Here is a 57,671-nt window from a genome sequence, read left to right as displayed (position 1 = left end):
GTTCCCATCAACGAGAATAACTGGGAATACCAGTCAGGCGGTGTGTATGCGGTCATGTATCGGGATTATTTTGTTGTTAAGCGTATCCGCGACAATGAGTTATTGACCCGCAAATACCTTACCCTCCACTCCGATAATCCTAATGGTGGCAATGTAACCGTGCCGCTCAGCGATATTCGCGGGCTTTGGAAAATTGTAGCGATTGTTGAAGCTCCAGTAGAATAAACTAGTCAGATATTGTCAGGGTTAGTCAAAAGTGGTCAAGTATTGCCAAACAATACTTGACCACTTTTGACTAACCCTGACTTAATTTTTTACCCTTCCGTTTGCATGACCTCTTTCTGGTGGGCCCACATTTCCTGAAAAACAGCACTATGCTGGTGTAGGTCAGAAAAGCTTCCTTCATCAATGATTTTTCCGTCCTGCATAATATAAATGTAATCGAACAAGGGCAGCAGATGAAGCCGGTGCAGCGTTGACACAATGGCTTTATCGGCAAACTCCCGCAGAAGTCCCCGATAGATCGCCAACTCTGTTTTGGGGTCTACGCTACTTGTTGGCTCATCCAGCAGCACAATTTCGCTCGATCGGGCAGCTAATACACCACGAGCTAGCGCCAATCGTTGCCGTTGTCCGCCCGACAGATTCACACCTTTCTCCTGAATATTCGTTTCAAGACCGTTTGGCAGTTGCTTCACCACTTCCGTAAAGTGGGCAACCCGGCACACTTCATTGACTTCGTCATCGCCAAAAGGTAAACCGAGCGTAATATTATAGGCAATGGTGTTTTCGAAAATTTCTGGCTCCTGCGGAAACAGCGTTACCGTGTTGGCAACAGCGTTCAAATCAGGAATTGGCTGCCCATCGACCTGTACCGACAAACCCGGCTCAGGTAAATATAATCCCCGAAGCAAGGTTAGTAACGTACTTTTACCAGAGCCACTTTCGCCAATAAACGCAACCCGCTTTCCTTTGCCTAACTGAATTTTCAGATCAACTAAATTAGGCACTTTATGAGCTGCTCCACTGGTTCGGCCATGCGAAAAATTGAGCCCATCAATGTCGATGGTTTGCCAACGTTCTGGCAGTGTTTCATATTCAGGCCGTTCATGACGAGCATAGGCTTCATTAATACTCCGAGCGGTTTGTACGTCTGTGTTAAATTGAACAATTTGGGTATACTGCCAGGCCACATCATGAAACACACTCGTAAACTGATTGACATAACCTAGCAGAGTCACCAAACCGCCAATCAGAAACACCTGTCCGGGTACATAATGCTGATAAACATAGCCCATAGCCAAAACAATGTAAATGAGTCCAACTAACAGTGAAGCAACAAACCATTTCCATTCGTTAATCTTCACCAGCCGCATAAAGGGCACAAAAACAAGCGATACTTTATCTGCTAATGCCTGCTGAATTCGCGCTTCCAGACGCAGGGTAATAACGGTAATAATATTCGACAGGCTATCGAACAAGGTAGATGAAACGACGTGTTCCCGTTCGTTGGTTTCGTCAAGTGCTTTAATAAACGGTCTGTCGAAACGAAGAATAACATAAATTGTCAATGCCCCCAAAGCCACCCCGACCAGTCCAAAAGCTGGCGAGAAATACAGCATGGCTCCGAACGAGAAAACAAACTTTGATAGGGCTTGAATGTAAATAAAGCCATCCTGGAAAAATGTTTTGAGCGCATCGTAGGCTTTACGAATCCGGTTAATGGTTGCCCCGCTATGGTGGTCTTTATGCCAGCCGACGGGTAGATGTAAAGTCTGATGAAACAGTTCGTCCAGAAAATTACGACTCAAGTTGAAGGCCAGCCGACGCTCCATAACCCGTGCCGGACCATGAAAAGCCCATTCCAGCACCTCCAGACCAAAGTACCCCCCAACATACAGCCAGACGGCTTGTAATATATTTGTATTCTGTTGCTGAAGCTTCCCAATAAACCAGCCAAATAGCAACGGGCGTACAGCCGCAACCACATTGGCCATAATAAACATGAAATAAACGAGTAAGTATTGCCGCTTTTCCTGCCGGGCATAGATCCAGGCGATTCGAAGTAAGGCTATGTATGGGTTTTGCATGATTCCAAGTTAAAGGCTCATTTTCTGAAACGCAGCCAACCTGTAAAATGGACAAAAAAGGAGAATAGTTTCTATGATATTATTAGCCAAACCGTTGGTTTTCTGGTTGACTTTCAGTAATTTTGCGTCCTGATTTGCAAAGGGGTCATCTATTATTTGTAGCGACCCTTACCTTTCGAGTTTAGAAAAACATAACTTTCAGTATAACAAGCTAATGGCTCGCGATTTAAATTTCACGAGAAACATCGGTATCGCTGCCCACATTGATGCGGGTAAGACGACCACAACCGAACGCATTCTCTATTACGCCGGGGTAAGCCACAAAATTGGTGAGGTACACGATGGTGCCGCTACCATGGACTGGATGGAACAGGAGCAGGAACGTGGTATCACCATCACGTCGGCTGCTACAACTGTTGACTGGACCTACCGTGAAAATAAATACCATATCAACATCATTGATACACCTGGCCACGTTGACTTCACGGTTGAAGTAAACCGCTCGTTGCGTGTACTTGATGGACTGGTATTCCTGTTTAGTGCTGTTGATGGCGTTGAGCCTCAATCAGAAACCAACTGGCGTCTGGCAAACAACTATAACGTAGCTCGATTAGGCTTCGTTAACAAGATGGACCGTTCTGGCGCCGACTTCCTGAACGTGTGTAAGCAGGTGAAGGAAATGTTGGGTAGCTATGCCGTTCCTCTTCAGTTGCCAATCGGTGAAGAAGATTCCTTCAAAGGTGTTGTTGACCTTGTGAACTTCCGGGGAATCCAGTGGAATGAAGACGACAAAGGCATGACGTTCCAGGAGGTTCCTATTCCTGCCGATATGCTGGATGAAGCAACCGAATGGCGTGAAAAACTTCTTGAAGCAGTTGCCGAATTTGACGATTCGCTGATGGAGAAGTATTTCGAAGATCCAGAGTCGATCTCGGAAGACGAAATTCTGGCGGCTTTGCGTAAAGCAACCATCGCGATGAAAATCGTTCCAATGCTTTGCGGTTCGTCCTTCAAAAACAAAGGTGTTCAAACCATGCTCGATTATGTGATGGCTCTGTTGCCATCGCCTTTGGACAAGGAAAGCATCAAAGGAACCAACCCGAACACAGGTGAAGAGATTTCTCGTAAGCCTTCTTCAACAGAGCCGTTCTCAGCGCTGGCGTTCAAAATTGCAACAGATCCTTACGTAGGTCGTTTGTGTTTCGTTCGTTCGTATTCGGGTGTTCTTGAGTCTGGTTCTTATATCCTGAACAACCGTTCGGGTAACAAGGAGCGGATCTCGCGGATTTTCCAGATGCACGCTAACAAACAAAACCAGATTGAGCGTCTGGAAGCTGGTGATATCGGTGCTGTAGTTGGTTTCAAAGACATCAAGACTGGCGATACGCTGTCTGATGAAAAGAACCCAATCGTTCTGGAATCGATGGTGTTCCCAGACCCAGTTATCGGGTATGCTATCGAGCCTAAGAAAACGGCCGATCAGGATAACTTCTCGAAAGCTATCGGTAAACTGATTGAAGAAGATCCAACCTTAAAAGTTGAATCGAACGAAGAAACCGGCCAAACCATTATCCGTGGTATGGGTGAGCTTCACCTTGAAATCATCATCGACCGTATGCGTCGTGAATTTAAGGTAGAAGTAAACCAGGGTGCACCACAGGTGGCTTATAAAGAGAAGCTGACGAAAAGCGTTGAACACCGCGAAGTTTACAAAAAGCAATCGGGTGGTCGCGGTAAGTTTGCTGATATCGTTTTCGAACTAGGGCCACGTGACCTGGAAGAAGATGGTAGCACGAAAGTTGGCTTACAGTTCGTAAATGGTATTGTGGGTGGTGTTATTCCTCGCGAATTCATCCCTGCTGTACAAAAAGGTTTCGACGAATCGCTGAAAAACGGTCCACTGGCTGGCTTCCCACTCGAAAGCATGAAAGTTCGGTTGTTCCACGGTTCGTACCACGACGTTGACTCCGATTCGCTGTCTTTCGAAATGGCTGCTCGCTTAGGCTTCCGTGAAGCTGCACGTCAGGCTGGTCCGAAATTGCTCGAACCAATCATGGCGGTTGAAGTTCTGACACCAGAAGAATACACCGGTCCAATCACAGGTGACTTAAACCGTCGCCGTGGTGTGATGAAGGGCATGGATACAAAAGCTGGATCGCAAGTGATCAAAGCTGATGTTCCCCTTTCGGAACTGTTCGGTTACGTTACTGACCTCCGTACGATGTCGTCGGGCCGGGCTACTGCCAACCTGACATTCGCGCACTACGAAGTAGTACCGCAAAACATTTCGGACGCAGTTGTAGCGAAAGAAAAAGGTACCGTGAGAGCGTAAGCCTTTTTAAATATTGGGCAGTGAGTCACATTGACTCACTGCCCATTTTTTGTGCTGTCGGAGTAAATGGTTCTTTCGGCAGCATCTCACTTAATGAACCAAAAACACAATGAGCCAAAAAATTCGCATTAAGCTGAAGTCGTTCGACCACATGCTGGTTGACAAGTCGGCAGAGAAAATCGTGAAAGCGGTTAAATCAACGGGTGCTATCGTTAGCGGTCCTATCCCTCTGCCAACTAACAAAGAAATCTACACCGTTCTGCGGTCGCCCCACGTTAATAAGAAGGCACGGGAACAGTTCCAACTTTGTACATACAAGCGGTTGGTAGACATTTATAGCAGCAGTGCTAAAACGGTTGATGCGTTGATGAAACTCGAATTACCGAGCGGTGTTGATGTAGAAATCAAAGTCTAACGACTTCTTTTCTTAAGGCTTACCGTGCCGCAAGTGCGAACCTACAGGTTTCGGGCTTGCGGCATTTTTTCATGTTCCAGGTTTCATGTTCAATGTTTAACGTTGCTGACCCATAACATGGAACATGAAACCGCGTCGGCGGCCCGGCTGAAACTTTAAACTCTTCCCTAGTTTATCTGAATTATAAGACCAATCTGCCTGTTATTTTTGTATATTGTATGACACAGCGAACAGCCGCCCTGTGAGATTTTATCCGTTATGTTAAACGTCATTCAGCTACTGCCCGACTCGATAGCCAACCAAATTGCCGCTGGCGAGGTTGTGCAGCGGCCCGCTTCGGTAGTAAAAGAGTTGCTCGAAAACTCGGTTGATGCCAAAGCCAAATCGGTTCAGGTAATCATTCGGGAAGCAGGTCGTAATCTGATCCAGATCGTAGACGATGGCGTTGGAATGACTGAGACCGATGCGCGCATGAGTTTTGAGCGACATGCAACCTCTAAAATTCGCTCTTCCGACGATTTATTTCGCATTCGTACAATGGGTTTCCGGGGCGAAGCACTTGCCTCTATTGCAGCTGTAGCCCAAATCGAGATGCGGACGCGCCGGGCGAGTGATGAGCTAGGGACATTAATCCGAATTGAAGGCTCAGACATTAAAGCACAGGAAGCGATCTCCTGCCTGCCCGGCACCAACCTGCTCATTAAAAACTTATTTTTCAATGTACCTGCCCGACGCAACTTCCTGAAATCAAATTCGGTGGAGATGCGCCATATTATTGACGAGTTTCAACGGGTGGCCCTGGCCAATCCAGATGTAGCCTTTTCGCTGTTTCATAATGATCAGGAAATCTACAACCTGCCAGCAGGAAAGCTCAGTCGCCGAATTGTGGATATGTTCGGCAAAAGTTATCGTGAACAATTAAACTTTTGCGAAGAACAAACACCTTACGTAACTGTACACGGCTATATAGGCAAGCCAGAATCGGCCAAGAAAGCTCGGAATGAACAGTTTTTCTTTGTCAATAACCGCTTCATCAAACATAATTACCTGCATCATGCAGTTATAGGTGCTTACGAAGGAACTCTTCCCGAAGGAAGTCATCCCTTCTATGTGTTGTTTATTGACATCGATCCATCCCATATTGATATCAATATTCACCCTACAAAAACGGAGATCAAATTCGATGATGAGCGATCGGTTTATGCCATTATGATGGCTGCTGTTCGCAAGGCCGTGGGCGTTTATAATTTATCGCCTTCGCTTGATTTCGATTCTGACGTTAATTTTTTATCTGGAGTTCGGCCTGATGCATCAAAATCGGCAACCAGCGCCAGTGCTATGTTTCAGCCTTCATCCAGAGCAAATGGCCAGGGTGGAGGTTCGGCCCGTCCCATTACACCCACATGGGCATCGTCGATCAGCCAACCTGTAAACGAGCGAACCACACTCCGCACAGATGCTTTAGACAAAGCGGCTGGTAGTAGTTTCGACCTTCCGAAGAAACCGGACGCGGCCCGACCATCGGTCAATAACTGGCAGACTTTATACGAAGGAGTTGCTGGAACAGATAATCCACGACCTTCTTCTGACCCTGGTAACGCAAACGGAGATTGGTTGGGGGTAACCCGGCCAACAACTGCTGCTGAAGAATCCAATTCGGAAAAAGGCCCGATTACGATGGGAAGCCGGGCCAATCAGTTGCCGGTAAGTTTAGAATCATCGGAACACGTCATTCCTACGTTGGCCGAAGATGAAACTATTGTTCAGATTCAGAATCGTTACCTTTTGGCCCCAATCAAATCAGGTGTGATGCTCATTGATCAGCGCCGGGCTTATGAACGGATTCTGTATGACCAATTTCATACCGCATTAACCAAGCAGAATGGCGCTTCACAGCAACTGTTGTTTCCCAAAACAATAACGCTGGCACCCGTTGACTTTCAGTTAGCGCTCGATTTGCGGGAAGACCTGGCCCATCTTGGCTTTGAATTCGATGAACTGGGCGCGAACACATTTGTTATTCGGGGTGTTCCAACCCTGACAATGGGCGAAAACGAAGAAGAGCTTTTTGCCAATCTGCTCGCCCAACTTCGTGCCGATACGGGTCGGTTGAAACTGGATAAAATTGAATCGATGGCCCGCTCGCTGGCGCGACGGTCGTCTATGCACCATGTAGCTCGCCTAAGTCCTACTGAGTGTCGGGCTTTAGTCAATCAGTTATTCGCGTCAACGAATCCAAGTTATACACCTACGGGCGAACCTGTGACGGTTGTCCTTACGTTAGATAAAATTGCAGGCCTTTTACGCTGATATTTGTATTTATCAGCCTAAATTAGTTGATATTAAGATGTTTAACTTTACTCCGGTAGTTCGCGTACTATTACTAATAAACGTACTGGTTTTTCTGGTTACGAATGACGCCATTATTGACCAATTTGGGCTTCATTCGTTCCTTTCTGATCAATTTAACCCTATTCAATTACTGACGCACATGTTTTTACATGGTGGATTTAACCACATTCTCAGTAATATGATTGGATTGATTGTCTTTGGACCAATGCTGGAGCAGTTTTGGGGGCCGCGCCGATTTACGTTTTTTTACTTTTTTTGCGGGTTTGGCTCCGCATTATTATTCTCAGCGGTAAACTATTTTGAAATGCACGACGTATATGAAGCCATTCAGGCTTATCGGGCAAATCCTAGTTTTGAGAGTTTTTCAGCCTTTATCGACCAGCACGCTGGTTCGTATTACGACCGATTAGTACCGTTTATTGAGCAGTTTAAGAAATTCCCAAACGATAGCAAAACCATTCAGGATAGTATTGCTATCGCCAATAAAATCTTCACCAACCAGGTTGATGAACCGATGGTTGGTGCATCTGGTGCTGTTTTTGGGGTAATAATGGGATTTGGACTATTGTTTCCGAACACTGAGTTATTTTTATTGTTTCTACCTATACCGATTAAAGCAAAGTACCTCGTTATCATGTACGGGGGCTATGAACTTTATTCAGGCATTTACCGGGCGCAGTCAGATAATGTGGCTCACTTTGCCCACATAGGTGGAATGTTGTTTGCATTTATTCTTATAAAATACTGGGGTTCCCAACGAAAAACGTTTTACTAGTGATGAGCGGCTTATTCGAGGATTTTCGGAGCGAATTCAATAAGCCCAACAATACGTTGGTGCAATTGATTCTCATTAATACAGTTGTGTTTCTGGTACTTCTGTTGACCAAAGTTGGGTTGACATTAGGCGAGAGAGACTATGTGTATGATTTCATTAGGTCGCAGTTGATGCTGCCCGGCACTATTACGGCTTTTGCGCATAAACCCTGGACGCTAGTCACATACTTCTTCACACATGATGAGATTTTCCACATTCTCTACAACATGTTGTTCCTGTACTGGTTTGGTCGGTTAATTGATGAATATTTAGGCAATCGTCGATTGATCGGTCTCTACATTATGGGCGGTCTGGCAGGTGGCTTACTTTACCTGGGCATGTATAATCTGGTCCCCTACTTTCAGCACTATGCAGAAGGGGCTCGTATGTTAGGGGCATCTGCGGCAGCTTTTTCAGTTGCTGTTGGCGCTGCCACACTTTTGCCAAATTATACGTTTCACCTCCTCTTTTTCGGCCCAGTTCGGATTAAATACATTGTTTTCTTTTTCATTGTGCTTTCAGTTGCCCAATCGGCGGGAGCTAATGCAGGCGGGAATCTGGCTCACTTGGGGGGAGCACTAATGGGCTTTTTCTACGTTAAATTGCTTCAGAATGGAACAGACCTTGGCCGTCCAATTTATTGGATTGCCGACGGCTGGAGTAATTTACTGAAACCTAAACCAGCTGTTAAGGTATCCTATCGTCAGCGAAGCAATGCTAGTACACAAGCCAACGCTTATGCTTCATCAGCAGGTACTTCGTCGCCAATATCAACGCCTGATCAGGATGAAGTCGATATGATTTTAGATAAAATTTCACGATCAGGTTACGAAAGTTTAACGCGGGAAGAAAAACAAAAACTTTTCCGGGCCAGCCAACGAAATTAATAGCCAGGCCTATCAATAATCGGTCATTATTGGGTCTGTTTACTCGTTTACAGTTCTTTTTAAAATCTAAGCCTTTGGCGCCAACGTATATATACAGAGGCACAGGGGCTTAGATTTTTTATAGTTCGTAAAAAATATAGTAGCTTCGTTGTTTCAATACAATGGGCAAACCGATCCAGAACAATCTATTCTGGGTGTGTGTTGTTGTAAGACAGACGTTTATCTGCTACCATCATGCTGATTACCCCTGGCAGTCTTTTGGCCACAATTAATACTCCCGACGATCTTCGTAAACTCGATAAATCCCGCTTACCCCAAGTAGCCGATGAGCTTCGCCAGTTTATTATTGACGATGTTTCGGTTTATGGCGGCCATTTTGGAGCCAGTTTGGGCGTAGTTGAATTGACCGTTGCCCTTCACTACGTTTTTAATACGCCCGATGATCAGCTTATTTGGGATGTAGGCCATCAGGCTTATGGCCACAAAATTCTGACGGGTCGGCGGGAGCAGTTTCACACGAATCGCTTCTATAAGGGCTTATCTGGTTTCCCAAAACGGAAAGAAAGTCCTTACGATTCATTCGGTGTAGGTCATTCGTCTACGTCGATTTCTGCGGCATTGGGTATGGCCGTAGCCTCCCAATTACAGGGAAACTTCCAGCGTAATCATATTGCCGTTATTGGTGATGGAGCCCTTACGGCGGGTGAAGCCTTCGAAGGCATGAACCACGCGGGTGCCACGGACAGCAATCTGCTCATTGTGTTGAATGACAATTGCATGAGCATTGACCCCAATGTAGGCGCTCTGCGTGAATACCTGACTGATATTACAACATCGCAAACCTACAATAAGGTAAAAGATGAGGTCTGGAATCTGCTCGGGAAGATGGACAAGCTGGGCAAAACAGCGCAGGAGTTAGTTTCGCAGGTTCAGTCGGGCATCAAGAGTTCGTTGCTAGAACAGAGTAATTTGTTCGAATCGCTTCACCTACGGTATTTTGGTCCAATAGATGGCCACGATATCGACCACCTGGTGAGCGTTTTAGCCGACCTCAAAAATATTCCGGGTCCAAAGCTGTTGCACGTCCTGACGGTAAAAGGTAAAGGTTATGGCCCGGCCGAAAAAGATCAGACGAAATGGCATGCGCCCGGTTTGTTTGATAAGGTGACGGGAGTTATTCAGAAGAAAGTATACGATACCCCACAACCACCAAAATATCAGGAGGTTTTTGGAAATACACTTGTCGAGTTGGCCGAACAAAATTCCCGCATTGTGGGCGTAACACCAGCCATGCCGTCTGGCTCATCGATGAATATTATGATGAAAGCCATGCCAAAGCGGGCTTTCGATGTGGGTATTGCTGAGCAACATGCCGTAACTTTCTCGGCAGGGATGGCTACGCAGGGCGAGGTTGTGTTCTGCAACATTTACTCGACGTTTATGCAGCGGGCTTATGATCAGGTTATCCATGATGTTTGTATTCAGGAGTTACCCGTTATTTTTTGCCTCGACCGGGCCGGATTCGCTGGAGCTGATGGGCCAACTCATCACGGCGCCTACGATTTAGCCTTTATGCGCTGTATTCCGAACATGATTGTGGCCTCCCCTATGAACGAGCAGGAGTTGCGGAACATGATGTTCACAGCGCAATCCGATGAAATACAGAAAGGCAAACAAGCCTTTACGATTCGATACCCACGTGGCGAGGGCGTAATGCCTAACTGGCGCACCCCATTCGAAAAACAGACGGTCGGTAAAGGGCGACTAATCAGCGACGGCGAAGAGGTTGCCATTCTGACCATCGGCCACATTGGTAATTATGCCGTTCAGGCCACCGAAATGCTGGCGAAAGAAGGTATCCGGCCTGCACATTTCGATATGCGTTATGTAAAGCCACTGGATGAAGCATTATTGCATCAGATTTTTAGCCGATTCGACCGTGTTTTGACCGTTGAAGACGGTTGTGTTATGGGTGGTTTTGGCAGTGCAGTACTCGAATTTATGGCCAATCATGGCTATATGGCCCGTGTAAAGCGGTTGGGGATTCCCGACGCGGTTATTGAACACGGTGAGCAAATCGAGCTGCATCGCGAGTGCGGCTTTGATCCTCAGGGCATTGCCGATGCGGTTCGTGAATTGTTGTTTACAGGCCGAGCCATAACGGTATAAGAGTTTCTTTTTCGACAGGATTGCGGGATTAACAGAATGAAGCCCATTCTGGTTAATTCCGCAATCCTGTCTATTTTTTTTCCAGTCTATGAAAGTTTTCAAATTTGGTGGTGCTTCCGTAAAAGATGCCGCCGGTGTACGTAACCTGGCCGAAATCGTCAGAACACAGGGGCAGGATGCACTCGTAGTTGTATCAGCAATGGGCAAAACGACCAACGCACTCGAAGACCTTGTTCGTGCTTATGTGAATCGTCAGCCCGAAAATATGACGGCAGCTCTGAAAACAATAAAAGAGTTCCACTCCCAAATCAGCCACGAACTCCTTGGTGAGTTGACCCCAATTCAGGAAACGTTCGTACAACTGGAATCGCTTTTATTGCCCCCAGCCATTGCCCTCTACGACGAAGTATACGACCAGATTGTGTCTCTGGGCGAGATACTCTCTACTCAAATTGTTGCCGCTTATTTACAAAAAAACAATATTGCTGCTCAATGGCTCGACGCCCGACAGCTGATCTGCACCGACATAACCTTTCGGGAAGGGCGCGTTGACTGGGCGGAAACCGGCAAACGGATCAAACAAAGTGTGGCCGGTAGCGGAGTCAAAATAACTCAGGGCTTTATTGGCCAAACCCCAACGAATCGGACAACGACCCTCGGTCGTGATGGGTCCGATTATTCCGCTGCCATTTTTGCTTATTGCCTTAACACCGAGAGCGTCACTATCTGGAAAGATGTAGCCGGTGTACTAAACGCCGACCCAAGGTGGTTTGATGAAACGATTTTGCTGGATAAACTGACGTATCAGGATGCGATTGAGTTAGCGTATTATGGCGCTACGGTCATTCATCCGAAAACGATCAAACCGCTGCAAAACAAGAACATACCGCTTTATGTTAGGTCGTTTTTAAAACCAGAAGCCCCCGGCACCATTATCGGTAATTTTGAGCAACACCTGTCAACACCATCCTTTATTTTTAAGGTCAATCAGGTTTTAATTTCGCTGCGTCCAAACGATTTTTCGTTTATTGCCGAAGATAATTTAAGCCGCATTTTTGGTCGTTTTGCTCAGGCTGGCGTGAAAATCAACCTCATGCAAAACACGGCGATCAGTTTTTCGGTCGTTGTCGATAACAACCAAGATCGGGTACCGACTTTACTGGAGCAATTGAGGCAGGATTTTCGGGTTAGTTATAACGATAATCTGGAGCTGATTACAATTCGGTATTACGATCAGGGAACCATTGATCGGGTGCTTGTAAACAAACGGCTATTGTTAGAGCAAAAAAGTCGCTACACAGTACAACTGGTCGTTAAGGATTTAGGATAATCAACTAATTAGTTATGAGCGTCGGGAAAGGGGTTGTTTACAGTTTGTTGTTGGCTAATCTACTGGCTATTGTCTCTAACGCCCAATCTCTTTCCGAATCGATTCGCCTGAATCAACTCGGTTTTTACCCGAATGCCCCAAAAGTGGCTGTTGTGTTAGGGGATGTTAGCGGCCCGTTTCAGGTAACTACACCCGACGGGAAGAAAGTCCTTTTTTCAGGCATGCTTAGCCAATCCCGGCAAAACACTATTTCGGGTAAAACTACCCGAACGGCTGACTTTTCGGCTTTTCACACAACCGGAACATTCGTTCTTGCCATCCCCGGTTTAGGCCAATCCTACCCATTTGCAATTCGGCCGAACGTACATCGTACGCTGGCCATTGGGGCGTTGAAAGGGTTTTATTACCAACGAGCTTCCATTTCCTTACCCGAACCCTACGCCGGCCAATGGCACCGACCCGCTGGGCACTCCGATACGCATGTACTAATTCATCCATCGGCGGCATCAGCTACGCGTCCGGCCGGAACAACTATTTCATCGCCAGGTGGCTGGTACGATGCAGGCGACTATAACAAGTACATTGTTAACTCAGGTATTACGATGGGGACGTTGCTGTCTCTTTATGAAGACTTTCCTGACTTCTGCCGTACGATAAAAATCAATATTCCTGAAAGTAAAAACAACCTGCCCGACTTATTGGACGAATCGTTATGGAACCTTCGCTGGATGTTAACTATGCAGGACCCAACCGATGGGGGTGTTTATCATAAGCTGACCAATGCGCGTTTCGATGGAATGATCATGCCCGATAAGGCCGATAAAGATCGCTACGTTGTTCAGAAAAGCAGCACTGCGACACTAGACTTTGCCGCTGTGATGGCGCAGGCAAGTCGGGTGCTTCGGCCTTACGATCGAGAGCTTCCTGGTTTGGCCGATTCCTGCCTAACAGCCGCCGTTCGTGCCTGGCAATGGGCGAAGCAGAATCCCAATGCCCGCTACGATCAGAATGCCATGAACGGACAATTCGACCCGGATGTTGTAACGGGCGGTTACGAAGATCGGGATGCCAGCGACGAATGGATTTGGGCCGCAATGGAACTTTATCTGACCACGAAAGACGATACGTATTATACCGCCGTCAACTTATTCCCTGACGAGAAAACGCCACTCCCCTCATGGCCACAGGTCCGTACATTAGCCTATTATTCATTTGCTCGGTTAGCTAAAAACTTGACTCCCATTGGTCAAAAGGATTTGCCGCAACTGACCAATCGCCTGATTCAGTTTGCCAATCAACTTCGAGAAGGCGTGGATAAACAGGCTTTTCAAACGGTGATGGGTAAGTCCGCTAGTGATTATATCTGGGGAAGCAGTGCCGTTGCCGCCAATCAGGGTATTGCCTTGATCCAGGCGTATCGGTTAACAAACGACCGAACGTATCTTGATGCCGCTTTGAGCAATCTCGATTATTTGTTAGGCCGTAACGCTACTGGTTATTCGTTCGTAACCGGTTTTGGCAGCAAAACACCTCAACACCCACACCATCGGCCTTCGGTAGCAGACGGTATCGAAGCCCCTGTTCCGGGCTTATTATCGGGTGGAACAAATGCCAATGCAGCCCGTCAGGATAAATGTACTGGCTACACAACAACCGTTGCCGACGAGGTTTATCTCGACGATGCCTGCTCCTATGCCTCCAACGAAATTGCCATCAACTGGAATGCTCCGCTGGTTTATCTGGCAACAGCTGTAGAAGCCTTACAAAAGAAAGCGAATTACAGCGCGCTTCAAAAATGAGTTGATGGTTTTAACCGAACCCTTAATTAAACTGTAGATTGAGACGTATGAACGACCAAGCCATTAGCATTCGGGATAATTTACAGGACATCTACAAGGATGTATATACTACCGAAGCCCTTACGGCATTGTCTGCCCTAGCCCACTTTAATACCCGCATTAAAGACGTTATGGCTACGCGCATGCAACGAAGAGCAACGCGTCAGCAAAGTCAGACAAGAATCAATTTTCTTGATGCAGCGAGTACGATTCCCGGAACGGCTATCACCGTTCAGGATGCTCGCAACGGAAATTTTGACGGAGCTGTTATCCCTGCTGATTTACAACGGCAGTGGATTCAGGGAACAGGCCCAGCGGCCAAGCCGAATGCCCCGGTCGAAAATAGTATCCGGAATGTGGCTTATGCCCTACTTTCGGGTGCCGATGGCTGGATGTTCGATGGTGAAGATGCCCTCGGACAAATCACCACCATGTCGCTTGATAATCAGCGAAACCTGAAACTGGCCATTCACAAAGACCCGCTGTTTCTAAAAGTGGCTGAACAGGTAGCTTCGGAAATGAATCGATGGGCAAAATCCTTTTTAGGGCGAGAAACAATTGCCGACTGGAAAACCCAGCTTGATTTTACCACCAAGATATTTCGGGCGCGCGGCCTTCACCTCGATGATCGGCATATTCGCGATGCAAATGGCGTGGCAATAGCCGCTTCTATTGTCGATGCCACACTTTATGTCGTCAATAATTATAAGGCGCTACAGGAAGCGGGGTCATCTATCGTATTATATCTACCGAAAATCCAGACCGCCGAAGAAGCTGGCGTTTGGAATGAGCTATTGAGCGCTCTGGAAAATCATGTTGGCCTCGAAATTGGTGCGATAAAGGTCTATGTACTTGTTGAGCAGCTCGAAGCTACCCATCAATTAATGGAAATTCGGGCCGTTCTCGGTAAGCATTTTGTGGGTTTCAACACGGGTCGCTGGGATTATATCAATAGCGTATCGGACGCGATGGCGTGGGATAAAACCTTTATCAACCCGAATATTGAAGCCATTACCATGACCTATGGCTACATGCGTAATTATGAAGACCGCGTCCGACGGGCCGTCAATACGCCCGACAAAAACGGTAATTTCGCGCTTTGGCAGGGCGGTATGGAACCTAACATACCTGTTGGTTCCGAAGAAGGCGTTTCGGCCAGCATGAAAAAAGCCGTGGCCGGTGCCGAACGCGAACAGCGCGAAGGTGCCAGTGGTAAATGGGTTGCCCACTGGAAAATGGTCCAAATTGTGCGACCTGTTTGGGAAAAAATTGGTGCTGCCAATCAGTTAGGCCGCGAATTTCCACGACTTACGTATACCCAGCAGGATGCCGATGGGCTAATTCTCATCGAACCCGCTCCTACCGACATTCGGGGTGCGCGGAATCTGTTGAGTGTTGCTCTACAATATGGTAATGCCTTTGGTCAGGGGATGCAGGCAGCAGCCCTGAAACCCGCCGATTTCTTCGGCAACGATGATATTCTGTATCTGATGGAGGATATGGCCACGGGGGAAATCCGGTTGAGTATTCTCTGGGAGTGGATGCATAAGGGGGCTATTCTTACGGAGGATGACCTAGAGACGGGCACAAAAGCCGGAGCTGTATTTTCGGAAGCGTTGTATCAAAAATTATTAGATCAGGAATATGACAAACTACTGAAAGCCGCCAACAAGGATGTCTACGACGCATCGAAAACCACCACGCTACCCATAGCTCGTGAAATTGCCGATGTGTATATGGTAAGTGAGGTTAAGCCCCCTTGGTTTATTGATTTACTGAACATCAACCTCAACAATACCGATCTGGCTATAGCGAAGCAGCGAATCCGTTTATACATGGATACGCTAATCAACCAGGGTACTCGCATCACAGAAAACCTCGATTTCATATGTTGAAGTTACGCACATCCTTCAATGGAAAAATCTAAGCTTACGTTTGTCATTTCGACTGTAGGGAGAAATCTCAACTTTCTCATTAGTTAAAGTTGAGATTTCTCCCTACGGTCGAAATGACAAACGGGCTATTATTCTCTATGCTCTACAAAGGGAATAGTAAGCCTGTTTGCCCTATCTTTGAGGTCAGGAAGTCCAACGCTACATGTATGCATTACGGTTATTTCAACGGTACTATCGCTCCTACCGACCAGTTGGCTGTCGGGGTTACGGATCTTAGCCTACTTCGGGGCTATGGTTTATTCGATTATTTCCTGACCTACAACGGGCGTCCTTTTCAGTGGGATTGGTATTGGGAGCGATTCCAGAATTCTGCCTCCCGGATGCACCTGCCTCTACCGATTGGCAAAGATGAAACTTACGCCATCTTACTGGATTTGATTGAGCGCAGCGGTGGCGTTGATGTAGCCTTCCGGTTTGTAATGACAGGCGGTTACTCGGCTGATAGCATTTCGATTGAGCGCCCAAATCTGCTTATTCTGACCGAATCAATTCATCCAGTGCCACCAATTCAATACGAGAAGGGCATTAAGGTAATTCTGGACGAATATGTTCGGGAGATGGCCGAAGTGAAAAGCACGGACTATAAACGGGTGATTTTAATGGCCCAAGCCATTAAATCGGCTGGCGCTTCCGATCTATTGTATCAGAAAGGCGGAGAAATCAGTGAGCTGAGCCGAAGCAATTTCTTTATCGTGAAAGGCGATCGCCTGATAACGCCCAATCGGCATATTCTGCACGGCATTACCCGCCGAACAATCCTTCAATTAGCGCAAAACGACTTTCAGATCGAAGAGCGGCCGGTATTACTCTCCGAACTTTATGACGCCAGCGAAGCCTTTACAACTAGTTCGACCAAGAAAGTGCTTCCTATTGTTCAGATTGGCGAACTGACAGTTGGCGACGGTAATCCGGGACCAACCGCTAAATTTCTCTTAGAGCGATTCGATGAGCTGATAAAAACCTGGTGACTTTCAGACCTATAAGGTTTCCCAAACCTTATAGGTCTATCTGGCTTAGTAAGGAAGCATACTTTAGAATAACCTCTTTATTCATAACCTCCTCCTGCCCTATTCGTCCAAGGCAAGGCAATCCAGTGTACGACAGAATAAATGATTCGGTAGCCTCAACGGTTGGCCCGTTGAACAGAATGCCCAACAGTGGAATATTCCGACTTCGGCAGGCTTCGACCGATAGAAGGGTGTGGTTAATACTGCCCAGATAATTTCGGGAAACCAGGATAACGGGCAAGCCTAGGTTCTTCACCAGATCAATAGTTAGATCATGGTTATTCAGCGGCACCATTAATCCCCCAGCCAGCTCGATAATCAGATTTTGGTCTGTTTCGGGTAAAATGATTTCGGTTAAATCAATTGTCACTCCGTCTATCTCGGCAGCAGCATGTGGAGATAGGGGTTGTGTCAATCGATAGGCTTCTGGATGAAACTGAGAGGTCGGATTGCTGACCAATCCGCGCACAACATCCGTATCAGAATTTGTCAATTCCCCTGATTGAATGGGTTTCCAGTAATCGGCTTTCAGGGCTTCTACCAATACGGCTGATGCAACCGTTTTCCCTATTTCTGTGCCAATTCCGGCAACAATGATTTGATGCGACATGGTAAATTTATCCGTTGAGTTAGCCCAATAAGGTCTTTTGTAAAATCGTTAATAGCTGGTCAATTTCTTCGTTCGTATTAAAGGAATGAATACACAGCCGCAACCGCTCCTGACCAACTGGAACGGTTGGACTTAAAATAGCCCGCACATCTAAGCCAATGGCCTGAGCCTCGCTTGCCACATAACGAGCACTGTCGTTTCCGGGAACAAGCAAGCATCGTATCGGCGATTGACTGTTTGTCCAGGTAGCATCCGGCAACAATTCGCTGACACGCTGGCGGAAATACGTAAGCCGCTTATACAACTGAGTCCGGTTTGCAGTATTTGTTGTTACATACACATGTGCACAACGGATAGCGAGCAGGCTGTGGGGCGGTAAGGCTGTTGTATAAATGAATGGACGGGCAAAATTAATGAGGTAGTCTCGCAGAACAGTTGGTCCAACCACGGCAGCTCCATGAACGCCCAACGCTTTCCCGAATGTATGAACCCGGGCAAACACTCGATCCTGCAAACCCAATGCCGCCACTAAACCTTCTCCATTTGACCCATAAAGACCCGTTGCGTGGGCTTCATCGACAATCAAAGCCGCGTGATAACGGTCACAGAGGTCGGCTATTTCACACAAAGGGGCCGCATCGCCATCCATTGAGTAAATGGATTCAACTGCTACAAACACCTGCCCTTCTAATGGAGACTCATTCGTCTGTTTAAGTTTATCTTCCAGATCCTGTAAGTCATTATGTCGAAAGCGATGGCGGGTTGCATAGCTGAGCCGAGCGCCATCAATCATACTGGCGTGAATTAGCTCGTCGGTCAGAAGGGTGTCTCCTTTTCGGGGTAGGCAGGACAGTAAACCCAGATTGGCATCATAACCCGAATTGAAAATCAACGCGGCTTCGGTACCGTAAAATCGAGCTAGTTCTTCTTCAACCACATTAGCCAGGGTAGTTTGCCCGGCCAATAACCGCGATCCTGTAGCGCCAATACGAGCACGTTTCTGTGCTTTATCCATTTTTTGGATAGCCGCTTTCAGTTCGGCCGACCGGGCAAAACCCAGGTAATCGTTCGAGCAAAAATCAACTAAACCATCGGCTGTTCGGAGTTGACGAAGCAGGCCTCTATGTTTATAAACTGCTAATCGTTCTGATACTAGCTGGGCAACTGAGTGCATCAATGTAGCCATGCTACAAAGGTAAATCGTCCCTATTGAATGATGAGTTGTTTTAAAGGGCTAATTACGAAAATGTGTGTAAGTCGTTAGTTATCCACATGTTGATTGTGGATAACTTCGATTTGAGAAAATATTACTGCTGAATTTTCGAATAAATAGGTACATCTGTTAACCTTACGTTAATATGGTAACCGATTAGCTATCTATTGAGAGAATAATTTTACCGAATTGCTTGCCCGTCTCCATTTTAGTCATAGCCGTTTCGATAGCAGCAAGCGGGAAAACCTCGTCTAAAACGGGCACAATCTGCTGATCATTTACCAACTTAATCATGTCGGCAAACTCGCTTTCGGTACCCATCGTAGTCCCGAAAATGGAAAGTTGTTTGAAAAATACTTTGGGGGGACTAATGTTGGTAATAGCGCCTGTTGTTCCGCCAAAGAAAGCAATCCGTCCGCCCGGAGCTGCCACATCAATGAGTTTAGCGAAACCAGATCCACCTGCACTATCAATGATAACATCGAAGTAGCCACTTTTTCCAGCTCCAACTTGCGTCAATAAAGTTTTATGCCAGTCGTCCTGACGATAATTGACTCCGCCCGTGGCACCGATTTCTTTCGCTTTTTCTAACTTTTCATCAGAACCCGACGTAACCCAGACTTCGGCCCCAACGGCTACGGCAAATTGCAAGGCATACAAGGCGGCACCTCCACCAATACCCGTAATCAATACCTTTTCTGGCTCATTCCCACCACGCTGATTCAACCCCGCTTTTGTCATGAGTGCTCGCCATGCCGTTAAACCAGCCAGCGGCAATGCAGCCGCCTGCTCGAAGGTCAGATGCTGCGGTTTGTGATGGATATATCGACTGCTGACAACTACAAAATCGGCAAAAGTACCGTTGGTAGGCATGCCCAGAATCTGAAAATCAGCACCGTAGAACTTCGGATTATCGCCCCAATTCATGGCTGGATTGATAATAACTGCCTGACCCTGCCAATCTGAATCGACACCTTCGCCCGTATCAACAACGACACCGGCCCCATCAGAACCCAGAATAACTGGCAATTTGATTCCCGGATATAACCCCTGCTGCACGAATACATCCCGATGATTCAGGGAAGCGGCTTGCAGTTTGATCAGTACCTCACCTGGGCCAGCTGTAGGAACTGGCGCATCAATCAGTTGAACAGGTTGGTGAATGCCTTCGAGATAAATTGCTTTCATAGACTGATTCATAATTGTAGGGTGAATTCGTAAACCAATACCGGGCTTTTTATCTTTGCCCAACTACGTTTAACGGGGCTATGATTACTTATCGAGAAGCTACTCCTACCGATGCCGAGCAGATTGCTCAACTGCATAGCCTTAGTTGGCAGCAAAACTACAGAGGTATTTGGAGAGATGAGTTTTTAGATGGTCCCGTACTTGAAAATAGACGTAAAACCTGGCACAGTCGGCTGAGTCAACCTAAGCCAAATCAGCACATTATCGTAGCCGAATCGGCAGGTTTAGTTTGTGGCTTTTCCTGTACGTATGCCGACGAAGATCCTGTTTACGGAGCCCTACTCGACAACTTGCACGTTCAGGCCGAGCAGAAAGGCCAGGGAATTGGCACTATTCTGATCAAATCGGCAGCGCGGTGGGTCTACACGAAAAACCCCCAATCAGGTTTCTATTTGTGGGTATTGAAGCAAAATACCAGTGCTCAAAAATTCTATGCGCACCTGGGCGGAGTCAATCGGGAATTGGTTACGCACGAAACCGCAGATGGAGGCTCATCAGAAGCTTATCGATACGTTTGGCCTGACCTAACGAAATTAATTTGACCAATCGCCTTAATTTTGCCCTTCAATCTTTTACATAAATGATTGATAGTCCGACTTTATGATTCGCTTTTTTAATGAAGATGTGCCTTATAAGCTTCCGAAGAAGCAAGTAACCCGCCAGTGGCTGAAGCAACAGGTTGAGCGGGAAGGCTTTGCCGTGGGAGACTTAAACTATATTTTCTGCTCCGATGAGCATGTGCTACAAGTTAACCGCGACTACCTTCAGCACGACTATTATACCGACATCATTACGTTCGATCAGAGCGAGGAAGATGATAAAATCGAAGGCGATATTTTCGTCAGTGTCGAGCGAGTTGCCGACAATGCTGCCCAACTAGGCGTATCGTCTGAGCAGGAAATGCGACGCGTGTTGGCTCACGGCCTGCTTCATCTATGCGGCTACTACGACAAAACCGATGAAGAAGCGGCCCAGATGCGGGCGAAAGAAGAAGAGTGGTTGAGCCAATACAGTTCTTAGCCTGCTTCAGCCCATGCGCCTATTGATCATTCTGATACTTTTTCTAGCCTATACGGCACAGGCACAGAAAAAAATAGCCATTACCATTGATGATCTGCCGACTGTATCGAAGGTTTATCGATCCCCGTCAGGCCGATTACAGTTAACGAAAAAACTACTTTCGCACTGTACAACGTTTCAGGTTCCGGCAATTGGATTTGTTATCGGCAATTCGTTACTGGCCAATCATCAACCCGATTCAAGCCAGATCAACCTATTAAAACTATGGCTCGATGCTAGCTTTGAATTAGGAAATCATACACTTGCCCATAAAGACTACAATCTCATTTCGTTTAGCGAGTCAAAAGAGGATATCATTGATGGTGAGCAAATTGTGAAGAACCTTGTTCAACAGCGAGGCAAACCCTTCCGCTATTTCAGACACCCTTACCTACGCAAAGGCGATACACAGGCAAAAAAAGATTCACTGGAGCATTTTCTGCAACAGCGAGGTTATCTGGAAGCGCCTGTCACTATCGACAATTCGGACTGGTTATTTTCGGGCGCTTACGATAATGCGATACTCCTGGGCGACACTACGTTAGCCACTCAGGTTGGTAAGCAGTACGTGGCGTATATGCTCAACTGCGTGGCTTATTACGAAGCTCAGAGCGATTCCCTTTTCAATCGGCAGATTTCGCAGACATTGCTACTGCATGCCAACACGATCAACGCCGATTTTCTGGGTGAATTGCTGGCAGGGCTCAAGCAGCAGGGATATACGTTTGTGTCGCTGGAGCATGCATTAACTGACAACGCTTATCAATCGGTCGATCATTTTTATGGAAAAGGCGGCATCTCCTGGCTGCACCGTTGGGCGTTAACGAGAGGTAAACGGGGTACCTTTTTTAAAGGAGAACCGGAGGTCCCGGCAATGATTGACGAGTTGGCGAATCGAACCCTAAACTTACCCAGCCGTTAAGCCGCCATCAATTTGAAGCGCCTGCCCGGTAACAAACGCGTTTTCGTCTGAACAAAGCCACAAAATAGTCTGGGCAATTTCCTCCGGTTCGCCAAAACGGCCCATCGGAACCATTCGGCGCATCCGTTCTTCCATGCCCGGTGCTGTATTAATGAGTTCATCCACCATAGGCGAATGCGTGTACACTGGACACACTGCATTGATTCGGATATGATGCTTCACATATTCCAGAGCCGCCGTTTTTGTTAGTCCAATTACGGCGTGTTTGGAGGCACTATAAGGTGCACCCATCGGCATTCCCCGAACCCCGGCAATGCTGGACACATTTACAATTTTGCCACCAGTGGGGTTGCTTTTTTGCGTTAACATCTGGCGAATCTGGGCTTGCATGCCGTAAAACACTCCACCAACATTTATCGCCATTATCTGATTAAAGTCCTGTTCCGTCTGATCTAGCAACTTGCCAAACTTACCGCCAATTCCGGCATTGTTAATACCAATATCCAGACGACCAAATGAATGAACAGTTTGATAGATAGCCTTTTTAATCTGTTCTGGATCAACAACATTACAAAGAATAAAGACTGCGTTACCACCTTGTTGCGTTATTAATTCAACTGTCTCTCGACCAGTAGATTCATTGATTTCGGCGACAACAACAGTTGCGCCTGCCTTAGAAAAAGCCAATGCTGTTGCCCGACCAATTCCTGAGCCAGCACCCGTTATAAAAGCAACCTGATTCGCAAATGATGACATAGTTACAGCGCTTAATAATGCCTGAAAATAAGGCTATTTTGTGGCTCATTTATCATTTCTATGTCTAGTAACCTAAGAAAATATTCGGTTATCCTGTACATCGTATTCCTGCTCAACTGGGGCGCATTCGGCCTCTGGTTTATCTGGCTAAACGGTGAGCCCCTCAAGCCTGATAAACCAGCAAAAATTAGTCATATTGAGCAGTTTGGGAATCGCTCCGATCGAGGTAATCTGTTAGGTATTCAACCCTGGATGACACCCATCGATTACCAAAATGGGCTAACTTTTCGCGAAAAAATAGCTGGTTACCTACAAACAGCGAAAGATAGCGGGCTAATTACTCCAAAGAAAACAATCGTTATCCTGCCTGAATACCTGGGCTGACGTCGGGAAATTAACCGAAGGGCAAGCCTGGCTTACGCATGCTATGGCAGGACGGGCTGCATCGGAAGCCAATATTACCAAAGGCATGAATGTATTTCTGCGAGGTAACCTGTGGGATTTAGGCACTAATGGTACTACGATTATTTTGGATGAAAACGCTACGCCCAAAACCGTTCAACCCACCTCTCAAGCAACTATAGCTTGCTTATGGCTCTAATTTTCCGCGAAAATCATTTTGTACTTTTTCAATAATATTTCAAAAAATAATAGCCAAATAAGCATAGTGTATATAATAATAACACATTAGCCTTATTGCAGAGTTGGATTTATACCTTATTCTAAAATTTAAAAAATCCTTATTCCAGATGAGCGCGTAGGTACATCACCTTGGTTGCCAAATAACTAAGACAACAAATCACCTAACTATTTTGCTCAATGGAAAACATTACTAATCGGCCCGAAACGCCATCTTCGGCAGCTAGTCGCCGGTCGTTTCTGCGGGTAGCTGGAGCGGCAGCCGTAACTGGCGGACTACTCACAGCTTGCTCTAAAGGGGACGAAGCTTTCGTTAATCCAACTGGAAGCGCTCGTGCTGCTGGCACAACTGTCGCCCTTCCTACTGGTGATGCTGGTGTGCTTGCTTTCGCTTATGTACTAGAACAGCTCGAAGCTGCTTTCTATGAAATGGTGCTTGCAAAACCTTACCCTAACATGTCTTCGGCAGACATGGCCTTATGGACTGACATCCGCGGCCATGAAATTATCCACCGTGCGCTTTTCAAAGCAGCAGTAGGTGCTGGAACAGCAGCCAACGTACCAGATCTGACGTTTAATTTCTCTAGCATTGATTTTAACAATCGTGCAGATGTAATTGCCAATGCAGAAGCCTTCGAAAAAACAGGCGTAGGTGCTTACAACGGTGCTGGTAAGTATATCAAAGATGCTGGTTATCTGACACTGGCAGGTAAGATTGTATCGGTTGAAACTCGTCACCACTCTATTCTGCGCGAATTGCAGTATCCTTATTCTGACGCCTTTGCGGGTCCAACAATCGTTACCAGCGATACGGGCTTACACCTGGCCTATGAACCAACATTTGTGCTCCCTATCGCACAGAAATATATCCTTGAAACACTTGACGCAAGCGCCTTAGTTAAAAGCCTCGCATAAACCACTCAACTCCAATGAACTTACAAAACTTATTCAGCGAAATTGAGAAAGTGGATGGCGAGATCTTTGACCGCTTAGCCCATGTTTCTCGTCGGGGTTTGTTTAGCTCCCTGACCAAAAAAACGATTGCCGCAGCTGCTCCAGCTATTATGGCTTCAGCTTTGACTAAGTCCTATGGGCAGTCTAGCTCATTACCACAAGGCGTGAAAGATGTACTCAATTTTGCACTTGCATTAGAGTATCTGGAGTTCAATTTTTACAACTACGGCCGCAATCTATCAATGATTCCGGTTAATTATCGGCCAGCTTTTGAACTGATTCGTCAACACGAAGAAGTACACGTTCGGCTGTTAAAAACGGTATTGGGTGCCGATGCGATTCCAATGCCTAAGTTTGACTTCTCGGCTAAAGGCACATTTACGGATACGTTTACCAATTTCGCTACGTTCTCAGCTATTGCTCAGACGTTTGAAGATACTGGTGTTCGTGCTTATAAAGGTCAGGCAGGTAATTTACAGGCAGCACCCGCTATTTTGCAGGTAGCTCTGCAAATTCACGCAACTGAGGCAGCTCACGCAGCTAATGTACGTTATATGCGTGGTCAAAAAGGCTGGATCACAGGTGGCACGGCTGCTTTGCAGGGTCTTCCATCTGTAGTTGATGCTAGTTACAAAGGGGAAGAAAACACCGTTCAGGCGGGTGTCGATCTAGCTGCTGCCTTGGCAGGTGATAGCCGGATAACTCCAGCTATGGTGATGCAGGCCTTTGATGAGCCGTTAGACAAGCCTACTATTTTAGGAATTGTTGCGCCTTTCTTTGCGTAACACGCTCGAACTGAATCCACCAATAAACGAACAAGCCGCTGGTAAGTTACCAGCGGCTTGTTCGTTTATTATCAGCTATACTTTAGACCAGTCCAAAAGCGGATAGCGTCACAAATTCGCTTACCCGCGCCTGAATTTCCTCCTGAGTTAAGTTCATAATCCGCTCAGCACCAAATTTCTCAACACAGAACGAAGCCATTGCCGAACCGTAAATAATTGCCCGTTTCATGTTATCGAACGAGATGTCATCGGTTTTGGCCAGATAGCCAATGAATCCACCGGCAAATGTGTCGCCCGCACCGGTTGGATCGAAGACTTCTTCAAGCGGTAGCGCTGGGGCAAAGAAGATCTGGCCTTCGCTAAATAATAAAGCGCCGTGTTCGCCTTTCTTAATAATGACCGTTTGAGGACCCATCGACCGAATTTTAGCCGCAGCACGCACCAACGAGTATTCGTGTGTTAGCTGGCGCGCTTCTTCGTCATTAACCACCAGCACATCAACGAGTTTAAGTAAACTCATCAAATCAGGGTTAGCGATTTCGATCCAGAGGTTCATGGTATCGAGCACAATAAGCTTAGGCCGTTTATGCAATCGCTCAATTACAGTTTGTTGAATAGATGGAGCCGTATTTCCCAGCATCAGATACGTACAATCCTGAAACGAATCGGGAATGATCGGATCGAAGTGTTCCATCACGTTTAGCTGCACTTCAACTGTGTCGCGGCTATTCATGTCGTTATGGTACTTGCCCGACCAGAAGAAGGTCTTCTCTCCTTTCCGAATTTCCAGACCTTCGGTATTGATTCCGTGCTGATTGAGATCGTCAATCATGCTCTGCGGAAAATCGTCGCCCACAACAGCAACCAGATTATTCTCTTTCGTGAAGTACGAAGCCGAAAGGGTGATATACGTGGCAGCACCACCGATGATTTTGTCGGTCTTACCGAACGGGGTTTCCAGGGCGTCGAATGCGACGGAACCAACAGTTACTAAGCTCATTTATTTCTTGGTTTATAATGGTTAGTATTTGGTATACAGTTTTTGGTTTACGGTGGGCTGGCGCATGAATTGCTTATGAATCAGCCCACCGTAAACCAAAAACTGTATACCAAATACCATAAATCTATTTCTTCCGCCCAATGACCGGGCAGCGTTTAAATGGTTTGGTTTCGTCGAAAAGCTTGCGGTACGTAATGTGTGTTTTGACGATTTTTGAACCCAGTTGACTCACAAAGCGAACCATGATTGGGTTGAAATCGCCGACCCAGTTCATTTCTAATTCGGTGTACTGGAAGTTTGGATTATGATCGGCTTCGTGGGGCATTCGAAGGGCGATAGCTGCTTCAACGCCTTTTCCCTGATGCTCAGGTGCTACGCCGAACACAACCCCAAAGGCTTTGTGGTTCGTCTTCAGCAACATATGCCACAAAAACTTCAGCTTACCAATCAGATCAAGCTTACCATTTACGTGTTTGAACACCTGGTTTAATTCGGGCAGACAAACGAAAAAGGCGACTGGCTCACCCTGATAATAGGCGAAATAGATAATCTTTTCGTCGATAACCGGCTTTAGTTTCTGCATCAGCAACTGCGCCTGTGCCGCCGACATTTCCTTAACGCCACTATGGCCACCCCAGGCAGCATTATATATATGTCGGAACTGTTCAGCCGCTGCGGGTAATTGCTTTTTATCGATCGTCCGAAAACTGTAATCGGGGTTGTCATAAATACGCCGAGCACGGTCTTTCACCGCCTGCGACATATCGACTAGTTTCGACCAGGTTGTGGGAATCCCAAATGTGAACTGTTTGAAATAATCCTTGAAACCGTAATTCTCGAAAAAAGGAATGTAATACGGCTTTGTGTACGGCATGCAGTAATTCGGCTCCCGGTCGAACCCATCGACCAGCAAACCCCACCAGCGGTCGCGATCACCAAAGTTTATTGGGCCGTCCATAGCTTCCATACCTCGCTGTTGGAGCCAGGATTTCCCCGCATCGAACAGCGTAAAAGCAGCCTGTTGGTCATCGATACACTCAAAGAACCCGACCCCACCTGTTGGTTGGTCATTGTCTAGATTCGCAATTTCGTGGTCGATGAATGCGGCTATTCGCCCAATGGTTTCGGATTTGTTGTTTAGCAACAAAAACCGAACGCATTCACCATGCTCAAACCGCTTGTTGCGGGCTGGGTCAAATATCTCCTCAACATCGTTATCCAGCGGACGAATCCAATTAGGATCGTTGCGATATAGACGAACGGGAAACTGAATAAATTCTTTCTGATATTGGGCATTTGTGCCCACTTCAACTACCTGCATCCCTGAGCCTAAGCGGGCGATTTGTAAAAACAAAACGCGAATATAGCCAAAAGCTACGGGTCGTGTAGATGAGCTAGCGTTTTACAACGAACAATCCGTAACTTCGCCCTCATGAACAGTATCATTTTTGCTATGCTACTTGAGGAAAACCCTGCTTTATCGACATGCTGTTGTCGCTGAACGCTTTATCTCGCCTATAGATGCCGATCCGGCAACTCAATTCCTTTTGTAGTCTTCCCGAAATAGTCAATCTACCAATGCAACCGCTTCACTTATACAATACGCTTTCGCGTAAAAAAGAACTATTCGAACCGATCAATGCACCGTACGTAGGCATGTACGTTTGCGGTCCGACGGTTTACAATTATGTTCATCTGGGCAACGTCCGTACGTTCCTCACATTCGATACGCTTTATCGATACCTGACTTTCATCGGCTATAAAGTACGGTACGTCCGTAACCTGACCGACGTTGGCCACCTGGTTGGTGATGGTGACGAAGGCGAAGATAAAATCGGACGGATGGCTAAACTGGAAAAGGTTGAGCCGATGGAAATTGTACAGCGCTTCACGAATGATTTCCATACGGTAATGGCGCAGTTCAACACCTTCCCACCCAGCATTGAACCCACGGCCACGGGCCATATGGTGGAACAGATCGAAGCCGTTCAGTCATTGCTCGCGAATGGATTAGCTTATGAATCAAACGGTTCGGTGTATTTCGACATTGAAACCTACAACAAGCGCGGAGGGAACTACGGTAAGTTGTCGGGTCGGATTCTGGACGATCTGCTGAACGAAACCCGCGAACTGGATGGTCAGTCAGAAAAACGCAGCCCGCTCGATTTTGCGATCTGGAAACGTGCAGCTCCTGAGCACCTTATGCGCTGGAACTCGCCTTGGGGCGAAGGTTTTCCTGGCTGGCACCTGGAATGCACATGCATGAGCACCAAATACCTAGGCAAGCAATTCGATATTCATGGTGGCGGCATGGACTTGAAATTCCCTCACCATGAGTGCGAAATTGCGCAAGGCGATGGTTTGAGTGGCGTTGATCCCGTTCGGTACTGGATGCACTCGAACATGCTGACTGTGAATGGCCAGAAAATGTCGAAGTCGCTGGGTAATTCATTTTTGCCTGCCGAGTTGTTTGCCGGTAATCACCCCCTGCTCGATCAGGCTTACAGCCCGATGACGGTTCGGTTTTTCATGCTGCAATCGCACTACCGGAGCACACTCGATTTTTCGAACGACGCGCTTAAAGCCGCGCAGAAAGGCTATCGTCGATTAGCAAATGGGTTGCGAATTGTTAAAACGCTGACCTACTCAGCCGACGAGAATGCTACGGTGAGCGAAGAAAAACAGAAAGAAATCCGGCAAGCTGTTCAACAGTTTTACGAAGCCATGAACGACGACCTCAATACGGCCGTCGGTATTGCTCAGTTGTTTACCTTGCTAAAATACGTCAACATGCTCTATCTGAACCAGCTTCAGTCAGCAGTCCTTGGTGAAGAGGTATTTACTTTGCTGAAAGAGTCGTTCGTATCGTTCATGACTGAAGTGTTAGGTTTGAAAGAAGAAGGCACCGATAACCAGCCTATTCTGGAAGGGTTACTGACTCTTTACCGCGAATACAAAGAGCAACGTCAATATGACAAAGTCGATCAGATTCGCTCTTATTTCAAAGCACAAGGGCTGGCAATCAAAGACATGAAGCACCAGATCGACTGGGCTTATGAAGAGTAAAAAATGAACTGGCGCGAGTATTTACTCGTGCTTATTATATAGCAAGCATTCGCTTGCGTCAGAGAATACTGACTTCATGAATAGGCACGAGTAAACACTCGCGCCAGAAACGAAGCGGCCTACCTGTAATTCAGGCGGGCCGCTTCGCATTTTTTACCTCCCCATTCTCTTCATCTAATTATTTAAACGCCCGACTTTTCGGTATTTTTGCGGATCGGTACACAAAACCGATAGTAAATCGTTTTTACAGCATGACATCCCGGCTTTAGTAGGTCATGTTGCTCTATCATGAAAAAAATCCTCCTTGCTTTTTTAGTTGTAGTCCTCTCAACAAGCGCCTGTCGCACCAAGCAGTCGCAAAGCGATACAACAAAAACCGCTGAGCAAGCTGTTACTGCTACGGCACCGGCTTTTAATGCCGATTCTGCTTATACCTATGTGGAGCAACAGGTGAAATTCGGGCCACGAGTGCCAAATACACCTGCCCATGTACAAACAGGTAACTATTTGGTAGCCAAATTAAAACAATTTGGATGCACAGTTATTGAGCAGACGTTTGTGGCAAACACCTGGGATGGTAAGAAACTAAATGCCCGAAATATAATTGGTAGTATCAACCCAACCGCAACCAAGCGAATTGTTTTAGCATCGCACTGGGATTCGCGCCCTCATGCCGATCAGGATCAGGATAAAGCAGATCAAACGAAACCTGTTACGGCCGCTAATGATGGAGCCAGCGGTGTAGGTGTTCTGCTCGAACTGGCTCGTAGTATCCAACAAAATCAACAAAAACCAACCGTAGGAATCGATATTATTTTCTTCGACGCCGAAGATTGGGGTAATGGCGAAAAAGCCAGCAACGATTTTGAACAGGCGAGTGGCAATCAATTCGATTATATTGGCTTCTGCTTAGGATCTCGCTATTGGTCCAAAAACTTACATAAACCTGGTTATTCAGCTTATTTCGGCATTTTGCTGGATATGGTTGGAGCCAAGGGAGCTACGTTTGCCAAAGAAGGGCTATCAATGCAGTTTGCCCCTACGGTTGTTAATAATGTTTGGCAAACGGCTAGCCGTGCTGGATACAGCCAGTATTTTGTTGATACTCCCGGTGGTCAAATCACGGATGATCATGTAGCCCCCAATACGATCGCCAAAATTCCAATGATCGACATTATTCATACGAATGTCGTTACGGGCGGCTTCTTCCCAGCCTGGCATACTGCCGAAGATAACATGAGTAACATTGATCGGGCGACATTGAAGGCCGTTGGTCAGACGTTATTGCAGGTGCTTTACAATGAACAATAAGTGAAAGAATGAAAGAGCGAAAGAGTGAAAGTTTCGTTATGCCTCTGATACGTCTGTTTACTATCTTCCTTCTGATAATCAGCTTGTCGGAATGTAGTTCAGTGCCGGATCAGTTTGGGAAGCTTGATTTGAAAAAATGGCGTGGTGACCGAGGTGGCTGCAATGGCGTTCGGGCTATGCTCGTGCCCGATTTTAGAGCTGAAATACAAAATCTGAAAGGCAAAACAACCAATACCATTGGCGAGCTCCTCGGCCGACCAGACATCAACCAGATCGCCGATCGTAACCAGAAGTTCTATATCTATTTTCTGGAAAAAGGCACCCACTGCGATCAACCCGGTATGAAATCCAATAGCCGTTCGGTGGCTATTCGTATGAGCGCTATTGGTTTAGCAACTGAAGTTACGTTTCAGAATGGATTACCGTAATGTACCTACGGGCTTTAGCCCGTGTTATGTAGATCAACTATCACGGGCTAAAGCCCGTAGGTACATCACACGTAAAACTTCTTACGCTCAATCATTTCTTCCACAACTTCAGGCACCATATATCGTATAGAGCGGTTCGCACGAATGCTTTCTCGAATGAACGTTGCTGAAATATCCAACAAGGGTGCTTCTACAATCCGAACGTTGGCGTGCGTTTTAAACGGGCTTTCGATAACTCGGGGGCGTTGATAAACGTATAAACCGTAGTATTCCAGAATCTTATCGTAGTTCTTCCAGTTGGCAAACTGCTCCAGATTATCCTCACCCATAATCAAGCGGAAAGTGTGCTGGGGGTATTTTTCACTCAATCGTGTAAGCGTGTCGATTGTATAACTGGGCTTGGGCATCGAAAACTCAATGTTCGTAGCTTTCAGGCGGCTATTATCGGCGATAGCCCGTTCCACCATATCGAGTCGGTCGAACTCGTGCAACAAACTTTTGGTCTTTTTGAAGGGGTTCTGGGGCGATACGACAAACCACACTTGTTCAAGATCAGTCGTAGTTGCCATCGTGTTTGCGATGATCAGGTGCCCGATATGAATGGGGTTAAACGAACCGAAGAATAAGCCGATTTTCACTAGAAGTTATAAAGTTATAGGGTTATAAAGATATAAAGTTGGCTGGCGCATTCTGAACTTTAGAACTATATGACTCTATAACTTTACAACTCAGATTTAGATTATCGTTGCTTTCGCGGGTACTTTGTTTTCGTTTACGAAGTCGTTGACCAGTTTCTGGGCTTTTTGGAGCGACGTTTCTAAATCATCGTTCATTAAAATGACATCGAAACGATCCTGAAAGCTCATTTCAAAGTGTACTTTAAATAAGCGTCGGGATAAGCTTTCTTCCGTTTCGGACCCACGGCCAATCAAGCGCTGGCGGAGAGTTTCTTCATCCGGTACTTTTACAAAAACGGCCAGTGCTTTATCGCCATAGAAGTTTTTCAGTTTCAATCCGCCCTGCACATCCACATCAAACAAAACGTGCTTACCGGTTGCCCACACGCGTTCAATTTCAGATTTCAGCGTGCCGTAGAAAGCGCCCGTATAAACTTCTTCCCATTCAACAAACTCATCGGCATCGATTTTATGCTTAAAATCTTCAGGAGTCAAAAAGTAATAATCTTTGCCATTTTCCTCGGCACGTCCCCTCCGATCGCGGGTGCAGGCCGAAATAGAAAAGCCGAGATTTGCATTCTCGGCCAGCAAATGTTTAACAATCGTGGTTTTGCCCGAACCAGAGGGGGCTGAAAAAATAATAAGTTTACCGTCCACAGTGGATGATGGGTTGGTTAATTAAAAAAGTAATTGGGGTAATTAAGGCTGCTTTCGTAAGCGCTTCCTTAATTACCCCAATTACGTTGATTGCTCTTAGCTGAAACTCAGGATTCGGGATTTAATCGTTGCAACTAACTGCTCGGGGCAGCATCGTTTCTCCATGCGCTTCGTCAATAACTCTTTCACTTCCTTTTCAAGCTGATACATCTCGATGCAGGGTCTGCATGATTCGAGGTTCGCTTTCACTCTGACAAGCTGTTGATCTGTAGCTTCTCCATCCAGAATCAACTGAATCATCTTCAGGCAGTCGGCGCTGTGATTACAATGTTCTTTCATGTCTGGCTTACCACTAGATGAAGCTGATGACGGCAACGAGGTTTGCATTGGAAAAGTTTTATTTATTCCAAGAATAATAATACCATTAAGTTATTAGCAGAACCAAATTAGGCTTATAAAAAGTTCGGTTTATTCTTCATTTTCTTCTTTATAGCCCATCGAAGACGCGTAATCACGCAATTTTTCTTTCAATAGGTTACGAGCCCGGTGTAATCGAGAGCGAACTGTACCTATTGGGATATCCAGAATTTTTGCCATTTCCTCATATGTAAATCCTTCGATGTCGCAGAGAATAATGACCGTTCGGAAATCCACCGGCAACGAGTTTAAGGCTGTTGCCACTTCATCGCCAATTAAATCAGAAACAGATTCGGCCCGTAGGTCAACTGTGTGCTCAGATTCAGCGTCTTCAGAGTTATAGGTCGTTTCAACGTCCTGGTAATCTACCTTAGCTGGTTCTTTGCTTTTTTTCCGATAATCGTTGATGAAACTGTTCTTCAGAATCCGGAACAGCCATGCTTTGGCGTTAGTTCCTTGCTCAAAAGATGAAATGAACCGAAACGCTTTTAGGTATGTATCCTGTACGAGGTCGTTTGCATCGTCCTCGTCAGTTGTCAACCGAAAAGCAAAGTTGTACATGGAGTCAATGTGCGGCATAAACTCCTTATTAAAAATCTGGTACTTCTGTGCGTCGGAATAACCACGAGCGGGCGTATCGGCCGAGACTTGTTCGGTCGGGTCGCTATCGGGTAAGAATTGGTCCGGTTCGGCTGGTCCGTCGCTACGGTTCCGGTCGTCGCGAGTTGGCGTATCTGACATAACTTCGGGAATAGTCGCCATAAAAGTAAGAGTTAATTGCCGTTTACTATCGGCAATGACCAACGAATTCAATAATTACACGATCAGATTCGCTGAGCTTCGTAAACTCTTACTACAAAAATTAGTCCTTTGTTGGAAAAGAACGAGCAAAGTTAATTAATATGACGATTTGGCAGTGAACGTTCTTATAGATCGTAACGTTAAAGCCGGTCAATTTCTACTCTAGTCTGTAGAAATTGGCCGGCTTTACCTATTAAATGGTTATTTATGCTTCTATCGTCTTAAAATACCGCTTGAGCCAGGAGTTGGCAGCATTAATGCGCCATTCTGCCAAAAACTCCGCTTTTGTTTTCACTAACGTATTAAATACCGTTGTAGTGGGCGTTAGTAAGCCGTTTGAAACAGCAGCCTTAATTGTTGGCAACGCAACTGTCTCTACAGTTCCATCAGCTAGCAGAATAGCTGCCGAACGATCAAAGAAATCTACCGATAGCTGCCGACCAATTTCCTGCACTGTCCGCATTGAGGAATCAATAGAGCATCCGCTTGGTAAGCTGTACCCTTCATCGACACCAACCACAACAAAACGATTTTCAACCACTTTGGCTGAGGCTAATAATGGTTGACCGTGGGCTGCCCATTGACTCAAGGCTGGCTGCAAAGCATTTTCAATCGCTTTTACATCACCTTCCGCAAGCGGACGGTTCGCCTGATAAACCCAAACGCGGGCAGTATCAGGCAGTTTATCAAAATCGATGTACATAGAGAAAATGATGAATGATGAATGATGAATGATTTAACAGCCAAAATCATTCATCATTCATCATTTTTTTAAAGCCCTTGTCCTTGGGCGATGAGTTCCGAGATGTCGAATACACGAACAGAATCTTCGCGATTCTTATTCTTAACGCCATCCGACATCATAGTCATACAAAACGGGCAGGCTACGGCAATAGTATCGGCCCCCGTGCTAAGCGCTTCCTCAACGCGCTCGACGTTCACATCCTTCTTGCCAGGTTCTGGCTCTTTGAAATATTGACCACCACCCGCTCCGCAGCATAAACCATTGGCCCGTACGCGCTTCATTTCGACTAAATCGGCATCCAGTGCCGCCAAAACGTCACGTGGTGCTTCGTACACCTTATTGGCCCGACCTAGGTAGCATGAATCATGAAAAGTTATCCGGCGACCCTTAAATGGCTGGCCATCTTTCACCTTCACGCGTCCTTCATTGATGAGACCTTGTAAAAATTGGGAGTGGTGAATCACTTCGTAATTACCACCCAGTTCTGGATACTCATTTTTAAGCGTATTGAAGCAATGCGGACAGGCTGTCACTATTTTCTTGACATTATAGCCATTCAATACCTGAATATTCGACATCGCCTGCATTTGAAACAAAAACTCGTTCCCTGCCCGACGCGCCGGATCGCCCGTACAGGCTTCTTCTGGCCCCAACACGGCGAACTTAATGCCAACATGATTCAGAATACGGACGAAGGCAATAGTCACCCGTTTGTAACGATCATCGAATGAACCTGCGCAACCAACCCAAAACAGAATTTCCGGTTCTTCGCCCGATGCTGCCATATCGGCCATCGTTGGCACTTTGTATGTTTTTTCAGTCGTAGACATTGTTGGTATGTTTTGGGTATTCGGTTTACAGTTGGCTACGCATCAGTTGTTCTTGCGTCAGCCCGCCGTAAACTGTAAACCGAATACCATAATCTATTAGTCATTCACTTGATCAGCCCAATTGAAACGGTCGCTTGGCGAGAATTTCCAGGGAGCCATGTTATTTTCGATATTACTAAACATCGCATTCCATGAAGCGGGCGCGTCTGACTCTTCCATAACCCGATACCGACGCAATTGAAGAATAATATCTAACGGATTTATATTGATCGGGCACGCATTAACGCAAGCCTGACAGGTTGTACAGGCATTAAGTTCTTCGGCGGTGATGTAATCGTTCAATAAGGACTTATCATCCTTGTAATCAAACCCGTTCGTTTTCCAGCCATCTTGAATTTCTTCAAGCCGATCGCGAGTGTCCATCATGATTTTACGAGGAGACAGCTTCTTCCCGGTAATATTGGCCGGACAAGCCGATGTACAGCGCCCGCATTCGGTACAACTATAAGCGTTCATCAGGTTGATCCACTTCAAGTCCTGAACATCCTTAGCCCCAAAACGCCCAATTTCTGCTGGGGGCTGGTCACCATTATCATTAGCCTGAGAGCCGTCTGCTTCCGTTGTAACAGGAAGGCCAAGCGCGAGTTGCACCTCTTTCGTGATTTCAGGCATGTTCTGCATCTCTCCTTTTGGCTGAAGATCTGAGAAATAGACATTCGGGAAGCCGAGCGCAATGTGAAGGTGTTTCGAATAGGTGACGTAAATGGCAAAAGAAAGAATACCCAAAATATGCAACCACCAGGCTGTACGTTCATAAACGATCAAACCAGTATCACTAAAGCCCGAAAAAAGAGGTTTCAAAAATTGACTGATCAAAAAGTCGGGAACAATACCTTTCAGTTCGGCATAGTGCCCAACGCCCCGATCGCGGAGAACACTGTCGGAAGCATTCCAGGTCAGGAAAGCAATCATGAGCAGAATTTCGGCAGTTAGGATAATAGCTGCATCAGTTCGCGGCCAGCGGGTCATTTCCCGATGTCGCTCCTGCTGAAACCGAGGTACTTTGGCAATAAATCGACGACACAGAAAAATGACGCAGACGGTCAGTACACCTACTGCCAGTAGTTCAAAAACATCAATTAAAATTGGATAGATAGGCGTGATATAGGGCGCAAACAGTCGATGTGTTCCGAGAATGCCATCCAGGATAATTTCAAGCACTTCGAGGTTAACAATCAGAAAACCAGCGTAAATAACGAAGTGCATGATGCCCACCAACAGATTGGTAAACATCTTCTTCTGTCCAAAAGCGACTAATAACATTGTTTTCAGTCGTTCATCGGGATGATCGTAGCGGTTTTCGGGACGACCAAGCTTAATAGCCTGCGCAATGAGTCTTACGCGTTTAGCTATGTACCAACCCGTAGCCCCCAAAGCCACTACAAATAAAATTTGCTGAATAATTTCCATTCGCTTTTAACTTATTTCACCTGATAATCAACAGAATACATCAGGAACCAAAACTTTCTTAAAAAATATTACGAGCAAAGTATTGCAAAATGGCGCGCTATGCATACTTTTGCACCCACGTTTCAGGGTGATGTAGCTCAGTTGGTAGAGCAAAGGACTGAAAATCCTTGTGTCGGCGGTTCGATTCCGTCCATCACCACCACCCTAGCGTTAAGCCTTCTCAATTGAGAAGGCTTTTTTATTGCCTCTATACTAGTTCCATTTGCAATTAATTGACCTTTCAACATACCTTTTTTATCCACTACAAAAAAACAGTATGCTTGCATACTGTTTTTTTGTAGTGGCAAATATACTGCTTTCGTACTATCTAACAAGTACTCACAGGGGTTGTTTTGGCTTTATAGAAAGCTCCTAAATCTGGTGTAAGATTATGATTATCGCTCGGTCAAAAATTTCAACGGTAAGGGACATAGTTCTAATTTTATTTCTTAACTGCATCCATCTCAATACCAATTGCTTTCATCAATTGGCTGGCATTAAAACTTTCGCAGATTCCATTCCGAAGCTTGTAATCGAATACCAGTTCACCATCTTGTAGGTCAGATTGGAAATGAAAATTACGCACAAAATTATCAGCATCCGTAAGTTGCCCCAGTTCGAGATCATGCGTGGAAACGAAACCCGAAGCGTTTGTTTGATGTAACTGCCGAATGAGGGCTTCGGCCCCGCGGTGGCGATCGGCGGAGTTTGTGCCCTTCAGAATTTCATCCAGAAAATAAAGGACAGGCAGGCGATCTTGCGGAGAGCGATTTTGATCTGCAGATGCAGTTTGCTTTGTCAGACCAATGAGTGTTTGTAAGCGCTTTAATTCGGCGTAGAACGATGATGTGCTTTCTTCGAGTGAATCCTGTGTCCGCATGCTTGTAAATACGCGCACAGGCGAACACCAGAATAGTTCGGCGCTCACAACGGCTCCTGCCAGTGCCAGCACGACATTGGCACCAACCGTACGCAGAAACGTACTTTTCCCCGACATGTTCGAGCCTGTAATCAATATCGTTTGGCCAGCACCACTCAGGGTGAGTGAGTTAGCCACACTACGATCCGGAGGTAGTAATGGGTGAGATGCCTGTGTAAAATCCAGCAGCAACTCATCATCAACAATATCAGGCGTTGTGTAAGTCGGATGTGCGTAGGCAAAACCGGTTAAACTATTGAGTGCTTCGAGTTCACCCAATGCTTTAAACCAGCGACTCAGATCAGGACCATACTGCTGTCGCCAACCTTCAAGCCGGAACAGGTAATGAACATCCCACAAGGTGGCTATTCCAAATAAGAGAAAGAAATAGGGATTCCGTCGGTAATTTAACCCTTCTGTTAATCGGCTGAGCAGACCGATCGCTTCAGATGCCGAACGATCTTTTGATGTAAGTGCTTCCCGAATAGCCCGTAAACGAACAGAATCGCCTTTCACTTGTTCGGCTTGCTTAATGAGTGACTGAAATGCCCGTAAAGCGGCCGAAATCTCGAAGGTTTGTTCGCTTACCTCCTTCGCTTTAGCTGCTGTTTGGCTAAGTATCAGGCCATGAACGGCTAAACCTAATAGCACGGCCGTTCCATGTACATAGCCCAATAACCAAGCTATAAATAAGCCTAACGTAATGGCTGGGAATAAAAAACGGACGGCATTTAGGTAGCTCGGTAACGGAGTTGTTTCCGCCATCGCCCACTTGACTAACGCATCAGGCGAGCGGCCAACCGTTTCTTCTATAGTAGCCAGAGCTTCCAGTTGTTGGCGCCAGTCGAGTTGAGGTTTTAGCTCCGCAACGGCTTGTTGACGGAGTCGAATGGCATCGGGGTTAGAAGGAGCCTTGAGCCATGCCGCTAATCGGCTCTGTCCTTCGTAAGTATGTGTTCGATTAAGCAATCGAAAAAGTGAATGCTTCCCAAATACATCCAGATCTCCCGAGTAATAATGCGTTGGACTACCAAATAGGTCGCCGGTTTCGGGGCGCAAATACTGGCGTTTTAGCCGGGCAGCTTCGTCTTGATTGATAAATACCAGTTGGTGGTTCAGATCGCGCTCGCGTCGAACAGACTGGTGCTTTTTCAATAATATCAGAAAGCCAACTATTCCCGCTAAAACAACGAGTACAGCACCTAATTGATAATCGAGCCGAATAAGGAGCCAAACAGCGGCAACACTGCCTATAAACCAGACAAGCCGCCAAAAGGCCAGTTGATTATGCTGACGTTGTGCGGCTTGCTCGGCCTTACTAAATCGTTGTTGACGGTCTTGAAAAGTGGTTTCGGGAGTCATTCTATTTTTTGTCATGCTGACGAAGGAAGCATCCGCTCCGGCGACCCGGTTAAAATTTGCCAATGAGTACGTAAGGGAATTTTAAGATGCTTCCTTCGTCAGCATGACAAAAAAGCTGCACTACTTATTACAATCCAGGCAAACGCCCTGAATCAGTAGGTTCATTTCTTTCCGATTGTAGCCTTCAGGAAGCGCTACTGAAGGGATACTAACCTGATCCAAACAGGTCGTTTGCCCACAGGCTTCGCACTTAAAATGAACATGATCGTGGTGATGATGACCGTCGGCGCAGCGCTCGCGGCAAAGCGCATATTTCGTTCCTCCTTCATCATCAAGAACTTTGTGTAAGAGTCCTTTATCTAAAAAGGTACGAAGCGTTCGGTAAATCGTAACCCGGTCGTGATCGGGACCAAGACCGTTTTCTACATCGCTGTGCGCCAGCGCATGACCGGCGTTCAGAAACAAATCCAGCACCTCCTCGCGGCCATTTGTATGGCGGAGGCTGAAGTCTTTCAGGGTTTTTTCGGCTAGCGTCATGGTATATTAATGAATAATGTAAAATGGATAATGCAGTAATTATTCATTCTTCATTTTACATTAATTATTACTCTGTTATCTCAAACTGCAATTTAACCAGATTTGCGTAGATGCCGTCTTCCTGAATCGCCAACTCATCGTGCGTACCCGACTCCGCAATCTGACCCTCGCGCATTACGTAAATCCGATCCACTTTCCGAATTGTAGCCAGTCGGTGAGCAATAATAATGGTTGTTCGATTTTGCATCAATACATCCAACGCTTCCTGCACCAACCGTTCCGATTCGGCATCGAGCGAACTCGTGGCTTCATCCAGAATTAAAATGGCAGGATCTTTCAGAATAGCGCGGGCAATAGCAATCCGTTGCCGTTGTCCACCCGACAATTTAACGCCCCGTTCGCCAACAATCGTTTGTAAACCTTCGGGAAATGAATCGATAAATTGAAGCGCATTGGCTTTACGGGCAGCTTCACGAATTTCAGCTTCTGTAGCACCGGGTTTACCATACTGAATATTCTCCTGAATAGTACCGCCAAAGAGCATTACCTCCTGAGGAACAACGGCAATGTTTTTCCGCAGTTCTGTTACGTTGAAACCTGCCAGATCGCGATCATCCACCGTAATCTGACCACTACCAATTTGGTAATAGCGCATTAGTAATTGAACGATGGTTGATTTTCCGGCACCACTCTGACCAACTAGCGCAATTTTCCGTCCGGCAGCCACATCAAACGAAATACCTTTTAAAACGGGAATTTCAGGACGTGATGGATACGAGAAGCGAACATCGTTGAACTGGACGTGTCCATGTACGGGCACAAACAGCGGTGTTTCCTCATCTGGATTTACTTCCGAAGGCTCTTCCAAAATTTCCAGAACCCGCTCCGACGAGCCAATCGTCCGTTGCAATTGAGCATATAAATCGCCCATACCCGCCACAGATCCACCGATAAATGTTGTGTAGACTATAAATGTGAGCAGATCAGCAAAAGGCATTTCGCCAGCCATAACCAACGAACCACCAAACCACACCACGCCGATGATACCACCAAAGAGTGCGAAAATCACAAAGGAAACGAACACGCCACGAAATCTAGCGGCTCGTAATGCCGTACCCACAACTCGTTGTAGAGCAGTTCCATAGCGATTGATTTCCAGTTTTTCGTTTGTAAACGCTTTTACCACATTCACCGATTGAAGCGTTTCTTCAACGATTATGTTGGCCTCAGCCAGCAAATCCTGCGCTTGTTTCGACAGTTTCCGGATGAACCGACCAAAGAACATAGCCGCTACAATAATAACGGGGAAAGTAGCCAGCATGAACAAGGTTAGCTTCCAGGAAACGTAAAAAATAATGGCCGTACCAATCGTTAGCGTACCAACTTGCCGAAATAGCTCAGCCACGGTCAATGTCAGTACATCCTGTAACTGCGAAATATCCGCTGAGATACGACTGGTTAATTCGCCAACGCGTCGTTGCTCAAAAAATCGAACTGGTAGCGTAATAATTTTGCTATACGTCGCCTGCCGGACATCGGCCATAGCCCGCTCGCTTACCTGCGAGAAAAAGTAAATCCGGAAGAACGAAAAAATAGCCTGAGCAATGAGCACGCCCACAAAAAACAGCGTTACCTGATTCAGTGTAAAGGCCGATTTCCCCTGAATAACGCTCGTAATCTGACCGATCAGCAGCCCGAAACTCATTGTTGTGCCCGTCGATAAGATCAGAAACACAAACCCGACGATGTATTGAAATCGATAGGGTTTTACAAACCGGAATATGTTCAGAGCCTTTTTGAACCCTTCTTTACTAAATTTCTTTTTATCCTCCTTGTCGGCTTCTTCGCCAAAACTTCGTCCCCGTTTTGCCATTTTGTTATCTTGTGTAGTGACCGCACCGGCGGACCGGCAATCCCTTGCGTCTCCGAACCGGATGGGTTTGATACATAGGAGACGCAAGGGATTGCGTCTCTACGGTTGTCCTTTATATCCTGATTGTTCAAAAATTTGCCGAGCATCGGCATTACGCATTAAATCCGCAATACTTACTCCAGTATGTTCATCATGGTACCGACCCACAATCCGCCAACCAACCCAGCGACCAATAGCGCCGGGGCAATCCGGGCCGATTTCAGCCGTAAAAGGTCGCTCATTCAAATATCGCTGTTTTATGGCCGGATTGGTTTGATATAACAACTGATTATCAATAAAATGCCCCCAAACAATATCTTGGGCATTAAACGTTTGCGTTAGTTGTTTGTCTGAGTAACCGATAACGAGACTATCTGCGATGGGTTCGCCACCAACATCTGGCAACATTGTTTTCGTAAAAATGTAACCTTTGCCATAGTAAACCATATCGGCGAGCATCGTCTGGTCGGTTCGGTTCGTGGCATTGAATTTGTCTGAAATCGCGAAAACTATGGCGGGAACAATGTATTCTTTCGCATACCGGCGAAGAATGTATTGTGGATATTCAGGTCCTTGTGGGCGATATTTCGCTTTTGGACCAGCAAAATAGTCGAGACCGATAACGATCAGGCTATCCGTAACAACCAGATCTGGCCCAAGAAATCCCGTCATGACGGTTACAACTTTGGGAGAATGGAAATCAGGAAAGTCTTTTTTGATATTTGTAAAGGCTTGGGCCAATTGACTGCGTAAATCAGTCATATCGCCAAACTCACCCTGAACCTGAGCGTTGAGTTCATTGAGGGCTGGGTTGTTGACCCGGTTGGTCAATTCATGAACGAGAGCTGTATCATTTCCGGCTCCATTCGCGTTAAAGTACAATTGAGCGATAGCCGGATTCTGGTTCAGCAATGTTTTAATCTGATCGGGTGATTTACCGGCGAAAAGTTGCTGATCGAATCGGATAAGCGTAACGTCTTCGTTTTTAGTACACGAAGCCAATAAAAGTAAGCAAAAAAGCCCCGCGAGGGCTGTGTGTATTCGCATGAAAATCACGAGTTTTCAATATAGAAAACGTGCAAAATTATGAAAAAAGTTGCAGGGTTAAGTTTGATTTTGATCATCCTGACAATCAGCCATGGTTGGGCTCAGTCAACATCGCCCGCATTATACCAGATGCGCACTAAAGAATCAAACGTTACGGAACGACGATTTCGTAAAATTCTGGGTGATAATTACGATGGGCAAGATAAGAATCGTAAGGAGTACGACGATGATCGAAAACGCCGTCGTCGTAAGCAAAGTCAGTCTACAGATAACTCATCGGAGAATAATGGTTTTGGCTCAGGCCCCAATTATGCGTGGGTGAGTCACCTGATCGAAATGAGTATCCGATTTGCTCCTTCGCTCGACCTGAACACAGCTCAGGGGGCAGGAACTTATGCAGGTTTTCGTAGCAACGGTGCAGGCGTTCGGATGAGCGTTGGCCCATCGCTCGATTATTTTTTCTTCAAAGACCGCTACGCGTTTAGTTCGGGGCTTTGGTACACCATCAAACGATCTGGCTTTCAAATGCCTGGCACATTTGGTTCAAGTGTATGGAATCCGGGCGCACCCGAAAAAGAGTCGGTCTATAATTTGCAGTATCTACAAATTCCAGCCACGGTAAAAATGTTTGCCAATAACATCGCACCAGACATGCGATTATATATTCAAACGGGTGGTTTGTTCAGCATCAAATTGGCCGAAAAGGCACTTGACGAGGCCCGCAACGGATTGTATACCGCCGAAAGTGGTGGCAGTCGTCGGCAGTACGGATTTGGGGATGTTGAGTTATTGCTCGGAGCGGGTATACAATATAAAATCAACCAGAACAACGCTTTCAACCTGGGTATGAGTTATCAGCGAGGTCTAATAAATGTAGCCCGCGACAATAATTTGATCTCTAAAAACCGGGTTGTGTCGCTGGAGTTAGGGTTCAAGTTTTGATGATGTAACGCGGACATCTTGTCCGCATAGTTAGTTCTAGGCAGCTATTTAGTGCAATCCATACCTATGCGGACATCTTGTCCGCGTTACAGGCGCATTTCAATTCCCTTCTCGCGCAGGTATCCTTTCAGCGCAGGAATTTCGATTTCCTTGAAGTGGAAGATACTGGCAGCTAATCCCGCATCTGCTTTTCCGGTTGTAAACACATTGACAAAATGTTCCATTGAACCGGCCCCACCCGAGGCAATGACCGGAATATTAGCGGCTCCCGAAATTTGTGCCGTTAGCTCAAGTGCAAAGCCAGCCTTCGTGCCATCTGTATCCATTGAGGTGAGCAGAATTTCACCCGCGCCCCGGTCTTCCACTTCTTTCGCCCAGGCAATAGTACGAAGTTCGGTAGGCTTACGTCCACCATGCGTGTGAACGATGTGTTCGTCATTTACATAGCGCGTATCAATGGCTACTACGATGCATTGACTACCAAATTCCAAAGCCAGTTCGTTGACCAGATCTGGATTTCGTACGGCCGAGGAATTAATGGAAATTTTGTCGGCACCAGCATTAAGTAGGGCAGATACGTCAGCTACAGACGATATTCCACCGCCGACAGTAAATGGAATGTTAATCGTGTGCGCTACATTCCGAACCAGTTCGATTAGCGTTTTGCGTCCATCTACAGTAGCCGTAATATCTAGAAAAACCAGTTCATCGGCCCCTTGTTCAGCATAGATGGCGGCAAGGGCAACTGGATCACCAGCGTCGCGCAGGTTGACAAAATTGGTTCCTTTTACGGTACGACCATCTTTTATATCAAGGCAGGGAATGATTCGTTTTGTAAGCATCAGTAAGCAGTAAAAGCTTTAATAGACATAGTATTTTCAGGAGTATCAATTGGCTGGAAACCAAATTGCTTGTACAATCCGTGAGCATCCCGCGTAACCAGCATGATACGACGCAAGCCTTGTAAAGATGGATAATCCATGATGAACGCCACAAGTTTTTTGGATAAACCCTGGCCCCGATGTTCGGGCAGAATAAATACATCAGCCAAATACCCGAACGTAGCCATATCCGTAACTACCCGCGCAAAACCGACTTGATTTTCACCCTGGTAAACGCCAAAACAAAGCGAGTTCTCAATAGAACGCTGGACAATCTCAAGCGGAATATTGAGACTCCAATAAGCTTCCTCGCTCAGAAAGCGGTGAATGACCTCCAGATCAAGTTTGGTTTTATCAGTACTGATGGTGTATTCCTGATTCATTGCTCATTGAATTGTTGTAACTCCTTCAGCGTCACACGCCCCTCATAAATCGCCTTGCCAACGATAACACCGAAAACGTCCATATCGGCCAACATTTCGATATCGTCCATGTTACTGACGCCCCCGCTGGCAATGATGTTCAGATCGGGAAATTGGTCCTGCATGTTGCGATATAAGTCGAATGAAGGCCCTTGCAACAGACCGTCTTTAGCCACATCGGTGCTGATTACATATTTTACGCCTTTCTCGGTCCACTTTTCCAGAAAGTCGTATATCCAGACTTCGGTGCCTTCTTCCCAGCCACTTACCGCGATTTTCTCGTTTTTGGCATCGGCACCCAGAATAATTTTATCGGGGCCATATTGGGAAAGCCATCGTTCCAATACATCGGGTTGCTTTACGGCAATGCTTCCACCCGTTACCTGTTTAGCGCCACATTCGAACACCATTCGTAAATCATCGTCCGATTGAACCCCTCCGCCAAAATCAACATGCAGGTTGGTTTTGGATGCAATCAATTCCAGCACCTTCCAGTTGATCACGCGCTTTTCTTTTGCGCCGTCAAGATCAACCAGATGCAGACGCGTCAGGCCAGCATCTTCAAATTGTTTCGCCACTTCCAGTGGCCGGGCGTTGTATTCTTTTTTCTGGTTGTAGTCGCCCTGCGTTAAGCGGACGGCTTTGCCTTCGATAATGTCAATTGCGGGTATGATATACATAAGTAACGCGGGTGGAAACCCGTGATTTATCTATTGAAGCGGGTTTCCACCGCAACGGCGGACCGTCCGCTTTACAGTTTCAAAAAATTCTCCAGAATCCGCTGGCCAACGTTTCCGCTGATTTCAGCGTGAAATTGAGCGGCATAAAAATTATCCCGATGCAGCATAGCACTGAATGGCCGGACGTAATCACAGACAGCTGTGGTTTCGGCGCAGACATCGGCCGCATAGCTATGCACAAAGTACATATATGCGTTTTCGGGCAGGCCTTCCGTAAGTGGGCCTTTTAAGCTATAAATATTATTCCAGCCCATATGCGGCACTTTCAAGCCAGCGTCTGCCGGAAACCGCCGTACATCGATGTCGAAAATACCCATGCAGGTTGTATCGTTCTCTTCCGAATACCGACACATAAGTTGCATACCCACACAGGTTCCTAAGACCGGTTGTTTCAAGGACGGAATCAACTTATCCATTCCACGCTCCCGCAGATAGGCCATTGCAGTGCTGGCTTCGCCCACACCTGGAAAAATCACTTTATCAGCCGAGCGGATTTCAGCTTCATCGTCGGTAAGCAGGTAACTGGCTCCCACGCGCTCCAGCGCGTACATGACAGACTGAACGTTACCTGCGTTGTATTTGATAATGACGGTTTTCATAAAACTTAATGGATAATGTACAATGTATAATGAAGAATGTTGCTACTGGCATTATCCATTCTTCATTATACATTATTCATTAAAAAAGCCCGGTTCCTTAGCAGAACCGGGCTTTGTATATTGTGGTAATCAGGATTGTCTTTCTGAATTCACAAACACGAGCATCTTGTTCTGCTGCGCTACCGCTCAGAATGATGATGCCGATGGTTTGTGGTTGCTAAAATCATAAGGCAAAGGTAAAGGCTTGGGTTTGTAAATCAAAACAAACTCTTTTGGAGGTATTTAGACTTTTGCGCTGAGTCAATTGATTCGCCGAATTCTGATTTTCTGAATTGTTACGGTTGTAAAACAACCTATTAACTCCGTAAGACGTTCTGAAAGCAACTGGGTTAGTACTTGACGCATGACTTCTGTTTCCTTGAAATGATATCGAAGAAACAGGACACTAATTCCTTTTACATTATGGGCAAATACCCACTCACCAAAATCTTTGTCTTCCGTCAGAATAATACGGGGCGGATTGCGCGATGATTCAATTACAGCCTCATCGCGAATCCCCCGGTTTGATTCATATACAGAATATACCTCAATTCCTAAATCGCGAATAGACGAAATAAGGCTATGGTCAATGTTTTCGTCCGCTATAATCATGCGGCTTTCAACATAATTACTTCTTCGTTTGCCAGTACATCAGACGCATACATAAGAGCAGCCATAACATCCGCTTCCTGAAGATGTGGATACATTTTTAGCAGATCAGGTGTTGTGGCCCCTTCCGACAATTTACGCAGCAGTAACTCGACGGTAATGCGAGTCCCTTTAACAACAGGTTTTCCAAGCATTACCCGATGGTCAGACTCAATTCGTTCTTTATAGTTCATTGCTACAATATTAATCAAAACAAACTCCCTTGTACAACTTTGGGTTGCAAGACTGGCTCGCGGAGATTCAGACCGCAGTGTTTATTCAATTCGCGAATCCAGTACAGAATCAGTTCGGGAGCGGTGTCGTTATCACCTCCGCCATGGATAAATAAGTACGCCGTTTGCAGACCCTTTTCAAACCAGGTTTTCAGTCGTTGAATCCAGGCATCGGTGCGGGTATAATCTGTGGGGTGGCCTTCGTTGGCGATGAATCGTAGTGTCAGTACAGGACTGCTTAAACCCATGTGCAAGACATCACGCCGACCAGCTACATCGGTAATGACGACATGCCGACGTAGCAAATGTAATCGTTCGAGCGTCTGTTGCCAGACCGTTGCCTTACTGAACCAATCCGGGTGTCGAAACTCAACGGCTACGTCTAATTCATCGGGCAGGCTTTTTAGGTAGGTTTCCAGAATAGGCCATTTGTCGGGTGCGAAATTGGGGGGTAGTTGTAAAAATGTCATTCCCAGAAATTCTTCCAGATTCAAAACGGCATTGATAAATTCTTCAGTAATCCCCTCTGTAGCAATCAATTGTCGTTCATGACTGATAATCTGCGGAAATTTGGGGCAATAAGTAAACCCCGGCGCAGCTTCGGCTTTCCAACGCTCGATCATTCCCGCTGTCGGAATTTGATAATGCGTTAGGTTTAGCTCGATTGTATTGAACTGACGCGTGTAATAATGCAGAAAATCGCGCTCTTTGGCATTCGACGGATATACCTTGCCGACATAGTCTTTGTTAGCCCAAATGGGTCCACCAATAGAGATTATAGGCCGATGCGTTGGTTCAACGGCGGCCCATATCCGTGCGTTGAACGCCGAACCGGGAGGCAGGGTAAAATTTACGGCATCAGGGTTCTGTATTTTTCCAAATTCCATACCTATGTCGGAGAAGTGTAGCGATAAAACTGGCAAAGACCCGCTTTCGTTTTTTCCCCCTATCCAATTTAACTAATTTTGTCTTTTATCCATAACTCCCAAGTCGCTATTTACTGTATGGATTTTGTTCATAGTAGTAGAACGCTATAGGGTTTTCATAGATTATGATTTCAAAGACATACGCCCCCCAGGAGATTGAAGAAAAATGGTATCAATATTGGCTTGATAACCAATTTTTCAAGTCTACACCCGATGAACGAGAGCCTTACACGGTCGTCATCCCACCTCCGAATGTAACGGGCGTACTGCATATGGGCCACATGCTCAACAATACCATCCAGGACGTGCTGGTTCGTAAAGCGCGTATGGAAGGGAAGAATGCTTGTTGGGTACCCGGCACCGACCATGCCAGCATCGCTACCGAAGCGAAAGTGGTGGCTATGCTGAAAGAAAGAGGCATCAGTAAAAAGGAGCTGACTCGTGATGAATTTCTGGAATATGCCTGGGAGTGGACCCACAAATATGGTGGTATCATTCTGCAGCAACTCCGCAAACTCGGTGCATCCTGCGATTGGGATCGTACTCGTTTTACCATGGAACCGTCTCTTCACGATTCGGTGATCGACGTGTTTGTTGACCTCTACAACAAAGGCCAGATTTATCGGGGTGTTCGCATGGTGAACTGGGACCCACAAGGCAAAACGGCCGTTTCTGACGAAGAAGTTATCACGAAAGAAATTCAGCAAAAGCTGGTTTACATTCAGTACGAAATAGCTGGGAGCGAAGGGAAAGATTACATCACGATTGCTACGGTTCGGCCAGAAACAATTATGGCTGATGCAGCTATTGCGGTCAATCCAAACGATGAGCGGTACACACATCTGCATGGTAAAAAAGCCATCATTCCGCTCATTAATCGCGAAATCCCCATCATAACAGATGAGTACGTAACGATGGATTTCGGAACGGGCGGCCTAAAAGTTACCCCAGCTCACGATCCGAATGACTACGCTTTAGGCATTAAGCACAACCTGCCCGTTCTGGATACGCTGAACGATGATGGCACGCTGAATGAGAAAGCACAGATTCTGGTCGGAATGGATCGATTTGCGGCTCGGAAGGCGATCATCAAGTTGCTGGAAGAATCAGGTAATCTGGTAAAAACAGAAGATTATAAATCGAACGTTGGCACATCGGAGCGAACAGGTGCTGTTATTGAGCCTAAACTTTCGTTGCAGTGGTTCCTGAAAATGGACGAGCTGTCGAAACCAGCGCTCAAGAACGTCATGGACGATACCATTCAACTCGTTCCACCCAAGTTTAAGAACATGTACCGATCCTGGATGGAGAATGTACATGATTGGTGTATCAGTCGGCAATTGTGGTGGGGACAACGGATTCCGGCGTTTTATATGCAGGATGGAACGGTTATCGTGGCTAAAAACAAACACGAAGCCCTGGAAAAAGTACAGCACGAAATGCTGCTTTTTGCCATGACCGAAGCCGATCTGACCCAGGACGAAGACGTTCTGGATACCTGGTTCTCGTCGTGGCTTTGGCCGATTTCGGTATTTGACGGACTGAAAGACCCCAACAACGCCGATATCAATTATTATTATCCAACGAACGATCTGGTTACCGCACCCGAAATCCTGTTTTTCTGGGTTGCCCGGATGATTATCGCTGGCTATGAATACCGGGGAGAAGCGCCCTTCAAAAACGTTTACCTGACAGGTATTGTCCGCGATAAGTTAGGTCGTAAAATGTCTAAATCGTTAGGTAACTCGCCCGACCCACTCGACCTAATTGAAAAGTATGGTGCCGATGGGGTTCGGACTGGTATGCTATTCAGTTCAGCAGCTGGTAATGACCTCATGTTCGACGAAAAATTGGTGGAACAGGGCCGTAACTTCAGCAATAAAGTCTGGAATGCGTTCCGCTTGGTAAAGGGCTGGACGGTTAATGAATCGATTGATGGCGCGCCCAATCAATCGGCCATTAACTGGTTTGAATCAAAACTGAACGCAACGCTGATCCAAATTGAAGATGATTTCAGCAAGTTCCGTATCTCGGATGCCTTACAGTCTGTTTACAAGCTGATCTGGGATGATTTCTGTTCACAGTATCTGGAGCTGATTAAACCTGCTTTTGATGCTTCGACTGGTACGCCCCAACCAATTGACCGCGTTACCTACGAAGCCACCATTAATTTCTTCGAGCGACTAATGAGGTTAGCGCATCCATTCATGCCGTTTATCACCGAAGAAATCTGGCAGGATATTCGTGATCGGAAAGAAGGGGATAGCATTTGTATAGCGCCTTTCCCTAAAGCCGGAGCTGTTGACTCGCAAATTCTGACCGATTTTGAGACACTATTCGATATCATTTCCAATGTTCGGAACATTCGGAACTCGAAGCAGATTTCGCCAAAAACCGAGCTTCCACTGGCAATTAAAACAGCTTCATCTAGTCGCTTTGAGGCATTGGAATCGCTAATTCAGAAAATGGCTAATGTTTCGAACATCAGCTATATCAGCGAGAAGGTCGAAAACGAATCGTCACTGGGTGTTTCGTTCCTGATCAAAAGCGATGAGTTCTTTATTAATCTGGCGGGCGAGATCGATGTTGAGCTGGAAATTGCCACTACTCGTAAAGAATTAGAGTACAACATCGGCTTCCGCGATTCAGTACTAAAAAAACTATCGAACGAGAAGTTTGTAGCCAATGCCAAACCTGAGGTAATTGAGCGCGAGCGTCAGAAACTAGCCGATGCCGAATCTAAAATTCAGGCATTAGAACAGCGACTTAAAGATTTAGGGGCTTAGCTATTAATAGCTTTTCTCCCGTTTACTTCCTGATTATGACCATATTTTAGCCATTCAGGAAATATTAACAATAACTTATAAGGCAATAATACAATTATTTGATCGAATAATTGTATTATTGCCGACTATCATTTTCTATCATCAATGAACAAATGTATTTTTCTGGACCGCGACGGTGTTTTAAACGAAGATCGAACGGACTACGTCTATCGCGTTGAGGATTTTATCATTCCTGATGGAGTACCGGAAGCATTGCGTTTATTAAAAGATGCAGGTTATTTGCTGATTGTCATCACAAACCAGGCAGGTATTGCCAAGGGGCTCTACACGCGAGATGATGTCATGCTCTGTTATAACTACCTGCAGGATCAATGTGGTAAACTCATTGATGATATTTATTATTGCCCGCATCATCCCAAATACGACAGCGAATCACTTACTCGTAAACCCGGTTCGTTACTGCTCGAAAAGGCGATGGCTAAATACAACATCGCGCCAGATGGTTCGTGGATGATTGGTGATGCGCTGCGCGATATGCAGGCTGGTAAACGCGTTGGCGTTCGAACAGTGCGCATTGCCCACGATCCAGAGCATTCATCAGAATGCGATGGCTACGCAACCAGCCTGCTCGAAGCTTCCCGATTTGTTCTGGAATATGCCGCCTAATCTTTGTGATACTAATAGAAAAGCCCGACTTATTCATGAATAAGTCGGGCTTTTCTATTGGCTAATAAAACGTTTTCTTACGCTCGTACCTGCGTTGGCGCGGGCTTCGTCTGCACACTGCCATAGGCAGGACAATTTGCCTTACGGGAGCAGGCTCCAAGTGAGAGGGTAGCTAATACAGTCCCAAGAATCAGTAGCTTTTTCATGAAGTTGTTCGTCCGTTTGTCTCGTTAACACCCAGATAATTAAACGAAAATAGTGCCAAAACCTGTACAGTTAACGATTTATCGGGACTAATTTTCCTCCTTCAACAGTTCTGCTTCCTCTTCGCGCTCTTCAGCGGCTTCTGTAGCCTCTAATTCAGTCATACCGGGTTCAGCACCACCATAGCCCAGAATCTTCAGCATAACCTCGCTATTTTGCTCAGGAGCGAACAAACGAGTCCGGAGGTTACCTTCCTCATCCTTATCAACAATAACGTGCTGTGGGGCCGGAATCAGGCAATGCTGGATACCACCGTAGCCACCCAATGATTCCTGATAAGCTCCGGTATGAAATAGCCCGATATACTGATCTTCCGTATCCTGATCGAAAATCGGCAGGTACAAGTCGGCACTGTGAGCCTCAGTATTATAAAAATCGTGCGAATCGCAGGTTAGTCCGCCCAGATTTACCTTCTGATAAGGGTTTTCCCAGTTATTCACCGACAACATAATGTATTTCTGCCCCAAACCCCACGAATCAGGTAGTTGCGTAATAAAAGAGCCATCAATCATATACCACAGCTCTTTGTCGTTCTGTAGCTTCTGATCAATCACTTTATAAATTACAGCACCACTTTCGCCAACTGTGTATGAACCAAACTCAGTAAAGATATGCGGTACTGGTACGTTGTTCTTGTTGCAAATCCACTGAATACTCTCCACGATCTGATCGATCATGGCCTGGTAGTCGTAGGTGAACTGGAACGACGTTTGAATCGGCATACCACCACCAATATCGATCGAATCAAGATCCGGGCACATTTTCCGCAGTTCGCAGTATTTGTACATAAACCGGCTCAACTCACTCCAGTAATAGGCGCTGTCCTTAATACCAGTGTTAATAAAGAAGTGAAGCATTTTCAGCTTAAACTTCTCATTTGGCTGGATTTTGTTGCGATATAGTTCATTCACATCGCTATAGCGAATCCCAAGACGAGACGTATAGAATGCGAAATTCGGCTCTTCGTCTGTAGCAATTCGAATACCGAAATTGACTGTATCAGCAGTTACTGAGTTCTCATAAGCTTCAATTTCTTTGAGGTTATCAAGTACTGGAATACAGTTGGTAAATCCTTCATTGATTAACTCACTAATATATTGGGTATACAAGGGTCGTTTATACCCATTGCAAACAATATATGTACTTTTTGAAATCTTATCCATCTTAACCAATTCCCGAATAATGGGAATATCGTAAGCTGATGAAGTTTCGAGGTGCACATTGTTCTTAAGCACTTCATCGAGTACAAACCGGAAATGGGACGATTTCGTACAATAGCAATACGTATAGTTACCCTTGTAGTTATACCGTTTCATTGCATTCTTGAACAGCAATTTGGCATGTTCAATATGCTCCGTAATTTTTGGTAAATACGTCAATTTCAAGGGCGTACCGTACTCCTTGACAATGTCCATTAATGGGACATTATTGAACATCAGTTCGTTGTTCTCGACGTTGAATTCCCGTGTTGGAAATTCAAACGTCTGGTCAATCAGATCATAGTATGTCTTCATCCCTACGGTTAGCGCGTAAAATGAGTGATCCGGCGGTCCGGTTTTCCGCTGTTGCGGTTCTGGTTAACAAAAAAATAGGCGCGAATTTGGCCCCGAAAATCCGGCTTTCCAAGTAAAGTCTATTCGCAAGCTAGTCAACGAAAAAGTAGGCAGTTTGATTCGGAAATCGTAGAAATTTAACAGTTTCAAAACATACAAAATCGGCCCACTGTTTAAGTTCATCGGGCAAACCAAAAAGAAGACGTACTTTTGCCCATCGACATTGACTGATTTATCGAATGCCCCAGTCTATTCATTTCATTTCCATGGGTGGCAGTGCCATGCACAACTTGGCGCTAGCTCTACAGAAACAAGGCCACACGATTACTGGCTCCGACGATACGATCTATGAACCTTCGCGAACGCGACTGCAACAGTATAGTTTACTGCCTGCTGAAATGGGTTGGTTCCCGGATAAAATCAATACGGGTTTAGATGCCGTTATTGTTGGCATGCATGCCCGGAAGGACAATCCAGAACTAGCAAAAGCAATCGAATTAGGTTTACCCATTTATTCGTATCCCGAATTTATTTATCAGCAAAGTCAGGAAAAGCAGCGAATCGTTATTGCGGGTAGTCACGGCAAAACAACGATTGCAGCCATGATTCTGCACGCACTGAAATACCATAACCGAATCTTCGATTACTGGATTGGTGATCCAATTGATGGGTTTGACACGACCGTTCAGTTATCCTCAACAGCTCCGTTGATTATTATTGAAGGCGATGAATATGCATCGTCACCGATTGATTCACGCCCAAAGTTTTTACATTACAAGCCCCATATTGCACTTATTAGCGGTATTGCCTGGGACCATATTAATTTATATCCGACCTGGGATGAATATGTTGATCAGTTTGAGTCATTAGCAGAGGCAATGCCCAAAGCAGGTATACTGATTTTTGACGAGTCAGATGATATGCTCGACGTTATTGGTCAGAAAGAACGGGATGATATAACCAAAGTCCCGTATTTTCCTCACCCTGAGAAAGTTATTGATGGCCAAACCTACCTAATCACAAAACAGGGAAAACAGATACCTATTCAGTTATTTGGCCAACATAATCTTAAAAACATTGCTGGAGCTATGACTGTTTGTGACCGTATCGGCATCACAGAAGAACAGTTTTACGAAGCTATTCCAAGTTTCAAAGGAGTAAGCTATAGGTTAGAAAAAATCGCAGAATCAGGTAATCGGATTGTGTATCGTGATTTCGCTCATTCCCCAGCTAAAGTTGAAGCAGCAACGGAAGCTGTAAAGCAACAATATCCTTCCAAAGAATTAATAGCCATGGTTGAGCTCCATACGTTCAGCAGCTTAAACAAAGCTTTTCTGGATCAATATAACGCTACAATGAATGCTGCGGATGAAGCTGTGGTATTTATTGATACGAAAACGTTAGCTGATAATCATCTAAGTCTGATCACAACTGAGGAAGTTAAAGCCGCGTTCGATCATAAGAATTTACACGTTTTTACTGATGCGGCTACCTTACAGGATTATCTACGAACCAAACAGGGTAAGAAAGACCAAATTTTTCTGCTGATGAGTTCTGGAACATTCGATGGAATGAATGTAAAGGCTGTAGCAGACGAATTAACCCATTACTAACACTAATCACAGACGGCTTGAAACCGTCTTTTTTTATGCAAAGCATTGTTGTTTATTGTGCATCAAGCCTTGGCACCAATCCAATTTATAACGAAGTTGCTATTGAGCTTGGGCAAAAGATGGCCGCTCGTAACATTCGCCTGATTTACGGTGGTGGTGGCTTTGGGCTAATGGGTAATGTCGCTAACGCTGTTTTACAAGGCAGTGGAGAAGTAACGGGCGTAATCCCGAATTTCCTAGCCGACCTTGAGGTTGCTCATACTACGCTTACGGAAATACATTTTGTCGAAACAATGCACGAACGGAAGTTTAAAATGGTGCAATTGGCAAAAGGTGTAATTACACTTCCTGGTGGCTACGGTACGCTCGACGAATTATTCGAGATTTTAGCCTGGCGACAACTTAAGCTTTATGATGGGCCAGTTGTTGTCATTAATATTAATGGTTTTTATGATCTAATGCTCCAACAACTAGATCGTATGGTTGCAGATGGCTTCTTGAAAGCCGAAAATCGTAAGCTATTGCTTGTTGCTAGTTCAGTTGATGAAGCCTTGCGACTGCTAAGTGATTTCTGGGAGTCTTTGTAACGATTCTAGGTTTATAAATAAAAAGGGGTCCATTTTCTTATGAGAATGGACCCCTTTTTATTTTACTGTTTGTTAAAACGCAAGAAAGCCTGTCGGTTAGGACAGGCTCTTTTCTTAATTTCAGTCAGGTGGCACCTTCCTACTCTCCCGCTTGTGACAGCAGTACCATCGGCAGTACGGGGCTTAACGGCTCTGTTCGAGATGGAAGAGGTGAACACCCGCCTTACCAGCACCAACCTGAGTGACTCTTCAGACACCAGCCTTTCGGCTTACGTATCAATATCGGTATGTCTTTTTCCCCACAGAGAGAGACCCTGATTTCGTCTGTCACCAACCCCACCAACCAATCACCAATAGAACAATCTCTTCAAGTAAACACCATAACACGCGTCCGGGGACATTAGTACGGCTCGGCTCAACATGTCTCCATGCCTACACCTGCCGCCTATCAACGTTGTCGTCTACAACACCCCTTTATACCGGAACACTCATCTTCAGGCCAGTTTCGCACTTAGATGCTTTCAGCGCTTATCTGTTCCCCACGTAGCTACTCGGCCGTGCCTGCGGCCAAACAACCGATTCGCCAGCGGTGAGTCCATCCCGGTCCTCTCGTACTAAGGACAGATCCCGTCAGTATTCCCACGCCCACCACAGATAGGGACCGAACTGTCTCACGACGTTCTGAACCCAGCTCGCGTGCCACTTTAATCGGCGAACAGCCGAACCCTTGGAACCTTCTCCAGCCCCAGGATGTGACGAGCCGACATCGAGGTGCCAAACCTCCCCGTCGATGTGAGCTCTTGGGGGAGATCAGCCTGTTATCCCCGGCGTACCTTTTATCCTTTGAGCGATGGCCCTTCCATGCGGAACCACCGGATCACTATACCCTGCTTTCGCACCAGATCGGCTTGTGGGCCTCACTGTCAAGCTTGCTTCTGCTATTGCACTCCCCTGCCGATTACCGTCCGGCATGAGCAAACCTTGGGAAACCTCCGTTACCCTTTCGGAGGTGACCACCCCAGTCAAACTACCCACCAAACGCGGTCCTGTCTCCAGTTAGAACGCCAGTCAGCCAAGGGCGGTATTTCAAGGTTGATTCCACGATGCCTGGCGACACCGCTTCGCAATCTCCCGCCTATCCTACACATGCCTGACCGGCATTCAGCGTTAAGCTGTAGTAAAGGTGCACGGGGTCTTTCCGTCCCGTGGCGGGTAAGCGGCATCTTCACCGCTACTACAATTTCACCGAACTCATGGTTGAGACAGTGCCCAGATCGTTACACCATTCGTGCAGGTCGGAACTTACCCGACAAGGAATTTCGCTACCTTAGGACCGTTATAGTTACGGCCGCCGTTTACTGGGGCTTCAGTTCAAACCTTCGAGTTACCCCTAAGCTCCCCCCTTAACCTTCCAGCACCGGGCAGGTGTCAGACCCTATGCGTCAACTTTCATTTTGGCAGAGTCCTGTGTTTTTGGTAAACAGTCGCCTGGGCCTCTTCTCTGCAGCCGCTGTTGCCAGACGGCCCCCCTTATCCCGAAGTTACAGGGTAATCTTGCCGAGTTCCTTAACCATGATTCTTTCGCGCACCTTAGAATATTCATCCCAGCTACCTGTGTCGGTTTACGGTACGGGTATCCATACGCTTAACGTAAATCTACTTTTCTTGGAAGCCCCGTCAACTCTTCGCTTCAGCCGAAACCTCCGCTCAACGCCCTATTCCGTCAGGACCTAGAATCTCTGGCACTCCGTCATAAATTTACCTGCATAGATAGTACAGGAATATTAACCTGCTCCCCTTCAGAAATCACGTGTCCGCTTATCCTTAGACCCCGACTAACCCTCCGATGACTGCCATCGCGGAGGAAACCTTAGCTTTTCGGTGTGAGGAGTTCTCATCCTCATTCTCGTTACTTATGCCTACATTTGCTTTTCTATGCGGTCCACCATAGCTCACGCCACAACTTCACCCCCCATAGAATGCTCTCCTACCACAATACACTCGTGTGTATGTCCATACCTTCGGTGGTGTGCTTGATGCCCGTTTATTATCGACGCCCGCCCCGCTCGACCAGTGAGCTGTTACGCACTCTTTAAAGGAATAGCTGCTTCCAAGCTAACCTCCTGGCTGTCTCAGCAGCCGGACCGCCTTTGTTCAACTTAGCTCACACTTAGGGACC

General features: G+C 46.2%; 53 protein-coding genes, 1 tRNA gene and 2 rRNA genes (2 of these 56 running past the window's edge). 27 read left to right on the top strand and 29 right to left on the bottom strand.

The window, feature by feature from the left end:
- Nucleotides 1–225: the 3' portion of a LexA family transcriptional regulator gene (locus H3H32_RS30480; protein WP_182464532.1), read on the top strand. Its footprint begins 465 nt before the window's first position; 225 of the gene's 690 nt are visible here — the last part of the coding sequence; the start codon falls outside the window, past its left edge; its stop codon occupies nucleotides 223–225.
- An 89-nt stretch (nucleotides 226–314) separates the two neighbouring features.
- On the opposite strand, the gene H3H32_RS30475 is transcribed toward H3H32_RS30480, so the two are convergent.
- The gene (locus H3H32_RS30475) at nucleotides 315–2,090 is read right to left on the bottom strand and encodes an ABC transporter ATP-binding protein (RefSeq protein WP_182459516.1); all 1,776 of its coding nucleotides are present in this window, start codon (nucleotides 2,088–2,090) and stop codon (nucleotides 315–317) included.
- A gap of 214 nt (nucleotides 2,091–2,304) precedes the next feature.
- Between H3H32_RS30475 and fusA the strand changes: the two genes are divergently transcribed.
- The 10 genes from fusA to H3H32_RS30425 all read left to right on the top strand — a co-directional run bounded on the left by fusA (nucleotide 2,305) and on the right by H3H32_RS30425 (nucleotide 17,150).
- Entirely contained in the window at nucleotides 2,305–4,422 is a 2,118-nt protein-coding gene (gene fusA, locus H3H32_RS30470; RefSeq protein ID WP_182459515.1) for an elongation factor G, read from the top strand.
- Between the two features lie 109 nt (nucleotides 4,423–4,531).
- Nucleotides 4,532–4,837, top strand: a complete 306-nt coding sequence (gene rpsJ / locus H3H32_RS30465) for a 30S ribosomal protein S10 (protein ID WP_012930032.1) — start codon at nucleotides 4,532–4,534, stop codon at nucleotides 4,835–4,837.
- Nucleotides 4,838–5,095: 258 nt separating this feature from the next.
- Nucleotides 5,096–7,147, top strand: a complete 2,052-nt coding sequence (gene mutL, locus H3H32_RS30460; protein ID WP_182459514.1) for a DNA mismatch repair endonuclease MutL — start codon at nucleotides 5,096–5,098, stop codon at nucleotides 7,145–7,147.
- Nucleotides 7,148–7,184: 37 nt separating this feature from the next.
- A complete protein-coding gene (locus H3H32_RS30455; protein WP_182459513.1) occupies nucleotides 7,185–7,964 on the top strand; it encodes a rhomboid family intramembrane serine protease in 780 nt (259 codons plus the stop codon).
- A 2-nt stretch (nucleotides 7,965–7,966) separates the two neighbouring features.
- On the top strand, nucleotides 7,967–8,890 hold the full coding sequence (locus H3H32_RS30450) for a rhomboid family intramembrane serine protease (protein ID WP_182459512.1): 924 nt from the start codon (nucleotides 7,967–7,969) through the stop codon (nucleotides 8,888–8,890).
- 234 nt (nucleotides 8,891–9,124) lie between these two features.
- A complete protein-coding gene (dxs, locus tag H3H32_RS30445; protein WP_182459511.1) occupies nucleotides 9,125–11,059 on the top strand; it encodes a 1-deoxy-D-xylulose-5-phosphate synthase in 1,935 nt (644 codons plus the stop codon).
- 88 nt (nucleotides 11,060–11,147) lie between these two features.
- A complete protein-coding gene (locus H3H32_RS30440) occupies nucleotides 11,148–12,389 on the top strand; it encodes an aspartate kinase (protein WP_182459510.1) in 1,242 nt (413 codons plus the stop codon).
- A gap of 14 nt (nucleotides 12,390–12,403) precedes the next feature.
- A complete protein-coding gene (locus tag H3H32_RS30435; protein WP_182459509.1) occupies nucleotides 12,404–14,188 on the top strand; it encodes a glycoside hydrolase family 9 protein in 1,785 nt (594 codons plus the stop codon).
- 47 nt (nucleotides 14,189–14,235) lie between these two features.
- The gene (locus tag H3H32_RS30430) at nucleotides 14,236–16,122 is read left to right on the top strand and encodes an aldolase/citrate lyase/malate synthase family protein (RefSeq protein ID WP_182459508.1); all 1,887 of its coding nucleotides are present in this window, start codon (nucleotides 14,236–14,238) and stop codon (nucleotides 16,120–16,122) included.
- 206 nt (nucleotides 16,123–16,328) lie between these two features.
- Nucleotides 16,329–17,150, top strand: coding sequence for an aminotransferase class IV (locus tag H3H32_RS30425; RefSeq protein WP_182459507.1), 822 nt, complete (start codon nucleotides 16,329–16,331; stop codon nucleotides 17,148–17,150).
- Nucleotides 17,151–17,178: 28 nt separating this feature from the next.
- Here H3H32_RS30425 and bioD read toward each other — a convergent pair whose 3' ends face one another.
- From bioD to H3H32_RS30410, 3 genes are all read right to left on the bottom strand, one after another.
- A complete protein-coding gene (bioD, locus tag H3H32_RS30420; protein ID WP_182459506.1) occupies nucleotides 17,179–17,799 on the bottom strand; it encodes a dethiobiotin synthase in 621 nt (206 codons plus the stop codon).
- 19 nt (nucleotides 17,800–17,818) lie between these two features.
- Nucleotides 17,819–18,985, bottom strand: a complete 1,167-nt coding sequence (locus H3H32_RS30415; RefSeq protein WP_182459505.1) for an aminotransferase class I/II-fold pyridoxal phosphate-dependent enzyme — start codon at nucleotides 18,983–18,985, stop codon at nucleotides 17,819–17,821.
- Nucleotides 18,986–19,168: 183 nt separating this feature from the next.
- Complete coding sequence (locus H3H32_RS30410; protein WP_182464531.1) at nucleotides 19,169–20,200, bottom strand: zinc-binding dehydrogenase; 1,032 nt, start codon at nucleotides 20,198–20,200, stop codon at nucleotides 19,169–19,171.
- Nucleotides 20,201–20,280: 80 nt separating this feature from the next.
- Here H3H32_RS30410 and H3H32_RS30405 point away from each other — a divergent pair, with 80 nt between their 5' ends.
- The 3 genes from H3H32_RS30405 to H3H32_RS30395 are packed head-to-tail and all read left to right on the top strand — an operon-like array spanning nucleotide 20,281 to nucleotide 22,241.
- Complete coding sequence (locus H3H32_RS30405) at nucleotides 20,281–20,802, top strand: GNAT family N-acetyltransferase (protein ID WP_182459504.1); 522 nt, start codon at nucleotides 20,281–20,283, stop codon at nucleotides 20,800–20,802.
- A gap of 58 nt (nucleotides 20,803–20,860) precedes the next feature.
- Nucleotides 20,861–21,280 carry an rRNA maturation RNase YbeY gene (ybeY, locus tag H3H32_RS30400; protein WP_182459503.1) on the top strand — a complete coding sequence of 140 codons (420 nt, stop codon included), beginning with the start codon at nucleotides 20,861–20,863 and terminating at the stop codon, nucleotides 21,278–21,280.
- Nucleotides 21,281–21,293: 13 nt separating this feature from the next.
- Nucleotides 21,294–22,241, top strand: coding sequence for a polysaccharide deacetylase family protein (locus H3H32_RS30395; protein ID WP_182459497.1), 948 nt, complete (start codon nucleotides 21,294–21,296; stop codon nucleotides 22,239–22,241).
- Here the strand turns inward: H3H32_RS30395 and H3H32_RS30390 are convergent.
- The gene (locus H3H32_RS30390) at nucleotides 22,227–22,997 is read right to left on the bottom strand and encodes an SDR family NAD(P)-dependent oxidoreductase (RefSeq protein WP_182459495.1); all 771 of its coding nucleotides are present in this window, start codon (nucleotides 22,995–22,997) and stop codon (nucleotides 22,227–22,229) included. The two genes, H3H32_RS30395 and H3H32_RS30390, sit on opposite strands and share 15 nt — an antisense overlap.
- 60 nt (nucleotides 22,998–23,057) lie before the next feature.
- On the opposite strand from H3H32_RS30390, the gene H3H32_RS30385 reads away from it, so the two are divergent.
- The 4 genes from H3H32_RS30385 (at nucleotide 23,058) to H3H32_RS30370 (ending at nucleotide 25,375) form a co-directional block, all read left to right on the top strand.
- Nucleotides 23,058–23,381, top strand: coding sequence for a hypothetical protein (locus tag H3H32_RS30385; protein ID WP_182459493.1), 324 nt, complete (start codon nucleotides 23,058–23,060; stop codon nucleotides 23,379–23,381).
- Nucleotides 23,382–23,424: 43 nt separating this feature from the next.
- Complete coding sequence (locus tag H3H32_RS30380; RefSeq protein ID WP_182459492.1) at nucleotides 23,425–23,598, top strand: hypothetical protein; 174 nt, start codon at nucleotides 23,425–23,427, stop codon at nucleotides 23,596–23,598.
- A 218-nt stretch (nucleotides 23,599–23,816) separates the two neighbouring features.
- Entirely contained in the window at nucleotides 23,817–24,551 is a 735-nt protein-coding gene (locus H3H32_RS30375) for a ferritin-like domain-containing protein (protein WP_182459490.1), read from the top strand.
- Between the two features lie 14 nt (nucleotides 24,552–24,565).
- Nucleotides 24,566–25,375, top strand: a complete 810-nt coding sequence (locus tag H3H32_RS30370) for a ferritin-like domain-containing protein (RefSeq protein WP_182459488.1) — start codon at nucleotides 24,566–24,568, stop codon at nucleotides 25,373–25,375.
- 82 nt (nucleotides 25,376–25,457) lie between these two features.
- Here the strand turns inward: H3H32_RS30370 and H3H32_RS30365 are convergent, their stop codons facing one another.
- On the bottom strand, nucleotides 25,458–26,375 hold the full coding sequence (locus tag H3H32_RS30365) for a PfkB family carbohydrate kinase (RefSeq protein ID WP_182459487.1): 918 nt from the start codon (nucleotides 26,373–26,375) through the stop codon (nucleotides 25,458–25,460).
- A 124-nt stretch (nucleotides 26,376–26,499) separates the two neighbouring features.
- Entirely contained in the window at nucleotides 26,500–27,696 is a 1,197-nt protein-coding gene (locus tag H3H32_RS30360; protein WP_182464530.1) for a hypothetical protein, read from the bottom strand.
- A 257-nt stretch (nucleotides 27,697–27,953) separates the two neighbouring features.
- Here H3H32_RS30360 and cysS point away from each other — a divergent pair, with 257 nt between their 5' ends.
- The 3 genes from cysS to H3H32_RS30345 all read left to right on the top strand — a co-directional run bounded on the left by cysS (nucleotide 27,954) and on the right by H3H32_RS30345 (nucleotide 31,180).
- Nucleotides 27,954–29,441 (top strand): cysteine--tRNA ligase, encoded by a 1,488-nt coding sequence (cysS, locus tag H3H32_RS30355; RefSeq protein ID WP_182459485.1) that lies wholly within the window; start codon nucleotides 27,954–27,956, stop codon nucleotides 29,439–29,441.
- A gap of 288 nt (nucleotides 29,442–29,729) precedes the next feature.
- A complete protein-coding gene (locus H3H32_RS30350; protein WP_182459483.1) occupies nucleotides 29,730–30,752 on the top strand; it encodes a M28 family peptidase in 1,023 nt (340 codons plus the stop codon).
- A 38-nt stretch (nucleotides 30,753–30,790) separates the two neighbouring features.
- Nucleotides 30,791–31,180, top strand: coding sequence for a hypothetical protein (locus H3H32_RS30345; protein WP_182459482.1), 390 nt, complete (start codon nucleotides 30,791–30,793; stop codon nucleotides 31,178–31,180).
- A gap of 65 nt (nucleotides 31,181–31,245) precedes the next feature.
- Here the strand turns inward: H3H32_RS30345 and nadD are convergent, their stop codons facing one another.
- From nadD to H3H32_RS30310, 7 genes are all read right to left on the bottom strand, one after another.
- On the bottom strand, nucleotides 31,246–31,818 hold the full coding sequence (gene nadD / locus H3H32_RS30340; protein WP_182459480.1) for a nicotinate (nicotinamide) nucleotide adenylyltransferase: 573 nt from the start codon (nucleotides 31,816–31,818) through the stop codon (nucleotides 31,246–31,248).
- A 96-nt stretch (nucleotides 31,819–31,914) separates the two neighbouring features.
- Nucleotides 31,915–32,514: a guanylate kinase gene (gmk, locus tag H3H32_RS30335; protein ID WP_182459478.1), complete on the bottom strand. Its 600-nt coding sequence runs from the start codon at nucleotides 32,512–32,514 to the stop codon at nucleotides 31,915–31,917.
- A gap of 96 nt (nucleotides 32,515–32,610) precedes the next feature.
- The gene (locus H3H32_RS30330) at nucleotides 32,611–32,853 is read right to left on the bottom strand and encodes a hypothetical protein (protein ID WP_111350508.1); all 243 of its coding nucleotides are present in this window, start codon (nucleotides 32,851–32,853) and stop codon (nucleotides 32,611–32,613) included.
- 129 nt (nucleotides 32,854–32,982) lie between these two features.
- Entirely contained in the window at nucleotides 32,983–33,672 is a 690-nt protein-coding gene (locus H3H32_RS30325; RefSeq protein ID WP_182464529.1) for a sigma-70 family RNA polymerase sigma factor, read from the bottom strand.
- Nucleotides 33,673–33,937: 265 nt separating this feature from the next.
- Nucleotides 33,938–34,435: a hypothetical protein gene (locus H3H32_RS30320; protein WP_182459476.1), complete on the bottom strand. Its 498-nt coding sequence runs from the start codon at nucleotides 34,433–34,435 to the stop codon at nucleotides 33,938–33,940.
- A 68-nt stretch (nucleotides 34,436–34,503) separates the two neighbouring features.
- On the bottom strand, nucleotides 34,504–35,307 hold the full coding sequence (locus H3H32_RS30315; protein ID WP_240543539.1) for a (Fe-S)-binding protein: 804 nt from the start codon (nucleotides 35,305–35,307) through the stop codon (nucleotides 34,504–34,506).
- Nucleotides 35,308–35,403: 96 nt separating this feature from the next.
- Nucleotides 35,404–36,777 carry a 4Fe-4S dicluster domain-containing protein gene (locus H3H32_RS30310; RefSeq protein ID WP_182459475.1) on the bottom strand — a complete coding sequence of 458 codons (1,374 nt, stop codon included), beginning with the start codon at nucleotides 36,775–36,777 and terminating at the stop codon, nucleotides 35,404–35,406.
- 126 nt (nucleotides 36,778–36,903) lie between these two features.
- Here H3H32_RS30310 and H3H32_RS30305 point away from each other — a divergent pair.
- Nucleotides 36,904–36,979: transfer RNA gene (locus tag H3H32_RS30305), tRNA-Phe, on the top strand.
- Between the two features lie 279 nt (nucleotides 36,980–37,258).
- Here the strand turns inward: H3H32_RS30305 and H3H32_RS30300 are convergent.
- The 4 genes from H3H32_RS30300 to H3H32_RS30285 form a co-directional block, all read right to left on the bottom strand.
- A complete protein-coding gene (locus tag H3H32_RS30300) occupies nucleotides 37,259–39,112 on the bottom strand; it encodes a MutS-related protein (RefSeq protein ID WP_240543538.1) in 1,854 nt (617 codons plus the stop codon).
- A gap of 105 nt (nucleotides 39,113–39,217) precedes the next feature.
- Nucleotides 39,218–39,634 carry a Fur family transcriptional regulator gene (locus tag H3H32_RS30295; protein WP_182459473.1) on the bottom strand — a complete coding sequence of 139 codons (417 nt, stop codon included), beginning with the start codon at nucleotides 39,632–39,634 and terminating at the stop codon, nucleotides 39,218–39,220.
- Between the two features lie 67 nt (nucleotides 39,635–39,701).
- A complete protein-coding gene (locus H3H32_RS30290) occupies nucleotides 39,702–41,507 on the bottom strand; it encodes an ABC transporter ATP-binding protein (RefSeq protein WP_182459471.1) in 1,806 nt (601 codons plus the stop codon).
- A 99-nt stretch (nucleotides 41,508–41,606) separates the two neighbouring features.
- Complete coding sequence (locus tag H3H32_RS30285) at nucleotides 41,607–42,593, bottom strand: gliding motility protein GldB-related protein (protein WP_182459470.1); 987 nt, start codon at nucleotides 42,591–42,593, stop codon at nucleotides 41,607–41,609.
- A gap of 39 nt (nucleotides 42,594–42,632) precedes the next feature.
- Here H3H32_RS30285 and H3H32_RS30280 point away from each other — a divergent pair, with 39 nt between their 5' ends.
- Entirely contained in the window at nucleotides 42,633–43,535 is a 903-nt protein-coding gene (locus H3H32_RS30280) for a porin family protein (protein WP_182459469.1), read from the top strand.
- Between the two features lie 86 nt (nucleotides 43,536–43,621).
- Here H3H32_RS30280 and hisF read toward each other — a convergent pair whose 3' ends face one another.
- The 7 genes from hisF to H3H32_RS30245 all read right to left on the bottom strand — a co-directional run bounded on the left by hisF (nucleotide 43,622) and on the right by H3H32_RS30245 (nucleotide 47,984).
- Nucleotides 43,622–44,377: an imidazole glycerol phosphate synthase subunit HisF gene (hisF, locus tag H3H32_RS30275; protein WP_182459468.1), complete on the bottom strand. Its 756-nt coding sequence runs from the start codon at nucleotides 44,375–44,377 to the stop codon at nucleotides 43,622–43,624.
- A complete protein-coding gene (locus tag H3H32_RS30270) occupies nucleotides 44,377–44,799 on the bottom strand; it encodes a GNAT family N-acetyltransferase (protein WP_182459467.1) in 423 nt (140 codons plus the stop codon). Before H3H32_RS30270 ends, hisF begins: the two co-directional genes overlap by 1 nt.
- On the bottom strand, nucleotides 44,796–45,518 hold the full coding sequence (gene hisA / locus H3H32_RS30265) for a 1-(5-phosphoribosyl)-5-[(5-phosphoribosylamino)methylideneamino]imidazole-4-carboxamide isomerase (protein WP_182459466.1): 723 nt from the start codon (nucleotides 45,516–45,518) through the stop codon (nucleotides 44,796–44,798). The genes H3H32_RS30270 and hisA overlap by 4 nt, the downstream gene beginning before the upstream one ends.
- A 71-nt stretch (nucleotides 45,519–45,589) precedes the next feature.
- Complete coding sequence (gene hisH, locus H3H32_RS30260) at nucleotides 45,590–46,177, bottom strand: imidazole glycerol phosphate synthase subunit HisH (protein ID WP_182459465.1); 588 nt, start codon at nucleotides 46,175–46,177, stop codon at nucleotides 45,590–45,592.
- A 300-nt stretch (nucleotides 46,178–46,477) separates the two neighbouring features.
- Entirely contained in the window at nucleotides 46,478–46,828 is a 351-nt protein-coding gene (locus tag H3H32_RS30255) for a DUF5615 family PIN-like protein (protein WP_182459464.1), read from the bottom strand.
- Nucleotides 46,825–47,058, bottom strand: coding sequence for a DUF433 domain-containing protein (locus H3H32_RS30250; protein WP_182459463.1), 234 nt, complete (start codon nucleotides 47,056–47,058; stop codon nucleotides 46,825–46,827). The genes H3H32_RS30255 and H3H32_RS30250 overlap by 4 nt, the downstream gene beginning before the upstream one ends.
- Before the next feature lie 14 nt (nucleotides 47,059–47,072).
- The gene (locus H3H32_RS30245; RefSeq protein ID WP_182459462.1) at nucleotides 47,073–47,984 is read right to left on the bottom strand and encodes a DUF72 domain-containing protein; all 912 of its coding nucleotides are present in this window, start codon (nucleotides 47,982–47,984) and stop codon (nucleotides 47,073–47,075) included.
- Between the two features lie 164 nt (nucleotides 47,985–48,148).
- Between H3H32_RS30245 and H3H32_RS30240 the strand changes: the two genes are divergently transcribed.
- Together H3H32_RS30240 and H3H32_RS30235 are read left to right on the top strand one after the other, a co-directional pair.
- Entirely contained in the window at nucleotides 48,149–50,809 is a 2,661-nt protein-coding gene (locus H3H32_RS30240) for a valine--tRNA ligase (protein WP_182459460.1), read from the top strand.
- A gap of 144 nt (nucleotides 50,810–50,953) precedes the next feature.
- Nucleotides 50,954–51,475: a D-glycero-alpha-D-manno-heptose-1,7-bisphosphate 7-phosphatase gene (locus H3H32_RS30235; RefSeq protein ID WP_182459453.1), complete on the top strand. Its 522-nt coding sequence runs from the start codon at nucleotides 50,954–50,956 to the stop codon at nucleotides 51,473–51,475.
- A gap of 77 nt (nucleotides 51,476–51,552) precedes the next feature.
- On the opposite strand, the gene H3H32_RS37935 is transcribed toward H3H32_RS30235, so the two are convergent.
- Nucleotides 51,553–51,681 carry a hypothetical protein gene (locus tag H3H32_RS37935; RefSeq protein ID WP_256432926.1) on the bottom strand — a complete coding sequence of 43 codons (129 nt, stop codon included), beginning with the start codon at nucleotides 51,679–51,681 and terminating at the stop codon, nucleotides 51,553–51,555.
- Between the two features lie 87 nt (nucleotides 51,682–51,768).
- Entirely contained in the window at nucleotides 51,769–53,253 is a 1,485-nt protein-coding gene (locus H3H32_RS30230; protein ID WP_182459452.1) for a type III PLP-dependent enzyme domain-containing protein, read from the bottom strand.
- 278 nt (nucleotides 53,254–53,531) lie between these two features.
- On the opposite strand from H3H32_RS30230, the gene H3H32_RS30225 reads away from it, so the two are divergent.
- Both H3H32_RS30225 and H3H32_RS30220 read left to right on the top strand, forming a co-directional pair.
- On the top strand, nucleotides 53,532–54,905 hold the full coding sequence (locus H3H32_RS30225) for a UDP-N-acetylmuramate--L-alanine ligase (RefSeq protein ID WP_182459450.1): 1,374 nt from the start codon (nucleotides 53,532–53,534) through the stop codon (nucleotides 54,903–54,905).
- Between the two features lie 35 nt (nucleotides 54,906–54,940).
- On the top strand, nucleotides 54,941–55,492 hold the full coding sequence (locus tag H3H32_RS30220) for an LOG family protein (protein ID WP_182459448.1): 552 nt from the start codon (nucleotides 54,941–54,943) through the stop codon (nucleotides 55,490–55,492).
- A 126-nt stretch (nucleotides 55,493–55,618) separates the two neighbouring features.
- Here H3H32_RS30220 and rrf read toward each other — a convergent pair.
- Both rrf and H3H32_RS30210 read right to left on the bottom strand, forming a co-directional pair.
- A 5S ribosomal RNA gene (rrf, locus tag H3H32_RS30215) occupies nucleotides 55,619–55,729 on the bottom strand.
- Nucleotides 55,730–55,871: 142 nt separating this feature from the next.
- Nucleotides 55,872–57,671 (bottom strand): 23S ribosomal RNA (locus tag H3H32_RS30210); it runs 1,029 nt beyond the window's last position.

The organism is Spirosoma foliorum (genome assembly GCF_014117325.1).
Lineage (GTDB): Bacteria > Bacteroidota > Bacteroidia > Cytophagales > Spirosomataceae > Spirosoma > Spirosoma foliorum.
This window is presented reverse-complemented; position numbering and strand designations above follow the sequence as displayed.

Coding starts and splice junctions, on each gene's coding strand:
- H3H32_RS30475 (WP_182459516.1), bottom strand. CDS start 2,090: ATGCAAAACCCATACATAGCCTTACTTCGAATCGCCTGGATCTATGCC.
- fusA (WP_182459515.1), top strand. CDS start 2,305: ATGGCTCGCGATTTAAATTTCACGAGAAACATCGGTATCGCTGCCCAC.
- rpsJ (WP_012930032.1), top strand. CDS start 4,532: ATGAGCCAAAAAATTCGCATTAAGCTGAAGTCGTTCGACCACATGCTG.
- mutL (WP_182459514.1), top strand. CDS start 5,096: ATGTTAAACGTCATTCAGCTACTGCCCGACTCGATAGCCAACCAAATT.
- H3H32_RS30455 (WP_182459513.1), top strand. CDS start 7,185: ATGTTTAACTTTACTCCGGTAGTTCGCGTACTATTACTAATAAACGTA.
- H3H32_RS30450 (WP_182459512.1), top strand. CDS start 7,967: ATGAGCGGCTTATTCGAGGATTTTCGGAGCGAATTCAATAAGCCCAAC.
- dxs (WP_182459511.1), top strand. CDS start 9,125: ATGCTGATTACCCCTGGCAGTCTTTTGGCCACAATTAATACTCCCGAC.
- H3H32_RS30440 (WP_182459510.1), top strand. CDS start 11,148: ATGAAAGTTTTCAAATTTGGTGGTGCTTCCGTAAAAGATGCCGCCGGT.
- H3H32_RS30435 (WP_182459509.1), top strand. CDS start 12,404: ATGAGCGTCGGGAAAGGGGTTGTTTACAGTTTGTTGTTGGCTAATCTA.
- H3H32_RS30430 (WP_182459508.1), top strand. CDS start 14,236: ATGAACGACCAAGCCATTAGCATTCGGGATAATTTACAGGACATCTAC.
- H3H32_RS30425 (WP_182459507.1), top strand. CDS start 16,329: ATGCATTACGGTTATTTCAACGGTACTATCGCTCCTACCGACCAGTTG.
- bioD (WP_182459506.1), bottom strand. CDS start 17,799: ATGTCGCATCAAATCATTGTTGCCGGAATTGGCACAGAAATAGGGAAA.
- H3H32_RS30415 (WP_182459505.1), bottom strand. CDS start 18,985: ATGGCTACATTGATGCACTCAGTTGCCCAGCTAGTATCAGAACGATTA.
- H3H32_RS30410 (WP_182464531.1), bottom strand. CDS start 20,200: ATGAAAGCAATTTATCTCGAAGGCATTCACCAACCTGTTCAACTGATT.
- H3H32_RS30405 (WP_182459504.1), top strand. CDS start 20,281: ATGATTACTTATCGAGAAGCTACTCCTACCGATGCCGAGCAGATTGCT.
- ybeY (WP_182459503.1), top strand. CDS start 20,861: ATGATTCGCTTTTTTAATGAAGATGTGCCTTATAAGCTTCCGAAGAAG.
- H3H32_RS30395 (WP_182459497.1), top strand. CDS start 21,294: ATGCGCCTATTGATCATTCTGATACTTTTTCTAGCCTATACGGCACAG.
- H3H32_RS30390 (WP_182459495.1), bottom strand. CDS start 22,997: ATGTCATCATTTGCGAATCAGGTTGCTTTTATAACGGGTGCTGGCTCA.
- H3H32_RS30385 (WP_182459493.1), top strand. CDS start 23,058: ATGTCTAGTAACCTAAGAAAATATTCGGTTATCCTGTACATCGTATTC.
- H3H32_RS30380 (WP_182459492.1), top strand. CDS start 23,425: ATGGCAGGACGGGCTGCATCGGAAGCCAATATTACCAAAGGCATGAAT.
- H3H32_RS30375 (WP_182459490.1), top strand. CDS start 23,817: ATGGAAAACATTACTAATCGGCCCGAAACGCCATCTTCGGCAGCTAGT.
- H3H32_RS30370 (WP_182459488.1), top strand. CDS start 24,566: ATGAACTTACAAAACTTATTCAGCGAAATTGAGAAAGTGGATGGCGAG.
- H3H32_RS30365 (WP_182459487.1), bottom strand. CDS start 26,375: ATGAGCTTAGTAACTGTTGGTTCCGTCGCATTCGACGCCCTGGAAACC.
- H3H32_RS30360 (WP_182464530.1), bottom strand. CDS start 27,696: ATGCAGGTAGTTGAAGTGGGCACAAATGCCCAATATCAGAAAGAATTT.
- cysS (WP_182459485.1), top strand. CDS start 27,954: ATGCAACCGCTTCACTTATACAATACGCTTTCGCGTAAAAAAGAACTA.
- H3H32_RS30350 (WP_182459483.1), top strand. CDS start 29,730: ATGAAAAAAATCCTCCTTGCTTTTTTAGTTGTAGTCCTCTCAACAAGC.
- H3H32_RS30345 (WP_182459482.1), top strand. CDS start 30,791: ATGCCTCTGATACGTCTGTTTACTATCTTCCTTCTGATAATCAGCTTG.
- H3H32_RS30330 (WP_111350508.1), bottom strand. CDS start 32,853: ATGAAAGAACATTGTAATCACAGCGCCGACTGCCTGAAGATGATTCAG.
- H3H32_RS30325 (WP_182464529.1), bottom strand. CDS start 33,672: ATGTCAGATACGCCAACTCGCGACGACCGGAACCGTAGCGACGGACCA.
- H3H32_RS30320 (WP_182459476.1), bottom strand. CDS start 34,435: ATGTACATCGATTTTGATAAACTGCCTGATACTGCCCGCGTTTGGGTT.
- H3H32_RS30315 (WP_240543539.1), bottom strand. CDS start 35,307: ATGTCTACGACTGAAAAAACATACAAAGTGCCAACGATGGCCGATATG.
- H3H32_RS30310 (WP_182459475.1), bottom strand. CDS start 36,777: ATGGAAATTATTCAGCAAATTTTATTTGTAGTGGCTTTGGGGGCTACG.
- H3H32_RS30300 (WP_240543538.1), bottom strand. CDS start 39,112: ATGACAAAAAATAGAATGACTCCCGAAACCACTTTTCAAGACCGTCAA.
- H3H32_RS30295 (WP_182459473.1), bottom strand. CDS start 39,634: ATGACGCTAGCCGAAAAAACCCTGAAAGACTTCAGCCTCCGCCATACA.
- H3H32_RS30290 (WP_182459471.1), bottom strand. CDS start 41,507: ATGGCAAAACGGGGACGAAGTTTTGGCGAAGAAGCCGACAAGGAGGAT.
- H3H32_RS30285 (WP_182459470.1), bottom strand. CDS start 42,593: ATGCGAATACACACAGCCCTCGCGGGGCTTTTTTGCTTACTTTTATTG.
- H3H32_RS30280 (WP_182459469.1), top strand. CDS start 42,633: ATGAAAAAAGTTGCAGGGTTAAGTTTGATTTTGATCATCCTGACAATC.
- hisF (WP_182459468.1), bottom strand. CDS start 44,377: ATGCTTACAAAACGAATCATTCCCTGCCTTGATATAAAAGATGGTCGT.
- H3H32_RS30270 (WP_182459467.1), bottom strand. CDS start 44,799: ATGAATCAGGAATACACCATCAGTACTGATAAAACCAAACTTGATCTG.
- hisA (WP_182459466.1), bottom strand. CDS start 45,518: ATGTATATCATACCCGCAATTGACATTATCGAAGGCAAAGCCGTCCGC.
- hisH (WP_182459465.1), bottom strand. CDS start 46,177: ATGAAAACCGTCATTATCAAATACAACGCAGGTAACGTTCAGTCTGTC.
- H3H32_RS30255 (WP_182459464.1), bottom strand. CDS start 46,828: ATGATTATAGCGGACGAAAACATTGACCATAGCCTTATTTCGTCTATT.
- H3H32_RS30250 (WP_182459463.1), bottom strand. CDS start 47,058: ATGAACTATAAAGAACGAATTGAGTCTGACCATCGGGTAATGCTTGGA.
- H3H32_RS30245 (WP_182459462.1), bottom strand. CDS start 47,984: ATGGAATTTGGAAAAATACAGAACCCTGATGCCGTAAATTTTACCCTG.
- H3H32_RS30240 (WP_182459460.1), top strand. CDS start 48,149: ATGATTTCAAAGACATACGCCCCCCAGGAGATTGAAGAAAAATGGTAT.
- H3H32_RS30235 (WP_182459453.1), top strand. CDS start 50,954: ATGAACAAATGTATTTTTCTGGACCGCGACGGTGTTTTAAACGAAGAT.
- H3H32_RS37935 (WP_256432926.1), bottom strand. CDS start 51,681: ATGAAAAAGCTACTGATTCTTGGGACTGTATTAGCTACCCTCTCACTT.
- H3H32_RS30230 (WP_182459452.1), bottom strand. CDS start 53,253: ATGAAGACATACTATGATCTGATTGACCAGACGTTTGAATTTCCAACA.
- H3H32_RS30225 (WP_182459450.1), top strand. CDS start 53,532: ATGCCCCAGTCTATTCATTTCATTTCCATGGGTGGCAGTGCCATGCAC.
- H3H32_RS30220 (WP_182459448.1), top strand. CDS start 54,941: ATGCAAAGCATTGTTGTTTATTGTGCATCAAGCCTTGGCACCAATCCA.